The organism is Lysinibacillus sp. C5.1, from assembly GCF_016350185.1.
In the GTDB taxonomy this organism is placed as follows: domain Bacteria; phylum Bacillota; class Bacilli; order Bacillales_A; family Planococcaceae; genus Lysinibacillus; species Lysinibacillus sphaericus.
This window is the reverse complement of record NZ_CP066226.1, coordinates 4,043,590-4,101,260: the sequence shown is the minus strand read 5'-3', so window position 1 is coordinate 4,101,260 and position 57,671 is coordinate 4,043,590. Positions and strand designations below refer to the sequence as shown.

At 37.0% G+C, this 57,671-nt stretch carries 52 protein-coding genes and 2 riboswitches (2 of these 54 only partly in view); of the genes, 45 read left to right on the top strand and 7 right to left on the bottom strand.

Going from position 1 to position 57,671, the window contains the following annotated elements; genetic code table 11:
- The 16 genes from I5435_RS20190 to I5435_RS20115 form a co-directional block, all read left to right on the top strand.
- On the top strand, nt 1-871 hold the 3' portion of the coding sequence (locus I5435_RS20190) for a DUF3048 domain-containing protein (RefSeq protein WP_024364468.1). It extends 182 nt beyond the left edge of the window; the window shows 871 of its 1,053 coding nt (coding positions 183-1,053); its start codon lies beyond the left edge, outside the window; its stop codon occupies nt 869-871.
- Nucleotides 872-887: 16 nt separating this feature from the next.
- Entirely contained in the window at nt 888-1,208 is a 321-nt protein-coding gene (locus tag I5435_RS20185; RefSeq protein ID WP_004225717.1) for a YerC/YecD family TrpR-related protein, read from the top strand.
- A gap of 109 nt (nt 1,209-1,317) precedes the next feature.
- Nucleotides 1,318-2,007 carry a heptaprenylglyceryl phosphate synthase gene (locus I5435_RS20180; RefSeq protein WP_108031140.1) on the top strand — a complete coding sequence of 230 codons (690 nt, stop codon included), beginning with the start codon at nt 1,318-1,320 and terminating at the stop codon, nt 2,005-2,007.
- 31 nt (nt 2,008-2,038) lie between these two features.
- Nucleotides 2,039-4,291 (top strand): DNA helicase PcrA, encoded by a 2,253-nt coding sequence (gene pcrA / locus I5435_RS20175; RefSeq protein ID WP_108031139.1) that lies wholly within the window; start codon nt 2,039-2,041, stop codon nt 4,289-4,291.
- Between the two features lie 14 nt (nt 4,292-4,305).
- Nucleotides 4,306-6,303, top strand: a complete 1,998-nt coding sequence (gene ligA, locus I5435_RS20170; protein WP_025220653.1) for an NAD-dependent DNA ligase LigA — start codon at nt 4,306-4,308, stop codon at nt 6,301-6,303.
- Between the two features lie 131 nt (nt 6,304-6,434).
- A complete protein-coding gene (locus I5435_RS20165) occupies nt 6,435-7,571 on the top strand; it encodes a CamS family sex pheromone protein (RefSeq protein ID WP_337982869.1) in 1,137 nt (378 codons plus the stop codon).
- Nucleotides 7,572-7,857: 286 nt separating this feature from the next.
- The gene (gene gatC / locus I5435_RS20160; RefSeq protein ID WP_024364473.1) at nt 7,858-8,145 is read left to right on the top strand and encodes an Asp-tRNA(Asn)/Glu-tRNA(Gln) amidotransferase subunit GatC; all 288 of its coding nucleotides are present in this window, start codon (nt 7,858-7,860) and stop codon (nt 8,143-8,145) included.
- A gap of 24 nt (nt 8,146-8,169) precedes the next feature.
- On the top strand, nt 8,170-9,633 hold the full coding sequence (gatA, locus tag I5435_RS20155; protein ID WP_337982868.1) for an Asp-tRNA(Asn)/Glu-tRNA(Gln) amidotransferase subunit GatA: 1,464 nt from the start codon (nt 8,170-8,172) through the stop codon (nt 9,631-9,633).
- Between the two features lies 1 nt (nt 9,634).
- A complete protein-coding gene (gatB, locus tag I5435_RS20150) occupies nt 9,635-11,062 on the top strand; it encodes an Asp-tRNA(Asn)/Glu-tRNA(Gln) amidotransferase subunit GatB (RefSeq protein ID WP_024364475.1) in 1,428 nt (475 codons plus the stop codon).
- Nucleotides 11,063-11,229: 167 nt separating this feature from the next.
- Nucleotides 11,230-11,793, top strand: coding sequence for a thioredoxin family protein (locus I5435_RS20145; protein WP_107896933.1), 564 nt, complete (start codon nt 11,230-11,232; stop codon nt 11,791-11,793).
- Nucleotides 11,794-11,905: 112 nt separating this feature from the next.
- Nucleotides 11,906-12,820 carry a diacylglycerol kinase gene (locus I5435_RS20140; protein ID WP_024364477.1) on the top strand — a complete coding sequence of 305 codons (915 nt, stop codon included), beginning with the start codon at nt 11,906-11,908 and terminating at the stop codon, nt 12,818-12,820.
- Between the two features lie 338 nt (nt 12,821-13,158).
- On the top strand, nt 13,159-14,505 hold the full coding sequence (locus I5435_RS20135; protein ID WP_024364478.1) for a cytochrome ubiquinol oxidase subunit I: 1,347 nt from the start codon (nt 13,159-13,161) through the stop codon (nt 14,503-14,505).
- Nucleotides 14,502-15,527, top strand: coding sequence for a cytochrome d ubiquinol oxidase subunit II (locus I5435_RS20130; RefSeq protein WP_024364479.1), 1,026 nt, complete (start codon nt 14,502-14,504; stop codon nt 15,525-15,527). Before I5435_RS20135 ends, I5435_RS20130 begins: the two co-directional genes overlap by 4 nt.
- Before the next feature lie 12 nt (nt 15,528-15,539).
- Nucleotides 15,540-15,662 carry a cytochrome bd oxidase small subunit CydS family protein gene (gene cydS, locus I5435_RS20125; protein WP_255313777.1) on the top strand — a complete coding sequence of 41 codons (123 nt, stop codon included), beginning with the start codon at nt 15,540-15,542 and terminating at the stop codon, nt 15,660-15,662.
- 107 nt (nt 15,663-15,769) lie between these two features.
- On the top strand, nt 15,770-17,134 hold the full coding sequence (gene rlmD / locus I5435_RS20120) for a 23S rRNA (uracil(1939)-C(5))-methyltransferase RlmD (RefSeq protein WP_337983882.1): 1,365 nt from the start codon (nt 15,770-15,772) through the stop codon (nt 17,132-17,134).
- A 601-nt stretch (nt 17,135-17,735) separates the two neighbouring features.
- The gene (locus I5435_RS20115) at nt 17,736-18,590 is read left to right on the top strand and encodes a malate synthase (protein WP_108031136.1); all 855 of its coding nucleotides are present in this window, start codon (nt 17,736-17,738) and stop codon (nt 18,588-18,590) included.
- Between the two features lie 205 nt (nt 18,591-18,795).
- On the opposite strand, the gene I5435_RS20110 is transcribed toward I5435_RS20115, so the two are convergent.
- A complete protein-coding gene (locus I5435_RS20110) occupies nt 18,796-19,521 on the bottom strand; it encodes a FadR/GntR family transcriptional regulator (RefSeq protein ID WP_024364482.1) in 726 nt (241 codons plus the stop codon).
- A gap of 230 nt (nt 19,522-19,751) precedes the next feature.
- On the opposite strand from I5435_RS20110, the gene I5435_RS20105 reads away from it, so the two are divergent.
- From I5435_RS20105 to I5435_RS20070, 8 genes are all read left to right on the top strand, one after another.
- Nucleotides 19,752-21,140: an FAD-binding oxidoreductase gene (locus I5435_RS20105; protein WP_337983881.1), complete on the top strand. Its 1,389-nt coding sequence runs from the start codon at nt 19,752-19,754 to the stop codon at nt 21,138-21,140.
- An 11-nt stretch (nt 21,141-21,151) separates the two neighbouring features.
- Complete coding sequence (locus I5435_RS20100; protein ID WP_108031134.1) at nt 21,152-22,135, top strand: bile acid:sodium symporter family protein; 984 nt, start codon at nt 21,152-21,154, stop codon at nt 22,133-22,135.
- A gap of 373 nt (nt 22,136-22,508) precedes the next feature.
- The gene (locus tag I5435_RS20095; protein WP_229387808.1) at nt 22,509-24,461 is read left to right on the top strand and encodes a lipoteichoic acid synthase; all 1,953 of its coding nucleotides are present in this window, start codon (nt 22,509-22,511) and stop codon (nt 24,459-24,461) included.
- Between the two features lie 321 nt (nt 24,462-24,782).
- Nucleotides 24,783-25,736 (top strand): tRNA dihydrouridine synthase, encoded by a 954-nt coding sequence (locus tag I5435_RS20090; RefSeq protein ID WP_029747424.1) that lies wholly within the window; start codon nt 24,783-24,785, stop codon nt 25,734-25,736.
- Between the two features lie 182 nt (nt 25,737-25,918).
- Nucleotides 25,919-26,006, top strand: a riboswitch (cyclic di-GMP riboswitch).
- 147 nt (nt 26,007-26,153) lie between these two features.
- Nucleotides 26,154-26,528, top strand: coding sequence for a hypothetical protein (locus I5435_RS20085; protein ID WP_024364486.1), 375 nt, complete (start codon nt 26,154-26,156; stop codon nt 26,526-26,528).
- A gap of 38 nt (nt 26,529-26,566) precedes the next feature.
- Nucleotides 26,567-27,280, top strand: a complete 714-nt coding sequence (locus I5435_RS20080) for a hypothetical protein (protein ID WP_024364487.1) — start codon at nt 26,567-26,569, stop codon at nt 27,278-27,280.
- Between the two features lie 37 nt (nt 27,281-27,317).
- Nucleotides 27,318-28,352 (top strand): methyl-accepting chemotaxis protein, encoded by a 1,035-nt coding sequence (locus I5435_RS20075; RefSeq protein WP_024364488.1) that lies wholly within the window; start codon nt 27,318-27,320, stop codon nt 28,350-28,352.
- A gap of 95 nt (nt 28,353-28,447) precedes the next feature.
- Entirely contained in the window at nt 28,448-29,695 is a 1,248-nt protein-coding gene (locus I5435_RS20070; protein ID WP_108031132.1) for an MFS transporter, read from the top strand.
- 398 nt (nt 29,696-30,093) lie between these two features.
- On the opposite strand, the gene I5435_RS20065 is transcribed toward I5435_RS20070, so the two are convergent.
- A complete protein-coding gene (locus tag I5435_RS20065; RefSeq protein ID WP_029747426.1) occupies nt 30,094-30,288 on the bottom strand; it encodes an alpha/beta-type small acid-soluble spore protein in 195 nt (64 codons plus the stop codon).
- A gap of 194 nt (nt 30,289-30,482) precedes the next feature.
- Here I5435_RS20065 and I5435_RS20060 point away from each other — a divergent pair, with 194 nt between their 5' ends.
- From I5435_RS20060 to I5435_RS20035, 6 genes are all read left to right on the top strand, one after another.
- Nucleotides 30,483-30,980 carry a YehS family protein gene (locus tag I5435_RS20060; RefSeq protein ID WP_337982867.1) on the top strand — a complete coding sequence of 166 codons (498 nt, stop codon included), beginning with the start codon at nt 30,483-30,485 and terminating at the stop codon, nt 30,978-30,980.
- Between the two features lie 233 nt (nt 30,981-31,213).
- Nucleotides 31,214-31,408, top strand: a complete 195-nt coding sequence (locus I5435_RS20055; RefSeq protein WP_024364491.1) for a hypothetical protein — start codon at nt 31,214-31,216, stop codon at nt 31,406-31,408.
- A gap of 225 nt (nt 31,409-31,633) precedes the next feature.
- A riboswitch (cyclic di-GMP riboswitch) is annotated at nt 31,634-31,719 on the top strand.
- Nucleotides 31,720-31,826: 107 nt separating this feature from the next.
- Nucleotides 31,827-33,575 carry a methyl-accepting chemotaxis protein gene (locus tag I5435_RS20050; protein ID WP_229387804.1) on the top strand — a complete coding sequence of 583 codons (1,749 nt, stop codon included), beginning with the start codon at nt 31,827-31,829 and terminating at the stop codon, nt 33,573-33,575.
- Complete coding sequence (locus tag I5435_RS20045) at nt 33,565-34,317, top strand: SDR family NAD(P)-dependent oxidoreductase (protein ID WP_025220639.1); 753 nt, start codon at nt 33,565-33,567, stop codon at nt 34,315-34,317. The genes I5435_RS20050 and I5435_RS20045 overlap by 11 nt, the downstream gene beginning before the upstream one ends.
- A 24-nt stretch (nt 34,318-34,341) precedes the next feature.
- Nucleotides 34,342-35,835 (top strand): sodium:solute symporter family protein, encoded by a 1,494-nt coding sequence (locus tag I5435_RS20040; protein WP_024364494.1) that lies wholly within the window; start codon nt 34,342-34,344, stop codon nt 35,833-35,835.
- 173 nt (nt 35,836-36,008) lie between these two features.
- Nucleotides 36,009-36,701, top strand: coding sequence for a hypothetical protein (locus I5435_RS20035; protein ID WP_337982866.1), 693 nt, complete (start codon nt 36,009-36,011; stop codon nt 36,699-36,701).
- Nucleotides 36,702-36,772: 71 nt separating this feature from the next.
- Here the strand turns inward: I5435_RS20035 and I5435_RS20030 are convergent, their stop codons facing one another.
- Nucleotides 36,773-38,467 carry a methyl-accepting chemotaxis protein gene (locus tag I5435_RS20030; protein WP_337982865.1) on the bottom strand — a complete coding sequence of 565 codons (1,695 nt, stop codon included), beginning with the start codon at nt 38,465-38,467 and terminating at the stop codon, nt 36,773-36,775.
- 549 nt (nt 38,468-39,016) lie between these two features.
- Nucleotides 39,017-40,012 (bottom strand): M23 family metallopeptidase, encoded by a 996-nt coding sequence (locus tag I5435_RS20025; protein WP_108031128.1) that lies wholly within the window; start codon nt 40,010-40,012, stop codon nt 39,017-39,019.
- A gap of 206 nt (nt 40,013-40,218) precedes the next feature.
- Between I5435_RS20025 and I5435_RS20020 the strand changes: the two genes are divergently transcribed.
- The 3 genes from I5435_RS20020 to I5435_RS20010 all read left to right on the top strand — a co-directional run bounded on the left by I5435_RS20020 (nt 40,219) and on the right by I5435_RS20010 (nt 44,890).
- On the top strand, nt 40,219-42,114 hold the full coding sequence (locus I5435_RS20020) for a PrkA family serine protein kinase (protein ID WP_024364498.1): 1,896 nt from the start codon (nt 40,219-40,221) through the stop codon (nt 42,112-42,114).
- A gap of 158 nt (nt 42,115-42,272) precedes the next feature.
- Nucleotides 42,273-43,442 (top strand): sporulation protein YhbH, encoded by a 1,170-nt coding sequence (yhbH, locus tag I5435_RS20015; protein ID WP_337982864.1) that lies wholly within the window; start codon nt 42,273-42,275, stop codon nt 43,440-43,442.
- 47 nt (nt 43,443-43,489) lie between these two features.
- The gene (locus I5435_RS20010; protein ID WP_258842738.1) at nt 43,490-44,890 is read left to right on the top strand and encodes a SpoVR family protein; all 1,401 of its coding nucleotides are present in this window, start codon (nt 43,490-43,492) and stop codon (nt 44,888-44,890) included.
- A gap of 76 nt (nt 44,891-44,966) precedes the next feature.
- On the opposite strand, the gene I5435_RS20005 is transcribed toward I5435_RS20010, so the two are convergent.
- Nucleotides 44,967-45,413, bottom strand: coding sequence for a hypothetical protein (locus tag I5435_RS20005; protein ID WP_024364501.1), 447 nt, complete (start codon nt 45,411-45,413; stop codon nt 44,967-44,969).
- A 252-nt stretch (nt 45,414-45,665) separates the two neighbouring features.
- Between I5435_RS20005 and I5435_RS20000 the strand changes: the two genes are divergently transcribed.
- Entirely contained in the window at nt 45,666-46,550 is an 885-nt protein-coding gene (locus tag I5435_RS20000) for a radical SAM/SPASM domain-containing protein (RefSeq protein WP_024364502.1), read from the top strand.
- A gap of 372 nt (nt 46,551-46,922) precedes the next feature.
- Here the strand turns inward: I5435_RS20000 and I5435_RS19995 are convergent, their stop codons facing one another.
- Nucleotides 46,923-47,312, bottom strand: coding sequence for a helix-turn-helix domain-containing protein (locus I5435_RS19995; protein ID WP_024364503.1), 390 nt, complete (start codon nt 47,310-47,312; stop codon nt 46,923-46,925).
- A gap of 212 nt (nt 47,313-47,524) precedes the next feature.
- Between I5435_RS19995 and I5435_RS19990 the strand changes: the two genes are divergently transcribed.
- Nucleotides 47,525-48,160 (top strand): restriction endonuclease subunit S domain-containing protein, encoded by a 636-nt coding sequence (locus tag I5435_RS19990; protein WP_337982863.1) that lies wholly within the window; start codon nt 47,525-47,527, stop codon nt 48,158-48,160.
- An 80-nt stretch (nt 48,161-48,240) separates the two neighbouring features.
- Here I5435_RS19990 and I5435_RS19985 read toward each other — a convergent pair whose 3' ends face one another.
- A complete protein-coding gene (locus I5435_RS19985) occupies nt 48,241-49,929 on the bottom strand; it encodes a ribonuclease J (protein ID WP_443136931.1) in 1,689 nt (562 codons plus the stop codon).
- A 150-nt stretch (nt 49,930-50,079) separates the two neighbouring features.
- Here I5435_RS19985 and I5435_RS19980 point away from each other — a divergent pair, with 150 nt between their 5' ends.
- From I5435_RS19980 to I5435_RS19935, 10 genes are all read left to right on the top strand, one after another.
- Nucleotides 50,080-50,304, top strand: a complete 225-nt coding sequence (locus tag I5435_RS19980; protein ID WP_229387790.1) for a hypothetical protein — start codon at nt 50,080-50,082, stop codon at nt 50,302-50,304.
- A 53-nt stretch (nt 50,305-50,357) separates the two neighbouring features.
- Complete coding sequence (locus I5435_RS19975) at nt 50,358-50,567, top strand: hypothetical protein (protein WP_024364507.1); 210 nt, start codon at nt 50,358-50,360, stop codon at nt 50,565-50,567.
- A gap of 15 nt (nt 50,568-50,582) precedes the next feature.
- On the top strand, nt 50,583-50,783 hold the full coding sequence (locus tag I5435_RS19970) for a hypothetical protein (RefSeq protein ID WP_024364508.1): 201 nt from the start codon (nt 50,583-50,585) through the stop codon (nt 50,781-50,783).
- Between the two features lie 31 nt (nt 50,784-50,814).
- The gene (locus I5435_RS19965) at nt 50,815-51,051 is read left to right on the top strand and encodes a cysteine-rich CWC family protein (protein WP_337982861.1); all 237 of its coding nucleotides are present in this window, start codon (nt 50,815-50,817) and stop codon (nt 51,049-51,051) included.
- Between the two features lie 93 nt (nt 51,052-51,144).
- The gene (locus I5435_RS19960; protein WP_024364510.1) at nt 51,145-51,717 is read left to right on the top strand and encodes a DUF305 domain-containing protein; all 573 of its coding nucleotides are present in this window, start codon (nt 51,145-51,147) and stop codon (nt 51,715-51,717) included.
- 457 nt (nt 51,718-52,174) lie between these two features.
- Nucleotides 52,175-53,671 carry a class I adenylate-forming enzyme family protein gene (locus I5435_RS19955; protein WP_337982860.1) on the top strand — a complete coding sequence of 499 codons (1,497 nt, stop codon included), beginning with the start codon at nt 52,175-52,177 and terminating at the stop codon, nt 53,669-53,671.
- Between the two features lie 155 nt (nt 53,672-53,826).
- Nucleotides 53,827-54,813 (top strand): C39 family peptidase, encoded by a 987-nt coding sequence (locus I5435_RS19950; RefSeq protein WP_036205547.1) that lies wholly within the window; start codon nt 53,827-53,829, stop codon nt 54,811-54,813.
- Nucleotides 54,814-54,900: 87 nt separating this feature from the next.
- Entirely contained in the window at nt 54,901-56,130 is a 1,230-nt protein-coding gene (locus tag I5435_RS19945; RefSeq protein WP_337982859.1) for a carboxylate--amine ligase, read from the top strand.
- A complete protein-coding gene (locus tag I5435_RS19940; RefSeq protein WP_025220626.1) occupies nt 56,127-56,828 on the top strand; it encodes a cysteate racemase in 702 nt (233 codons plus the stop codon). Before I5435_RS19945 ends, I5435_RS19940 begins: the two co-directional genes overlap by 4 nt.
- Nucleotides 56,829-56,976: 148 nt before the next feature.
- On the top strand, nt 56,977-57,671 hold the 5' portion of the coding sequence (locus tag I5435_RS19935) for a DEAD/DEAH box helicase (protein ID WP_024364515.1). Its footprint extends 454 nt past the window's final position; only the first 695 of its 1,149 coding nucleotides appear in the window; the start codon lies at nt 56,977-56,979; the stop codon falls past the right edge of the window.

The window sequence follows — 57,671 nt, the reverse complement described above, 5'->3', positions numbered from 1 at the left end:
AGAAGTAACACAGCGTCCAATTATAGTGACCATTAATAATCATCCTGCCGCACGCCCTCAATCAGGTTTGGCATCCGCAGATATTATTTATGAAATGCTAGCTGAAGGAGACGTTACGCGTTTACTAGCAGTCTATCAAAGTGATTTACCAGAAAACATTGGCCCAGTACGAAGTGCACGTTCATATTTTGTAGATATGGCAAAAGGTCTTGGGGCATTTTATGTCGCACATGGCTACAGCCCAGAGGCAAAAGCGATGCTTAGCAATAATGTTGTGGATAATATAAATGGTATGAATTACGATGGTACACTGTTTAAACGCTCGAATGATCGCGTAGCTCCACATAACTCTTATATTACCTCTGAAAATATATTAAAAGGTGCTGAAAAAGTAGGCGCTTCAATGAATTACAGTGAAAAAGTGCATCAGGCTTTTTATGAACCCGATGAACGTGGTAAAATAGGCGTTGAAACAAGTCAAGTTGACATTAACTATGGGAATAGTAATTATTTCCACAATACGTATGTGTACGATCATCAAACGAATCGTTATGGACGACAATCGGCAGGCGTGGAAACGAAAGATATGTTGACAGGCGAAGCATTAACATTTGCAAATGTGTTATTTTTTGAAATGAATCACCAAACAATTGATAATGTGGGTCGTCAAGATATTGATTTAACCTCTGGTGGAAATGCGTATGTATTGCAAAATGGTTATTTAAGAGAAGTAAAATGGGCTAATATCGATGGATTACCAATGGCTGTCGAAGAATCTGGTGACCTTGTAAAGCTAGTTCCAGGAAAGTCATGGGTTCATTTCGTACCAGCTTCACCAGGGTTACAAGCAATGGTGAAAACGCAGCCTTAAGAGGGAGGAAAACTGTATGCAAATCGAAAAAATTCGAGGGCATCAAACAGATCAGTTATTTAAAGCAGTACTAGAACTGAAGGACATTGAAGAATGCTATAAATTTTTTGATGATTTATGTACGATTAGTGAAATTCAATCACTAGCACAACGCTTTGAGGTAGCACATTTATTACGTTTAAAGAAAACCTATGAATCCATTAAAAAGGAGACAGGGGCAAGTACCGCAACAATTTCTCGTGTACGTCGCTGCTTTGATTATGGTAACGATACATATGATGAAATGTTAGGTCGTTTGTATCCAGATGAAAAGCCGTTTCAAGCACCAAAAGAATAGTAGGTAAGAGGCTGGGTAGAGTTTCTGCTCAGTCTTTTATATTTTTTTGTAGCAAGCCATAAGCTATACTTGTAAACGAATAGATAGAAAATGATAGGTGGTAAAATAGATGGATTATTTAGAGTGGAGACATGTGTTCAAGTTAGACCCAGCAAAGGACATATCGGATGAAGCACTAGAAAAAATTTGTGAATCTGGAACGGATGTTATTTTGGTTGGCGGCACAGATGGCGTAACATTAGATGGCGTATTAGATTTGCTTGTTCGTGTGCGTCGCTTTGAAGTACCAATAGCGCTGGAAATTTCAACAATTGATGCAGTAACGCCTGGCTATGACTATTATTTTATTCCAACGGTGTTAAATAGTGATGACCCGAAATGGATTAAAAATTTACACCATGAGGCTATTAAAGAATATGGCGATATTATGGTTTGGGATGAGTTAGTAGCTGAAGGGTATTGTATTTTAAATCCAAATTGTAAAGTTGCAGAAGTAACACAAGCGAATACCGATTTATCGACGGATGATGTAGTGGCCTATGCACGAATGGCAGAAAACTTCTTTAAATTGCCTGTATTTTATTTAGAATATAGCGGAGTATATGGCGATATTGCAATAGTACGTGCGGTGAAAAATGAATTGCAAAATACAAAGCTCTTTTACGGTGGTGGCATAACTTCTTCTAAGCAAGCTGCTGAAATGGCACAAGTTGCTGATACTGTAGTTGTGGGAAATATTATATATGAGGATTTAAAAGCTGCACTTTCGACTGTTAAGGCTGTAAAAAATGCGATATAATTAAGAACAAATGTTTGTAAGGCGGTGCGAAATGGAGCATTTAACAAAAAACTTATTAGTAGGTATGAACCCCGAACAGGAAAAAGCAGTAAAAACAACTGAAGGGCCATTGCTAATTATGGCAGGCGCTGGTTCGGGCAAAACGAGAGTACTAACACATCGTATTGCGTACTTAATCATAGAAAAAGAAGTATACCCATCAAAGATTTTAGCGATTACGTTCACGAATAAGGCTGCTCGTGAAATGAGAGAGCGGATAGATGGCATTCTCGGAAATGGAACGGGCGACAGCATGTGGGTATCAACATTTCACTCGATGTGCGTACGCATTTTGCGCCGTAATATCGAGCAACTAGGTATTTCACGCAACTTCTCAATTTTAGATTCGACAGATCAGCTATCAGTTATTAAAAATGTCTTAAAAGATGAAAATATTGACCCTAAGCGTTTTGAACCACGTGCTATTTTAAATGCGATTAGTTCAGCAAAAAATGAATGCATAACTGCAGATGAATATGCAGCGCAAATCAATGAACATAATCCGTATGAAAAAACGGTTGCCCTTGTTTATAAAGGCTATGAAAAAAGATTACGACGCAATCAGTCACTCGATTTTGATGATTTAATCATGACAACGATTACCTTATTTAAACGAGTACCTGAAGTATTAGAATACTATCAAAATAAATTTCAATATATACATGTTGACGAATATCAAGATACTAATAAATCGCAATATTTATTAGTGCAATTACTTGCGAAAAAATTTAAAAATATTTGTGTCGTAGGGGATTCCGACCAATCCATTTATCGTTGGCGAGGCGCTGATATTGGCAATATTTTATCGTTCGAAAAAGATTATCCAAATGCTAAGGTCATTATGTTAGAGCAAAATTATCGCTCTACAAAGCGCATCCTCCAAGCGGCAAATGACGTCATTCAAAATAATACAAGCCGTTATCCGAAAGAGCTGCGCACAGAAAATGCACATGGTGAAAAAATTGCTTTATATAAAGCATATAATGAGCAGGAAGAAGCGCAGTTTGTCGTGCAAACAATCCAACAGCTTATGGAGAAGGAAAATCGTTCATTTGATGATTTCGCCATCTTATACCGTACAAATGCACAGTCTCGTGTGATGGAAGAAGTGCTTGTGAAGTCCAATATGGCGTATCAAATTGTGGGTGGTACAAAATTCTATGACCGTAAAGAAATAAAGGATTTATTGGCGTATTTACGTCTAATCGCCAACAATGACGATGATTTATCGCTTGCGCGTATTATCAACGAACCGAAGCGCAGTATTGGTGCTACCTCATTTGAAAAAATGGCACGCTATGCAATTGATCAGGATCGCTCCATTTTTGATGCGATGAATGATCTAATCTTTATGGGACTAACAGGAAAAGCTGCTGCTTCAGCGGAACATTTTTATGCAATGATTAAAGGTTTTACAGAAATGCAAAATTACTTATCTGTGACGGAAATCGTGGAACAAGTAATTGAGAAATCAGGCTATCGTGCGATGTTACAAAACGAAAAGTCCATTGAAGCGGAAAGTCGTTTAGAAAATATTGAGGAATTTTTATCTGTAACAAAAGCGTTTGAAGAACGCAGTGAAGATAAGAGCTTAATCGCCTTCTTGACGGACTTAGCTCTTATTGCCGATATCGATGCGCTTGACAAGGAAGATGCATCAAAAGGAAATATTATTTTAATGACGATGCATGCTGCAAAAGGATTAGAATTCCCTGTCGTTTTCATTATTGGCATGGAAGAAAATATTTTCCCTCACTCTCGTTCTTTAGACGACAACGATGAAATGGAAGAGGAACGACGACTGGCATATGTTGGCATTACACGGGCAGAGGAACGGTTGTATTTAACATGTGCACAATCGCGTACAATTTTTGGTCGTTCAAGCTTTAACAATGCTTCCCGTTTCTTACGTGAAATTTCAGAGGACATTTTAGAGTCAATTTCCAAAGGTGGTTCAAAACCTGAAGTACCATTTGCATCAAGTAATCGCTCGTCTAGTGGGTATTCAAAACGCACACTTGGCGCGCACCAGCATACACAACCAGCAACTGCACGCCTGCAAGCAACTGGAGGCGACCAATTCGGTTGGAAGGCTGGGGATAAAGCGTTTCATAAAAAATGGGGAACAGGTATGGTTGTTAGCGTAAAAGGTGAAGGTGATAGTACAGAACTTGATATCGCATTTCCACAACCAATCGGTATTAAGCGACTATTGGCGCAATTTGCACCTATTGAAAAAGCGTAAGCGGAGGAACTTAAATGAATGAAATTGAACAGCGCATAGCGGAGTTAAATAAATTATTGCATGAATATGGGCATGCGTATTACGTGCTAGATAACCCTCTAGTTGCAGATAGTGTATATGACCAACTATTACATGAACTCATTGCATTAGAAGAGGCAAATCCTTCACTTATTTATCCTGATTCACCAACACAACGTGTAGGCGGTGCAATCGTAGAAGGATTTAAGAAAGTGACGCATGATTATCCGATGCTAAGTCTGTCAAACGCATTTAATGAAGCGGACTTACAAGAGTTTGACCGTAAAATTCGTCAAGCAATCGGCGATCACTTTTCTTATGTTTGCGAATTAAAAATAGATGGTCTTGCTATTTCATTAAAATATGAGAATGGTGTTTTTGTACAAGGAGCTACACGCGGTGATGGCGTTGTAGGGGAAGATATAACAGCGAATTTAAAAACGATTCGTGCTGTGCCACTGCGCTTAAAAGAACCAATTACGATTGAAGTACGTGGCGAAGCCTATATGCCTAAAAAATCATTTGAAAAATTGAATGCCCAGCGAGCAGAAAATGGCGAAGAATTATTTGCAAATCCTCGCAATGCCGCTGCAGGTTCATTGCGTCAATTAGATCCTAAAATTGCCGCAAGTCGTCAATTATCAACCTTTATCTATGCAATTGGTGGAGATGGTGAGGCGTACGGAATTGATGGACATGGCGAAATGCTAGATTATTTAGAAGGAATCGGCTTCCCTTCAAATAAGGAGCGTCAACGTTGCGCGTCCATTGAGGAAGTATTGTCCTTTATTGAATATTGGACAGAAAACAGACCGAATTTAGCCTATGAAATTGATGGTATTGTTATCAAAGTCGACCGTTTTGCACAGCAGGATGAACTCGGCTATACGGCAAAAAGTCCAAGATGGGCAATTGCCTACAAATTCCCCGCTGAAGAAGTTGTCACAACATTACTTGATATTGATTTAACAGTAGGGCGCACTGGCGTTGTCACACCAACTGCGATTTTAGCACCGGTACTGGTAGCTGGAACTACAGTGCAACGCGCCTCTCTACACAATGAAGATTTAATTCGCGAGAAGGATATTCGCATTGGAGATACCGTCATTATCCGAAAAGCTGGGGATATTATTCCTCAAGTAGTCGGGGTATTATTAGAGCAACGTCCAGAAGATTCAACTCCTTACGAAATGCCGCCAAATTGCCCGGTATGTGATAGTGAGCTGATTCGAATTGAGGGGGAGGTTGCCTTACGCTGTGTGAATCCAGCTTGTTTTGCCCAAATTGCAGAGAGCATCAAGTACTTTGTCTCCCGTAACGCCATGAATATTGATGGGCTTGGAGAGAAGGTTGTCGAGCAACTGTTGCGCGCTGATTTAATTCATGATGTATCCGATTTATATCAGTTAACAGTGGAGCAATTAGTAGAGTTGGAACGAATGGGTGAGAAATCAGCTACCAACCTAGTGAAAGCTATTCAAGCATCTAAGGACAATTCGATGGAACGTCTATTGATTGGGTTAGGAATACGACATGTTGGAGAGAAGGCAGCGAAAATCGTGTCAGAGGAATTTGAGACGATGGAGGCGGTGATGGCTGCATCTGAAGAACAACTTGTTGCGATTCATGAAATTGGCGATAAAATGGCCTCGTCGCTCGTTGAGTATTTTGCTAATGAAGATGCCCGTGCTGTTATTAAACGACTTGCTGAAGCGGGTGTCAATATGACATATAAAGGCAAAAAGGTAGAAGTAATCGTAGGAGACAATCCATTTGCAGGGAAAACAATCGTATTAACTGGTAAACTTGAGCAATTGACACGGAACGATGCAAAGGCGAAAATAGAAGAGTTAGGTGGAATTGTCACAGGCAGTGTTAGTAAGAAAACAGACCTTGTTATTGCTGGTTCGGATGCAGGTTCCAAACTAACGAAAGCACAACAACTAGGCATTGAAATTTGGAACGAAGATGACCTAATTGAGCAACTGACTTAACATCATTTAAAGTAAAGTTTCATAACGCAAGAAAACAGTAAAGCATGAAGAATATTTGCGTCCAAAAATTAGTGGTGTCAAATATAATTTGTCCAAGACGAATCTGATATTAGTAAAGGGGTACTAACATAATGAAGTCATTTCGACTCATTCCAGCAATTGTAGCTGCTGCAATGCTAGTCGGCTGTGTGCCTTCGAATAAGAAGGAGACAGAGCTTACACAGGAAACGCAACAGGAAAAAGCGGAAACAACGATTATTCCTAGTCTACAGATTGATGAATCTTTTTATAAAACACTCATTCCATATAAAGAAAGTGCAAGCCGTGGATTAGTAGTTTCAAATATTTACACGAAGTATGATATGAAGGAAGTTGAAACAGGGTTAATGCGTCTTTCTCAAAATGAGTTTGACACAGAAAATTATTACTTCCAAGAAGGGCAATATTTAGCTGAAAGCACAGTAAGCTCCTGGTTAGCGCGTAGTTCACAAACGGAGGATGGTTTAAATCCTCCGACAACAGACGCTATGACGCCAGAAGAACGTGCAACAAAAGCACCTGTTTATTTAGCCCATATTGTCGAGCAAAACTACTTAAAGAAAACGGATGATAACAAAGTAAAACTAGGTGGTATTTCAATCGGGCTTGCTTTGAATTCTATTTATTATTATCAGAAAGAACAATATGGGGAGTATTACGAGGAGCCTATTCCGGAGTCTGCTCTTATTGAACAAGGCAAAAAGATGGCGGCTGAAATCGTTTCCCGTATGCGTACACGTGATGAACTAAAAGATGTACCAATTGTCGTTGGGCTATTTAAACAGCGAGCGCGCAATGAAATAATTCCAGGTACGTATTTTACTTATGGTGTTTCCAAAGAAGGGCAAAATGATATTGGCGATTGGCAGGCGCTAGATGAAGAATATGTGATGTTCCCTACAGATGACACACATGATGCTTATCGAGATGTAAGTAATAATTTTAAAAACTTCAAACAAGATGTTGATAAATATTTTTCTAACTATACGAGTGTCATCGGCACTGGCTTCTATCAAAATAAAAAAATACAAAAGCTCTCAATTGAAATTCCAATCCAATTTTTCGGCACGGCTGAAATTATTGGTTTCACACAATATTTGACGGGCGTCCTTATCAATCAATTTGATAATATTAATGTCGAAGTGAGCATTACATCGGTTAATGGTCCAGAAGCTTTAATTATGAAAGAAGCGAATGATAAAGACCCATATGTACACGTGTATGAGTAAACAATAGTCAGCCTTGTGCTGGCTATTTTTTAATGAAATGAGAACAAGACATAGTATGTAATAAGCCTCAAAGTACGGAAATGCGCTATGGATGATGTTGTCCATTTCAACAATAGAAGACATCATAAGACAACACTTTGTCATAGTAGTGAAAGTTTCTATATTTTTGGTGAAAGTTGTGATTTTTAGTAGGAAAAATGTTATGATAATGGGCATGGTTAACTTTATTCAACCCTATTGTTATCAATAAAAACAATGAATTGGATAGTATTCGGAGGTGTGAACAATGGCAAAATTAACAAAAGAAGAGGTTAAGCACGTTGCGAATTTAGCACGTCTTGCAATTACAGAAGAAGAAGCGGAAAAATTTGCTGAGCAACTTGGGAAAATTACTGACTTTGCAGAGCAGTTAAACGAGTTAGATACTACAAATGTTGAACCAACAACACACGTTTTACCATTAGTAAACGTAATGCGTGAAGACGTGGCAACTAAAGGTTTAGACCGCGATGTAATGATGTTAAATGTAAAAGAACAAGAAGATGGTCAAGTAAAAGTACCAGCTATCATGTAATACTAAAACATAGGAGGATTCCTCATGACGTTATTTGAACGTTCAGCAAAGGAGCTACAAGCTGATATTAAAGCTGGTAAGCTAACAATCGCTGACTTAACAAAAGAAGCATATGAACGAGTGGCAAAGCTTGACGGCGATGTACAAGCTTTCCTTGCTTCAAACGAAGAAAAAGCAACTGCACAAGCAGCTGAAATGGACAAAGTACCATTTGAAAAACGTGGACCACTTTTTGGTCTTCCTATTGGCGTGAAAGACAATATCGTAACAGAAGGCTTAGAAACAACATGTGCTTCTAAAATTCTTGAAGGATTTATGCCAATATACGATGCAACTGTTGTAAATAAGCTACGCGAAGCTGGCATGATTACAATCGGAAAATTAAACATGGATGAGTTTGCAATGGGTTCTTCAAATGAAAACTCATACTATAAAACAACAAAAAATCCATGGAACTTGAACCACGTACCAGGTGGCTCATCAGGTGCATCTGCAGCAGCAGTAGCAGCAGGAGAAGTGCCATTTTCACTTGGTTCAGATACAGGTGGCTCAATCCGCCAACCTGCAGCATATTGCGGTGTCGTAGGGATGAAACCTACATATGGTCGTGTATCTCGTTTTGGACTTGTAGCATTTGCTTCTTCGTTAGACCAAATCGGACCAATTACACGTAATGTTGAAGACAATGCGCTTCTATTAGAAGCTATTTCAGGCTTAGACCCTAACGATTCAACTTCAGCAAATGTAGAAGTACCAAACTTCGCAGCAGCACTAACTGGCGATGTGAAAGGCTTACGTATTGCTGTACCAAAAGAATTTTTAGGTGAAGGTGTTGGCGAAGCAGCACGTCAATCTGTACTGGATGCATTAGAAGTACTAAAAGGCTTAGGTGCAACAGTAGAAGAAGTACCACTTCCTCATTCTAAATATGCACTTGCAGCTTACTATATCCTATCTTCTTCTGAAGCTTCATCAAACCTTTCTCGTTTCGATGGGATCCGTTACGGCTTCCGTGCTGACAACGTGACGAATTTAATGGACCTTTACAAAGAAACACGTGCGCAAGGCTTTGGTGATGAAGTAAAACGTCGTATCATGCTAGGAACATATTCTCTTAGCGCAGGTACTTATGACGCTTACTACAAAAAAGCGCAACAAGCACGTACACTTATCAAAGCAGACTACGACAAAGTATTCGAAGACTTTGATGTAATCATTGGACCTACTGCACCAACACCAGCATTTAAAATTGGTGAAAATGTAGATGATCCGATGACGATGTATGCTAACGATATTTTAACAATTCCTATGAACTTAGCAGGTGTGCCAGCCATTTCAATTCCATGTGGTTTTGAAAATGGTTTACCATTAGGCTTGCAAATTATCGGTAAATACTTCGATGAAGCAACAATTTACCGAGTAGCGCATGCGTTCGAGCAAGCTACTGCGTTCCATAAAGAAGTTCCTCAAATTTGGGAGGGAAAATAACATGAACTTTGAAACAGTCATTGGTTTAGAAGTACACGTTGAGTTAAAAACAAACTCAAAAATCTTCTCGCCAGCGCCAGCTCACTTCGGTGCTGAACCAAATACAAACACAACAGTAATCGACCTAGGCTACCCTGGTGTCCTACCTGTCTTAAATAAAAACGTTGTAGATTTCGCAATGCGTGCAGCACTTGCATTAAACATGGAAATCGAACAAGAAACAAAATTTGACCGTAAAAACTACTTCTATCCAGATAATCCGAAAGCTTATCAAATTTCACAATTCGATAAGCCAATCGGTAAAAACGGTTGGATTGATATTGAAGTAGATGGTTATACAAAACGTATCGGTATTACACGTCTTCATATGGAAGAAGATGCTGGTAAACTAACGCATGCTGGTGACCACTCACTTGTGGACTTTAACCGTCAAGGGACGCCACTTGTAGAAATCGTGTCTGAGCCAGATATTCGCACAGCAAATGAAGCGTATGCCTACCTTGAAAAATTAAAATCCATTATCCAATATACAGATGTTTCAGACTGTAAAATGGAAGAAGGTTCACTGCGCTGTGATGCCAACATTTCGATTCGCCCATATGGTCAAGAGGAATTCGGTACAAAAACAGAGCTTAAAAACCTGAACTCATTCAACTACGTACGTCGTGGGATTGAGCACGAAGAGTTACGCCAAGCGGACGTATTACTTTCAGGTGGCGTGATTGATCAAGAAACGCGTCGCTTTGATGAAAAAACAGGTAAAACAATTTTAATGCGCGTGAAAGAAGGAACAGATGATTATCGTTACTTCCCAGAGCCTGACTTGGTGCGTCTGTCAATCGACGATGAATGGTTAGAGCGCGTTAAATCAGAAATTCCTGAACTGCCAGATGCTCGTAAAAAACGCTATGTTGAAGAATTAGGCTTAACACCTTATGACGCGGGCGTGCTTGTTATTTCTAAAGAAATTTCGGATTTCTTTGAAGCGATGGTAGCTGATGGTGCAGATGCAAAACTTTCAGCTAACTGGTTAATGGGCGATGTTTCAGCTTATTTAAATGCTGAACAAAAAGATTTAAAAGATACAGCATTAACACCAGAAAACCTTGCTGGTATGGTGAAGTTAATTACGGACGGTACAATTTCTTCTAAAATCGGTAAAAAAGTATTTGCTGAATTAGTAGAAAATGGCGGTTCAGCTGAAGACATTGTAAAAGCAAAAGGTTTAGTTCAAATTTCAGATGAGAGTGCCTTATTAGCAATTGTTACAGAAGTATTAGATAACAATGCACAATCAATCGAGGACTTTAAAAATGGTAAGGATCGTGCAATTGGCTTCTTAGTCGGTCAAATTATGAAAGCGACAAAAGGCCAAGCGAACCCACCAATGGTTAATAAATTATTACAACAAGAAATTGCTAAACGCTAATTTTTTGCTATTACAACGAGTCAAGAAAGTGTCTTCACTTTCTTGGCTTTTTAAATGTAAAGACTGTACATACTAACAAAAAGTAGCACTTAATAGTTGTCTAAAAAGAGTATTCATAGCAAAATATAGAATAGAAACAATCACATCACTTAAAAAGGGGATAGTATATGAAAACTGAGCAACAATATTTTGAAGAAGCCATTTCAATTCAACAATATATGGATCAGATGACGACGCTAAAAGAAGATAGCTTTCTAATTTATGATGGTTTTGAAGTGCCAACAAACGATGGTTTTGTAACGTTACTGAAGGACAAGCAACCTAAAATTTTAACCATTACAGAAGATTGGTGCGGCGATGCAATGCTAAATAATCCAATTATTCGCCGTGTTGCTGAAGCAGCTGGATTAGATATGCGTACAGTTTTCCGTGATGCAGATACAGATTTAATCGACCGTTATTTAACAAATGGTGGACGCGCGATTCCGATGTATATTTTATTAAATGAGTCGGGACAAGTGATAGGTAAATGGGGACCACGTGCGCCAGAGTTACAGGATATTGTTGTGAACAAAAGAGCGACGTTGCCAGATAAAGAAGACCCGAATTTTGAGGAAGCACAAAAATCGCTTTACGCTGAAATTCGTGAAGACAATATTACTAACAAAACAAATTGGACTTATGTATATGAAGATTTCAAAAAACATGTAACAGCAGCATTACAAAAATAAAACACTTTGTTTAGCGCCAGAGGTGTTTGCACTGGCGTAGTAATAGTAGTGCAACATTTCAACGAAAAATTCGTTGAAAGTATTAGAATCTTATGAAGCAGGAAGGTATGTTATGAAACGAGCAAGAATCATTTATAATCCTACATCTGGGCGAGAAGTGTTTAAAAAGCATCTACCAGAAGTATTGGAGAAACTAGAGGTAGCAGGCTATGAGACATCTTGTCACGCAACAACTTGTGAAGGTGATGCAATAGAGGCAGCAAAAAATGCAGTAGAACGTGGATTTGATATTATCATAGCAGTTGGTGGCGATGGGACGTTAAATGAGGTTGTTTCTGGTGTAGGCCAATTCGAAAAACGTCCGAAAATTGGTCTAATTCCTATGGGGACAACGAACGATTTTGCACGTGCTGTCCATATACCACGAAATATTGATGAAGCCGTTGATATTATTATTAAAGGCGATACCTTACCAGTTGATGTTGGATTGTTAAATGGAGAACGCTATTTCATCAATATTGCTGCTGGAGGACGTATTACTGAGCTAACGTACGAAGTACCTAGCAAAATGAAAACAATGCTTGGACAGCTTGCCTACTATTTAAAAGCAGTTGAAATGATTCCATCTATTAAGGCATCACATATGCGTATTGAATATGATGGTGAAGTATTCGATGGCGATGCCATGATGTTTTTATGTGGCTTAACGAATTCAGTAGGAGGCTTTGAAAAGCTTGCACCAGATGCGAGCATAAACGATGGCTACTTCACATTAATAGTATTAAAAAAAGTAAGCTTGCCAGAATTTATTCAACTTGCAGCAATGGCTTTACGAGGCGAGCATTTAAAGGATGATCGCGTTATTTATAAAAAAGCAAGTGTCGTAAAAGTAACGACGGATAGTGAAGTTCATTTAAATTTAGATGGTGAATATGGTGGAGATGCGCCTGCGACTTTTGAAAACTTAAAACGCCATATTGAAATTTTTGTACCAATTGAAGATATTCGTGAGGAAGACCGTATTTAGATTAACAAAAAGCGTAAATTTTATTTTATAAATTTACGCTTTTTGTATTTTATTTCCATATAATGAAGGGTTGTGAACGAATTAAGAAAAATGTTTGGCAAATGTGCGTATATTACTTGAACAAAATTTGAAACCTTTATAATAGGCCGAAATATCGGACCATTATAAAGGTTTTTTTCGTTGGAATAGTGGAAAATATGGGTATGGGAAAGGGAAAGGAAGTGGTGCAGTTGTATAAGTCACAGGAAAAAAAGCTTATTTGGTTAAGTTTTGGTGTTGCAATTATCATGCTACTTTCCATACTTGGAAGAATATTTGGAAGTTAGGAGGGCAATGAGATGATTAATGAATCAGCAGTCTTTTGGAGTCGTGCGTTAACGGAGCTTACGTTATCATTCCACATCATTTATGCAACGATTGGTGTCGGTGTGCCGTTAATGATCATGATTGCACAATGGACTGGATATAAAAAGAATGATGAACATTATATTTTGATGGCGCGACGTTGGGCACGAGGTTTCGTCATTACCGTTGCTGTAGGAGTCGTAACAGGAACAGCTATTGGATTGCAATTATCGTTACTATGGCCGAATTTTATGCAACTTGCAGGGCAAACGATAGCATTACCGCTCTTTATGGAAACCTTTGCATTTTTCTTTGAAGCCATTTTCTTAGGAATTTATTTATATACATGGGATCGCTTTGATAGCCAGAAAAAGCATATGTTACTCCTAATACCTGTTGCAGTTGGTGCATCCATGTCAGCTGTCTTTATTACAATGGTAAATGCCTTTATGAACGCACCTCAAGGCTTTGATATTGTGGACGGACAGCTTGTGAATATTCAACCATTTCTAGCAATGTTTAACCCGGCTATGCCAACAAAAGTTGCGCATGTTCTCGTAACAGCCTATATGACATCAGCATTCGTCTTGGCAGCCATTGCAGGCTACCGTATGCTCAAAGGCTCAGATCATGTTTACCATAAAAAGTCTCTATTTTTACTGATGAAAATCGGTTTAGTTTCATCAATTGCAGCAGCAATTATAGGCGATTTCTCAGGTAAATATTTAGCGGAATACCAACCAGAAAAATTAGCAGCGGCTGAATGGCATTTTGAAACAACAGATAAAGCTTCATTGGTTTTATTCGGTGTATTGGATGGCGAGGAAGTTAAGTATGCCATCAAGGTTCCTTATGCTTTAAGTATACTAGCACGCAATAATCCAAATGCAGAAGTTATTGGTTTAGATCAATATGCGGAGGAAGACAGACCACCACTTTATATACACTATCTTTTTAATATTATGGTCTTTATCGGCATGTTTATGGTATTAGTGTCTTTCCTTTACGTAGTAGGGAAACCACGAGGTTGGCGCTTTATTCATGCACGATGGTTTAGATGGATTATTGTAGCAGGTGCTCCACTGTCAATTATTGCGATTGAAGCCGGTTGGTGGCTTGCGGAAGTTGGACGTCAACCGTGGATATTATACGGTATTATGCGCACACCAGAAGGCGCTACAACGAGCGATCATGTAGATTTAATGATGCTGTTATTCACAGGTGTGTATACTGTACTTGGAATAGGAAGTACAGTCGTATTAGTTCGTATGTTTAAAAAGAATCCGATTGAACGTGAAATTGAAGATCGGCATACAGAAAAGGGCGGTGACATCATATGACATTAGAAGTGCTAGGAATTTCAGTTTTATGGATATTCCTTTTCGGTTATGTGATGGTGGCATCTATTGATTTTGGGGCAGGATTTTTCAATGCTTACAGTTTACTTATTGGAAAAAATCATGTCATAACTAATATTATTAAGCGTTATTTATCGCCTGTATGGGAAGTAACAAATGTCTTTTTAGTATTTTTCTTTGTAGGGATTGTAGGATTCTTTCCACAAACCGCCTTCTATTATGGAACGATTTTGCTTGTTCCAGTCAGCATTTCTTTAGTGTTGTTGGCAATTCGAGGGTCGTATTATGCATTTGAGGCGTACGGGGCACGCGGACATATTGGTTACACGCTGACATATGGCGTATCAGGTTTATTGATTCCAGCTTCGCTCTCTGTTGTCTTTGCTATTGCAGGTGGCGGTTATGTAGACATTGTGGAAGGGCAACCTGTATTGAATTATTGGACATTATATACAAGTACATTTGCTTGGAGTATTGTCGTATTAAGTATAGCGGCTGTTCTTTATATATCTGCAGTATTTTTAACGTGGTATGCACATAAAGCAACCGATGTAGAGGCTACAAATTTAATGCGAAAATACGCCCTTATTTGGGCAGCACCTTTAATGATTAGTGCACTTGGTATTATGTATGAGATGAAATCCATTAACCCTGAAAGCTATCAGCATATGGTTAATTTATGGTGGATGTTTGCTATTTCTGCCGTATTATTTATCATTACAGTGATATTACTATGGATGCGAAAAAATTACGGTCTTGCAGTAGGATTATTAATCGCTCAGTTCGCGGTAGCATTTTTCGCCTATGGCATCGCACAATATCCATATTTACTGTATCCGTATTTAACAATTTACGATAGCTTCACAAGCACGCAAATGGCCATTGCATTAGTCATCGTCTTTATTTTAGGATTATGCTTACTTCTGCCTTCGCTTTATTTATTGTTGAAATTATTCCTATTCAACAAAAATTACGTGACAGGAAAAGAAGACCATCATGCATAGGGGGATATAGGTATGGAAAAAATCGAAATATTTTATGCGCCGTTTATAGTCGTCATTATTAGTATCATCATTATGTTTTGGTGGGCACCAAAGGATGATTATGTAAGAAAAAATAAGAAAGAGAGTCGCGAATAGCGGCTCTTTTTTAGCAAAATTAGCACAACCTGATAAATTCAAGCCTTGTTCTTTTTTCCTCCGCTATCACATGCTACAATAAGGAGATTGAAATGGAGGATGTACGAATGTCAGCACCCGTAAAAAAGAATGACCAACTTACAGTTTATATAGAAGATTTAACACATGATGGCAATGGTGTCGCAAAAGTGGACGGCTATCCATTATTTATCCAAGGGGCTTTACCGAATGAAACAGCAGAAGTCCATGTTTTAAAAACATTAAAAAATTATGGCTTTGCAAAAGTCTTGGATATTTTAAAGCCTTCACCTGATCGAGTAGAAGCACCTTGTGATTATTTCAAGCAATGTGGGGGCTGTCAGTTACAGCACTTATCGTATGAAGGTCAGTTAAAGTGGAAGGAAAATATGGTGCGTAATGTTATGCAACGTCTAGGCAAAATCGACGCACCCGTTTTACCAGTGAAAGGGATGGAGGAACCATGGCAATATCGTAATAAGGCCCAAATTCCATTTTCCACAAATGACGCCGGTCAAGTGATTGCTGGTTTTTACAAAACAAAATCCCATACGATTGTCGATATGGATCGCTGTCTCATTCAAACGGGCGAGGCAGACGCAATTCTTTCTGGTCTTAAAAAAGAATTAACAGCTATCGGCATGCAACCATACAATGAGGCATCACATGAAGGCATGCTACGTCACGTCGTAATCCGTACAGCACGTGCAACAGGTGAGGTCATGGTTGTACTTGTGACGAAAAAGAAAAAATTCCCGCAAAAAGATGCCGCTGTAGCGAGCATACTAAAGCTAGTACCAAATGTTACATCCATTATGCAAAACATCAATAGCGATAAAACAAACGTTATTTTTGGTGATGAAACGATTAACCTTTGGGGCAAAGACATCATTATTGACGCTATCGGCGATGTACGCTTTGAAATTTCAGCACGTTCTTTCTATCAGGTAAATCCGCAGCAAACCGAAGTGCTTTACAAGCAAGCGCTTGACTATGCTGATTTACAAGGACATGAACGTGTCATTGATGCCTATTGCGGCATCGGTACCATCTCTTTATTCCTAGCACAAAAAGCAAAAGCGGTGATGGGTGTTGAAATCGTACCCCAAGCCATTGAAGATGCAAAACGCAATGCAGAGCTGAACGGCTTTACCAATACGTACTTCGAGGCAGGCCCAGCAGAGGAAGTCATTCCACGCTGGTATAAGGAAGGTAAGGAAGCGGATGTCCTAGTTGTCGACCCACCACGTAAAGGATGCGACGAAGCCCTTTTACAAACGATTTTAGAGCAGCGTCCTAAACGCGTAGTATACGTATCATGTAACCCAGCCACACTCGCACGCGACCTACGCATCTTGGAAGATGGCGGATACAAAACACAAGAAATACAACCAGTTGATATGTTCCCGCACTCTACACATTGTGAGGCTGTTGCGTGGTTGGCGTTAGTTTAATATACAAGGGACACATATATTATTGATTGATTCGAAAAATTTAACAGCATTCCTATAAAACTTGAAAAAGTAGATATTTTCAATACAGACCTTGATTTTGCAAATAACTTTTGCGAAATTGGGGTCTTTTTATATGGAACTTAATTGGAAAATAAGAATGTTCAGCCTATAGGATTAGTACATAGATTTCCATCCGTTCTTTCTAGGATATGAAGATTTCCTATCTTAACACCGGAAATCAGTTGCATTTTATAGGGGCTTTTCAGAAGCTTTGTGATTTGTTATAAGGCTCTAATTTCATGAGGATTTAGAGAATAATTTTTAATTTTACCTCATAATAAAATATGTTGTCAACAATAAGTTTGTGATTTTTATAAAAAATGTTATAATAGTCTTATAATTGTTTTTTTAAATCGTATTTCGAATTCCGCTGACCTTTTTTGCAGATAGAATTTGGATACGTTTTTTTAATATCCCTTATTAAGACGAAGAAAAAAATTAAAACAGTTATGTGGGCTTTTTGAGGTAGGTAGTTGAATTAAATGATTAATTGACTATCTAATAGTAACCGAGGTTTTATTCCATAAGGAGGACTAGAATAATGAATCTAATTAATAAAAAAGTTACACATAAGCGTTTTGGCATGGGTAGTATCGTTAAACATAATGAGTCCATTATTGAAATACATTTTGCAACAGAAAATAAAATGTTTGTTTTTCCTGATGTATTTGGAAAGTACTTAAAATTACATGATAAAAGTGATGCTCAGTTAATTGAAAAAATAATACAAAAAAAGGAAATTGAACGTAAGGAAGAAGAAATGAGGAAGGAAGAAGAAAAAAAACTGCAACGAAGAAACCAAAAACTTCGCTTAGAACACGAAAAACTGATGAAACATCATAAACTGCATCCAGAATCTCAAATGGTTTTTAAATGTGACACAGAAGAACAGACTAGTTCTTTGTTAGAGTGGAAGGTTTTTTCAGGCGCTATAAAAAGTGGTAATAACAAAGGAAAGCCAAACAAACCTAACCGCATGCACCAAAATAGCGCTGTCCTATTAACAGCATTAGATTCCGGCATGTCTGAAAAAGACAGACGTATTTTAGGTGTCTATATGGTGAATGAAGATTTTATCGGTAAGCTGTGTGAAGATGGGAATATTCCGGCCCATTCAAAATACAGACTCCAACTTACAGAACAGGAATCGAATCAGCTACTTTTTTGGAAATATTATATAGATAAAAAATACCCTAACAAAATGACATGGAATACAGGTAAATACCGTTATTTTGATAATTTATGGATGGCTCAAATTTTACTTGATATCGTTTCATTGAAAAGTGAACCAACAGAACGAGAACTTGCACAACAATTTTTAAAACATTTTTGTAAAATGAATCAGATAACAGTTCATGATTTACCAAAGCCGAATGGGGCATTATTGCGTATTTAGACGTTATCCCAAAGATAATAAGAATGACAGGGAACTGACATGTTTTTATACAATCTTTTATCAAAAACGAATTCTTATTAATGGGATTCGTTTTTTTTTGTATGAAATATAAATAAGACCTACTGATTTATGTATTTTTAGTTTTTGTCAAAAAAGCCACGGATGTAATATCAATCCGTGGCTTTTTTATTGAGTAGATGTAGTTTTATTTATGTTGTTCGCCAATATGATTGAAAAGGGAGGCGGTTAATTCTCTTCGGATTTGCTTAATATGCTTTTCCATTAGTTGTTTGGCTTGATTGGCATCGCCGGCTGCGATGGCCAAGTAAATTTCTTTATGTTCATCTATAGTTTCTTGCGTACGGTCTAAGTCTTTCAAGCGCTGTGTTCGGGTCACACGGATTGTATCTTGCATATGTTCGCTAAGGGTTTGAAATAATTGCGAGAAGATTGAATTATGAGCAGCGAGAACGATATTAATATGGAAGCTTAAATCAGCTTGAATGCCTAGTTCCACGTCATTTTTTACTTGATTCATCATTTCCAATGCTTGCCCAATTCGTTCTAAATCTTCAGAAGTGGCTCGTTGTGAAGCTAAAAAGGCACATTCTACTTCAAGTGTTTGGCGAAGCTCTAGCATTTCATAAATAAGTTTTTTTTCTGTTTTTAAAATGGTAGAGGAAAGCTCTTGTCCTAATGAATGGCATTCAGGTGATTTCAGAAAACTGCCACTGCCTTGTTTAATGTCTATAATTCCTTTTATTTCAAGCTTTCGCAGTGCCTCTCTAACCGATGTTCGACTTACATTAAAGCGACTCGCTAATTCTCTTTCCGTCGGTAGTTTTTCTCCAGGCTGTAATTCTCCATTTAAAAAATATTCCTGTATTTGATCTACAATAACTTGATAAGCTTTTTTCTTTGGTTGCAGCATTTCCTATGTCCTTCCCCTCAATTACATAGTAAAAGTATAAACGCTTTAATCATACAGAATTCCCACTTCGTTAGCAATGAAAGAAAATTATTAATTATTGATATTTTCTGAATATTAAGTATAATAAAAATGGTTGGACCAATTATAATATTTATGAAGATTGGTATAACCTATTCATTTATCATTCATGACTTTGGGAAAATGGGAGAAAAAAAGGGGAGAATAAAATGATGGCAAGTGTAACAAATGAACAATTGGTGAGCGCGCTACAAGGTGTTCTGTCAGAAAGCCAAGTAACGATCAATCAAACAATTTTAGAACAACATAGTAGTGATGAATCTTATCATCAAGCTAGTTTGCCGGATATCGTTGTGTTTCCAACAACAACTGAACAAGTGAGTCACATACTAACTATTGCAAATCAATATAAAGTTCCAATTGTCCCATTTGGCAGAGGAACAAGCTTGGAAGGACATGTAATTCCTTATGAACAAGGGATTACCATTGATTTTTCAGACATGAACAACATAGTAGAAGTGAGGGAGAAGGACTTTCTCGTAAAAGTTCAACCAGGGGTAACGCGTTCGCAGTTAAATAAAGAGTTAAAAAAATACGGTTTGTTTTTTTCAGTGGACCCTGGGGCAGATGCAACACTAGGTGGAATGGCCGCGACAAATGCGAGTGGCACAACGTCTGTTAAATATGGAGTAATGCGCGATCAAGTTCGAGATTTAGAAGTTGTGCTGTCAGATGGTACGGTTATTCATACCGGTAATTTAGCGGAAAAATCTTCATCTGGCTTTCATTTGAACGGTCTTTTTGTAGGGTCTGAAGGAACGCTCGGTTGCTTTACGGAATTGACGCTAAAAGTTTATGGACTTCCTGAATATGTAATGGCTGCTCGAGCATCTTTCAAAACAGTCAATGATGCAGTCGAAGCAGTCGTTAGTATTTTACAGGCCGGAATTCCAATCGCAAGAGTCGAACTGGTTGATGAACCTTCTATGAAACAAGTGAACTTGCATAGTAAAACAGCTTATGAGGAGCAACCAACGTTATTTTTAGAGTTTCATGGAAATGAAGCTGGTTTAAAGCAAGACGTTGATTTTATGAAAGAAATTGTAGCAGAGCATAATTGTCAAAATATAGTTTTTGAGACTGACAATGCAGCGCGAAATCAGCTATGGGAAGCTCGCCATAATTTAGCTTACGCCTATGTCCATGGACATCCAGGAAAAAAACTGATGGTGACAGATGTTTGTTTACCGATTTCTGAGTTAGCAGGGGCTATTGAACATGCGAGAAAAACACTGAATATGTTTGCCCTTACAGGGGGGATTGTTGGACATGTCGGTGATGGCAATTTCCATGTTCTTTTAATGATTGATATGCAGGATGCTAATGACATAGCAAAGGCGGATGAATTTAATGAATTAATTGTTATGTATGCGCTTGAACGAGGGGGAACTTGTACAGGAGAGCATGGTGTCGGTATAGGGAAACAGAAATACCAAGAGAAAGAACATGGGAAAGCACTGCTTGTGATGGAAAAGATTAAACAAGCGATTGATCCGGATGCACTGTTGAATCCAAATAAAATATTAAAAATAAAGAAATAGGGAGTGGGAATATGAAAATATTAGAAGCGATTAGTACGATAGCTGGAAAATACTTTGCGCTATGGGTCATCTGCATAGCTGTTATTGCTTTTATCATTCCCGACCCATTTTTACTATTTGGGGGCTATATTACAATATTGCTCGGCATCGTTATGTTTGGTATGGGACTAACGTTGAAAGCGGTTGATTTCAAATTAATTTTAACGAATCCAGTGCCCGTTATTATTGGTGTTTGTGCTCAATATCTTATTATGCCGCTGACTGCTTTTTCCATTGCCTATATCATGAACTTACCCGCAGAATTAGCGGCAGGGCTTGTTCTTCTCGGTTCAGTTCCAGGGGGTACTGCTTCGAACGTCATGGTGTATTTAGCGAAGGGCAATGTGCCATTATCCATTACGATGACTTCCTTTTCAACGTTATTAGCGCCAATTGCCACACCATTCATACTTCTATTACTTGCAGGTAAATGGATGCCGGTCGATCCAATGGCAATGTTTACTTCTATTATTCAAGTGATTATTTTGCCGATTATTTTGGGGATTGTTATTCGGAAATTTGCCCCACAGATTGTAGAAAAGAGCATTAACGTCATTCCTCTTATCTCAGTAGTGGCTATTATCATTATTGTCTCTGCAGTTGTTGCTGGCAATGTTGATAGCATAGCATCGGCAGGATTTATTATTTTTACGGCAGTAATGCTTCATAATGCATTTGGACTGCTGCTTGGCTATTTAACCGCGCTACTATTAGGACTTGATGAAAGTAATCGGAGAGCGATTTCCATTGAAGTGGGGATGCAAAACTCTGGTCTTGGGGTAGCATTAGCCACTGCCCATTTTGGTCCGTTAGCTGCCTTACCGAGTGTTCTTGGTGCTGTGTGGCATAATATTTCTGGTCCGATTCTTGCCACTTATTGGTCGAAAAAAACGGAAAACATTGAACATCAGCTTAGTGAAAAAATACAAGAAAGCAACGTCGAAACACAAGTATAAGAGATGGTAGACGTTATCAATATAATAAGACAAGAACGAATTCCAATTTTGCTGGAATTCGTTCTTCTTTTTTGCTCGTTATAGGTTTGTTACGATCGATTTCTTTTAGGATAAATCTTTTCACAAATAAATGTATGGTCAAAGGTTAGTAAAACTAATGTTTGCAGGGTTTTTTTATGGCAAGCATAGCAGCAGTAGTGAGAAACGAAACTTATTCTCTTGCAATATCGTCTACAACTTGACAGAAGTGCGAAAACGGGAGTATTATACATTAGCTACCGAAAAAAAGCTATAGTGAAGTAATAATTTTCCGAAATTTATACGAACAATCTAACACTAGATTTCAATTAATAAGTAATAGGTAGGTGCAGAAATGAAAAGTCTAATAAGTAAAAAAAGTGACTTATTAAACAGCTTTTTAGGGATATATATAGTAGCTGTAGTCATGTTATGGATGAAAACATACATCACGCAAACAGCACAATTTGATTTAGGTGTAGAAGGAGCACTTCAACATTTCCTTTTACTCTTAAATCCACTAGGTTCAGCAATGCTATTTTTAGGGATTGCTTTTTTAATTAGAGGAAAGAAAAGATATACATTACTGCTTGTTATTTACACGCTGATGTCAATTCTTTTATATGCTAATGTAGTGTATTACAGATTTTTTAGTGATTTTATTACATTACCGACCATTTTCCAAACGCAAAACTTTGGCGATTTAGGTGGTAGTATTCTTTCATTATTAAAACCTTATGATATTTTGTTCTTTGTGGATGTCGTTGTCATGTTTTATTTACGATTCTCAAGCAAAGTTCCAAAAGAAACAAAATCATTTGGATATAAAAAAGCAATGACGATTATTGCTTTTGCATTAATCGTATCAGTTGTCAATTTAGGATTAGCTGAGGCTAGTCGCCCTCAACTATTAACGCGAGGGTTTGATAGAAACTATATTGTGAAATATTTAGGTATGTATAACTATACGATTTATGACTCAGTAGAAACGATGAAAGCTTCCTCACAAAGAGCGTTGGCTGATAGTAGTGATATTACCGAAGTAATTAACTATACAAAATCGAACTACGCTAATCCGAATGCAAAATATTTTGGTGCAGCAAAAGGAATGAACGTAATTTATTTACACTTAGAATCATTCCAAAACTTCCTAATCGACTATAAATTAAACGGTCAAGAAGTTACACCATTTTTAAATTCATTAGCAAAAGATAATCATACATTGTATTTCGATAATTTCTTCCATCAAACTGGTCAAGGTAAAACGTCTGATGCAGAATTTATGTTAGAAAACTCTTTATTCGGATTACCACAAGGTTCTGCCTATATTACAAAAGCACAAAATACGTATCAAGCAGCACCAAGTATTTTAAAAGATTATGGTTATACATCGGCTGTCTTCCACGGTAACAACGGAAGCTTCTGGAACCGAAATGTTATATATAAATCATTTGGATTTGATAAGTTTTATGATGCAAGTTATTATGACACAGCCTCTTCAGATAACATGGCTGAATATGGTTTGTTAGATAAACCGTTCTTTGAACAATCGCAAAGCTTTTTAAATTCTTTACCACAACCGTTTTATACTAAATTAATTACGGTAGGGAACCATTATCCATATAAAATGAATCAAGACTTAGTAACAATCGATAAAGCGAATACAGGCGATGCAAGTGTAGATAATTATTTCCAAACAGCACGCTATGCCGACGAAGCAATTGAACAAATGTTTAATCAACTAAAAGAATCAGGTTTATATGATAATTCAATGATTGTTCTTTATGGTGACCATTATGGTATTTCAGACAATCATAATGCAGCAATGGAACAAGTTTTGGGGAAAGAAATTACACCATATGAAAGTGCTAATTTACAACGTGTCCCATTATTTATTCATGTTCCAGGTATGCAAGGTGGTATCAACCATACGTATGGTGGTCAAACAGACTTGCTTCCAACACTTTTACATTTACTAGGAATTGATACGCAAAACTTTATTCAATTCGGTTCAGATTTATTATCAGATGAGCATAATGAAATTGTGCCATTTAGAAATGGCGATTTTGTGAGTCCAGAGATTTATTCAATTAATGAAAAATTTTATGATAATAAAACTGGATTACTACTAGATGATAGTCAACTAGAGGCAGCACAAGCTATTAAAAAAGAAGTAGATTTTAAATTAGGCTTATCTGACAAAGTAGTGAATGGTGATTTACTGCGATTTTATAAACCAACAGGTTATACGCCAGTAGATCCTTCAAAGTACAATTACAACAAAGATGACAGTATAGAAGCTAAATAATAATTAGTAGGCAGTTCAAGATGATGAGTTTGATATCACGAAGTTTATGATATTGTACCGTTAGCTAGGACTGCCTTTTCGCTTTTTAACACGAGCTGCTAGTGCATAGTATTTCCTGATTTTAGAAGTTAGAAATCTAATTAAAGTAGGAACTGTATGAAGATAAATAACAAAAGCTAGGTTATACTATAATAATGACTTTATTGCTGAAACTAGCATTACGGTGTTAAGGACGATTCGTTTTTAGAAGTAGAAGCAATGAAGTTTTAGGGGATAAGTGAATAACCGAATATCCTATAATGAGAGGGTTTGAAGTAAAATATGACGAATAATTTTTGGCGGGATTTACCGCGACCATTTTTTGTACTTGCTCCAATGGAAGATGTGACGGATGTTGTGTTTCGTCATGTCGTAAGTAAAGCAGGTAGACCAGATGTATTTTTTACCGAGTTTACAAATTCAGATAGCTATTGTCATCCAGAGGGTCAGAAAAGTGTGCGAGGACGTTTGCTTTTTACTGAAGATGAACAGCCTATGGTTGCTCACATATGGGGAGATAATCCTGAATATTTTAGACAAATGAGTATTGGTATGGCGGAGCTTGGTTTTAAAGGTGTTGATATTAATATGGGCTGTCCTGTACCGAATGTGGCTTCACGAGGCAAGGGAAGCGGTCTTATTTTACGTCCTGATGTTGCTGCGGAACTTATTCAAGCAGCGAAAGCGGGTGGACTGCCTGTCAGTGTGAAAACAAGACTTGGCTTCACAGAAGTGGATGAGTGGCAGGAATGGCTTACACATATTTTAAAACAAGATATCGCTAACTTATCAATCCATTTGCGTACGAGAAAAGAAATGAGCCAAGTAGAAGCACACTGGGAGCTAATTCCGGAAATTAAAAAATTACGAGATCAAATTGCACCAAATACGCTATTAACAATCAATGGAGACATCCCTGACCGTGCAACAGGTATGAAGCTAGTTGAACAATATGGTGTGGATGGCGTGATGATTGGACGAGGTATTTTTAAAAACCCATTTGCTTTTGAAAAAGAGCCAAAGGAACATAGTAGTAAAGAATATCTTGATCTTTTAAGATTACAGCTTGATCTTCAAGATCAATATGCTGAGGAGCTACCACGCTCAGTTACTGCGCTGCATCGCTTTTTCAAAATCTATGTTAAAGGATTCCGCGGGGCAAGTGAATTAAGAAATCAGTTAATGAATACAAAGACAACGGATGAAGTACGCGAATTGCTCAATCAATTTGAATAGGTGCCAGTCACTCAAACAATTCTAAATTGTTTGAGTGACTGGCACGTACTACATTCTTACTACGTAGTATCTTAATATTACTTATATTTACCTAATATTCTTTAGATAATATTACTAGTGTCGACAAAAATTGACATGTAATTTATAATGTAAAATTGTAATAATGTTAGTATTATTTTAAGAAAATGAAAAGGCAAACTTACTGAAAGGTAAGGACGCAAAGCTACGAGTCTAAAATCCTATTGGGATTATGATAGTCGGGTTGCCAAAAAATAAACGATTATTTGGCTATCCTTAATTTTTATAATAAGGGTAGTTTTTATTTTCCTAAAAGGGGACAAATTAAAGAACTATAGCGTTAATAAAGTCTTGTTAGTATAGAATAGTAAAAAAACTATATGAAAAAGGAGATTAAAAATGTTAGTCGTTGATAAACCGAAATATAATATGGCGATTTATGAAGCAAAAAAAGAAGTACACGTTCAAGTTCATGGGTTTATTAAAACAGAGCTTGTAGAGGAATATATAAAAGATTTGGAAGAGACAGTGGCGAAAGTACCAAAAAAATCCTATACCTTTGTAGTTGATGCAACGTATCAATCACCTGTTCCATCTAAAGTTTCAGCGGAGCTAGGGCAAACATTAATGTTTTACGCATCACTTGGCTTCAAAGATATCTATATTGTCAATCCAGCCTCTAAAATTGCCTATGTGCAAGTGAGAAATGCTTTAGAGGGAGTGAATTTCCCAGGAACAGTAGTTGACAATGTATCACAATTAGCAACACGATAGTTTTTAAATCACTAGAAGCATATTTGGAGGAATTTATGATGCCAACATTACAAGATGTATATACATATGAAATCATTACAAAAGACCAACCAGACTTAATTGAAAAAGCGGCAACATGTTTAGCAAAAACATTTGTTGGAGTAGATGTAGCCGGTAAATGGGTGCAAGAACCGATAATCGGGTACTCCTTAAAATTACCTTATGATGATTTCTACCAATTCACGAAAGAATACATTGAAGACAATGTGCATCAAGGATACTGTGTTGTTGCGCTCGATGCAGAGCGTAATGTAGTAGGCGCTTTAGTTGGAGATACAAACGCACTGGAAATACATGAAGGTCCTATTTTTAGTGGCACGTTTTCTGATATGAATATAGTGATGGATGTATTAGAGGATATCGATGTTCGTTTCTTAAATGACTATAAACAACGTTATGGAAAAGAAATGGAAGATAATGAAGTGCTGCATTTATTTTTATTAGGTGTCATCGCTGAGCACAATCGCCATGAAATTGTACAAACGTTAGGTGATATTTTAGTTCAAAAAGCATCTGAAGAAGGGTTAAGACTGGTGTTAGCTGAAGCAACAAATCCGAAGTCAATGAGCTTGTTACAGAAGTATCATGGATTTGAAAAGTATGTAAATGTTGAAGGGGATTTCATTGTTCATAAATACGAAAGCAATGAGCATTTAAACGATATCCCAGCGACTGTAGCTGATGGAATTTATATTATTGTAAAAGAGTTATAAAACATCATAGGTAGAGAGAATAGGAGATTTTTATATCATGGATGCTATTATGCTAGTGATTATAGTATTTTTATTATGCACGTCCTTGTATTTTGCTTACCGATATTTTTCGCTTAAACGTCAGGCTGATAGTCAGAGTGAAGTGACAAACGGGGCAGAGGAATTATCTGCAAGTCAATTAAAAGAGCAATTTCATCTATACGAAAAAAATATAAATGAAAAAGGTCAAAATCTTGTTGAACATGGAGAGTATGCAGCGGAGAAGGCTGATATCGTTAGAGCAGCCATTGATGAGGTAGGAAAAGGGTTAAAAAAACAATTAGTAGCTACTGAGGAAAGTTCAACTTCGATTGAAGACATCACAGTGGCTATCGAAGAACTATCTATAAGATCAAACCAAATTTCAGAACAATCGAATACGACGTTAGAATTGACGCAAGAAGGTAACGAAAAGCTCAAAGATTCGATGGTGAAAATGGAGCAATTTGATCAAACGATTAATACAACTTTTGATGCAATCAATATTCTTGGAGAAAAATCACATGAGATTGGCAAGATTGTCAAAGTAATTACAGGGATTTCAGAGCAAATCAATTTATTAGCATTGAACGCAGCTATTGAAGCAGCTCGTGCAGGTGAACATGGAAAAGGGTTTGCTGTCGTTGCGGATGAAGTTCGTAAATTAGCAGAACAATCACAACAGTCCGCTGCTGAAGTATCGAATATCGTAAAAAATATTCAAGAAGAGACGGATCGAGTGGTTACATCCATGAAGCAAGGAACGGAAGAGTTTGCACAAACGAATACTACCATTTTAGAAATTGGTACGATGTTCGAAAGAATTGTAGAAACGACAAAAATTATTGCTGAAAATAATGCCAATTCATCTGCAAGTACAGAAGAATTATCTTCAAGCTCTCAGCAAATCATGGTGGCAATGAGAGACATTTCGTTCATTTCACGTGAATCTGTGGAAATGTTTGAGGAGCTAGTTGAAATTAGCGATGACGAATTAAGTACAATGGATAAATTAGTGCAAGAAGCAGGCAACCTTGTCAGCTTAAAAATATAGAGAAATCGGTGCCAGACACTAAAACAATTCAAAATTGTTTTAGTGTCTGGCACTCTTTCATATATTCTAGTAAAAGCTAATAGGGGTAGATATCCATGGACAAACAAAATAGCAAATACAGATGGGTAGTATTTGTTGTTGTATTGTTAACTTATTTGTTAATGGCGAGCCAACGCACAGCGCCAGGATTAATTACAGACCAATTAATGAGTGATTTTCAGGTCACGGCAGCAACGATTGGCTTATTAACAAGTATCCAATTTTTTGTATATACAAGCTTACAAGTACCAATGGGGATTTTGGCTGATCGTTACGGCCCTAATGCTTTTTTAATTTTAGGGGCGACACTTACGGGGATCGGTACAATCATTTATAGTCTTAGTACACATGCACTTATGCTATTTTTTTCGAGAATACTGACTGGAGTAGGGGATGCAACAATTTGGGTTAATATGGTGCTTATTTTGGCACAATGGTTTCATCGCAAGGAGTTTGTACGTTTAATTGGTCTGGCAGGTATGACTGGAAGTCTAGGGTTTTTATTGGCGACAGTCCCCTTCTCCACGTGGATTGATTTACTAGGTTGGAGGATGGCCTTTTGTAGCGCAGGACTACTATTGACCCTGTGTGGCCTAGTCCTTTATTTTGTACTTGTAAAAAAGCCTAAAACACGCTTTATCAACGAGCAAATTTTTGTAACCGATGAAGAACAACGTGATAAAACATCCGTATTACTGAAAAGAATATTTACCAATCCCCAAGCATGGGCTCTATTTTTTTGTCATTTTGGCGTAGTAGGAGGTTATGTAGGATTTATCAGTTCCTGGGCTGTACCATACGGAATGAGTTTATATGAAATGACACGTTCGGATGCAAGCCAATTGATTATGGTTGGTCTTATTGGGGCACTAATCGGAGCTCCTCTAACTAGTTGGCTGGCTAGCAGGCTAGATACGATTAAAAGGCCTTATATTGTCGTGCATAGTATTGTTTTACTTAGTTGGTTTACGTTTCTTATATGCAATGGACATCCAGCTTTTTTCTTGCTGTTGGTACTATTTTTTATCATCGGCTTTGGGTATGGAGCAAGTGCATTAACATTTGCGGCTGTACGGCAATCATTCCCTTTACACGAAGCTGGTGTAGTTTCGGGATTTGCCAATACAGGAGGCTTTTTAAGTGCCGTTTTGTTGCCCATTATTTTTGGTTATTTATTAGATCATTTTCAAGCTGTTTCAGGTTATGTAGATGATGGCTACTACTATGGTTTTATAGTGCCAGTTCTTTTCTCCATCATTGGTTTGTTTGGTGTGCTGTATTTTAAGGAAAAGCGTAGTATCTAAAGGTGTGGAATTGAAAATGAGAGCCACAATCTAAAAATAAAAGTTTATAAATTGTATTTATCGGAAAAAATGAAATTACTGTGAATGAATAGAAAGCTCTAGTTGTTAAATTTATTATACTAATAGAGCAGTTTAGTTGAAGAAATAGAAGTAGAAGGGTATTTTAAATAGGTAAACTAAAGTGGAAATATAGCGGTACTATATTGGTAAATTTTTTGTTCCACTTTATGTATGGAAGGAGTATTAGTGTTTTGGGAATAACAAGTATGGTCGGATACGTAATTATAGGTGCATTACTTATTCTTTTATTAGTATTCATCTTCGTCATGATAAAAGGGGCAAGAAAGTAAGTGCCAGGTACTAAAACAATTCTGAATTGTTTTAGTGCCTGGCACCTTTTATTTTTGTCTTTTTTCAGCCATTTCTACAAGTCGTTTCGTGATTTCTCCACCTACGGAACCGTTCGCGCGAGAAGAAGCATCTGGCCCAAGTTGTACGCCGAATTCTTGTGCGATTTCATATTTCATTTGATTAACAGCTTCTTGTACACCAGGAACTTGAAGTTTATTGGAACTTCGATTTTTATTAGCCATTTTTCTCACCTCCTTGTGCTATTAGAATGGTCGGCAGTTTGATTTTCATACATTTAAAAACAAGGAAATGTGCAATCTACATACTATAGGCGAGGAATAATTGCAAAGCTAGCTAAAAATACAATTTACTCTGTTATAATAAAGCCTGGCTCTTATAAATTCAGATTTTGCAAGGAAATCAAGGAGGTTTTGCTATGACGAATAATGATATTTTGATTCGTTTACGATATGCACTAGATATTAAAAATACGGATATGGTAGAAATTTTTAAGCTTGGTGGTATGAAATACACTAAAGAGGATGTATTAAACATGCTTATCAAAATTAAAGAAGATGAAGAAGATATCCCAGAGAATTACATTAAATGTAATAACAAAATGGTAGAGGCATTTTTAAATGGTTTAATTACTTTTAAACGTGGCCCTCAACAATCAAAACAAGGTCCACAGGAAGGGCCACCACCGGTTACAGGGAAAGAAAGCCCAAATAATATGCTTTTGAAAAAAGTGAAAATTGCAATGGCTTTAACAACGGAAGATATGCTTGATATTTTATATGAAGGTGGCGTAACAGTATCGAAAGGTGAGTTAGGCGCGATTTTAAGAAATCCTAGTCATCGTAATTACAAAGAATGTGGCGATCGCTTTGTGAGAAACTTTTTAAAAGGTTTAACATATAAATATAGAGATTAAGTATTAAATTGTTAAAGTGAATTGTGGTCGGATGCTTACCTACAGTAAGCGTCCCGCCTTTGTTTGTATTGGATGAAGTACATAATAACAATAAAAGCAATAAAAAATAAATTGTAAAATCACCATTATTTTCTTTGAACAGTTGATAAATGTGACGGAATTGTGTACAATGAAATTGACACAAAGTTGTCACAAATGGAAAAGAAATGTTCATGAATAGAGGGGTGCTTTTTATGATATTTTTTGATTTTATTTTAATTGCTATTTCTTGCATTAGTATTCCATTAATAGTTGCTGTTATGTTAGACATTTTTTATGCAGAACGTAAAAAAGTTCGTTTTTCATTACGCCGTACTTCTGTATGGTATATGTGCGTTTTTGCATTATCCTTTATTCCAGCTGTCTTACTCGTAACACAACTTGCATAATTGAATAAACATTTAGGGGTAAGTGTTTATCAGAAATTTAAGCAGCAATAACGTATGTTTACGTTGTCGCTGCTTATTTTTTGTCAGGACTTTTTACAATAAAGAAGAATATTTTTACATAGTAATTATTTCATTGTTTGTACATAAGTAGTAAAATAAGAGCATGGACTAAATAGTAATTTTGGAAGCTGTATTGATTATTTTTTACTATTATGTTAATTTGAGGAGAAATAAGGGCAAATCTACTGAAAGGTAGAGACGCAAAGCTACAGGTCTAAGGCAGATAACGCTATGATGGCTGGGTTGCAAAAGATTAGTAGTTATTGGGATTTATTATTTTTTTATCTTTAATAACCTATTTCTTTTGAAATAGGTTATTTTTTTTTGACCTATAAAATATAAAGAGGAGGAATTATCTATGCAATTTTTAAAAAATGTTTCATTGAAAAACAAATTATTACTTACAGTTTCAATTATTGTTTTAATGTTGATTTCTATCGTCACAACGCAAAGTATTAGTGAGCTTAACAAAAGAATGAATGTAGATTTGGAACAAGAGTTAAAAAGTGTTGGTATATTGACAGCTATGAATCTCGATAGTGATCAGATAAAACATTTATTAACTGAAAAAGGGGAAAGTAATCCCGATTTTAAAAATCTCCAAAAACAGCTAGATATGATTCAGGAAGAACAGGGGATAATGAGCTGGAGTTATATTTGGGATATGAAAGATAAAGGTGTTAATCCGATAGGGTATACATCCAACTTGAATGAGGTTTATGAAGCTGGTGAGATTTTCGAAGATTTAGCAGATGAACATGTAGCAACAGCTAAGCGTGCAATTGACAGTAATCAGTCTGAAGTGACGAACGTATTCGAAGATCAATTTGGTGCTTGGAGAACAGTATTTACTCCTATTAAAGATGATAATGGCAAAATGATTGCCTTATTAGGTATTGATTATTCCGCAGATTACATAAATACAATCATTAAAACAAGTATGACAAAACAAATTGCAATCGCAGTTGTTGGTTTGATTATTTTACTAATTTTACTTTACATAATTATCGATCGACTATTAAAACCTCTTAAGAAAGTAGTCGATGTTGCAAATCAAGTGGCAAATGGTGAATTGCAACAAGTTGAATTAGAAATTACAAAAGATGAAATAGGGAACTTATCGCAATCTATTCAAACGATGGTTACCAATTTGCAACATATTATTTTAAATATTAGAAATACATCTAATCATGTTTCTTCTGCTGCAAGTCAGTTAACTGTCAATGCAGGAGAGTCGTTTAACAGTTCTACCGATATTGCAAAGGATATGAAACGTATAAATGAGAATGCGGAAGCATCTATGGTGATGACAGAAGAAACTGCTGCAGCTATGGAAGAAACAGCAACAGGTATTCAACAAATAGCTGACTCAGCAAATACTGCTGCCGAATCATCTATAGCAGCATCTCTTGCTTCTGAACGTGGAGATAAAGTCGTGCAACAAGTTATATCCCAAATGGAGCTAATTAATGGTTCAGTAGAACAAATTGGCAAAACCATTAATGGCTTACATGTTAATACGAATAAAATTAGCGATATTGTGAGTCTTATTACAGCAATTGCGGATCAAACTAACTTACTTGCTTTAAATGCAGCTATTGAAGCAGCAAGAGCAGGAGAACATGGTAAAGGTTTTGCAGTGGTAGCAGATGAAGTGAGAAGGTTGGCAGAGCAATCCTCGCAATCAGCAACAGAAATATACAATCTAATTAGTACGATTCAATCCGATTCAAATGCTTCCATTGTCGTGATGGAAAAAGGAAAAGCAGATGTAAAAGCAGGTATGGAATATACAGATGAAGTAGGGGAAATCTTTAAAGAAATTCTTACATCATCGGAAGAAGTCGCTAGTCAAATTCGTGAAATTTCAGCAGCCTCTCAGCAAATTTCTGCTTCGTCAGAGGAAGTTGCAGCGTCTGTCAATAACATTAAACAATCAGCGGAGCTTTCATCAGAGTTTTCATCTAATGTGTCAAAAGCGACACAGGAACAATTAACGACGATGCAAGAAGTGAAAGAGGCTTCTTCTTCTTTAGGAATAACAGCACAAGAATTACAAGCGCTTGTAGCAAAATTCAAATTGGAGAATGATGAAAATGGAAAATAATTTAGCACAAAAAAATGTTCTGATTACTGGTTCTAGTAAGGGCATCGGAAAAGCAATTGCACTTGCATTCGCAAAACAAGGTGCCAATGTATTGATTAACTTTATTGGTGACGATCATGAAGCAGAAGAAGTGCGAGCACAGGCTGAAAAGCTAGGTGTACGAGCTTATAAATACCGTGCTGATGTATCAGACTCTCATCAAGTACAGGACATGTTCCGATACATGGATAGTCATCTAGGACAGATTGATATTCTTGTAAATAATGCAGGATTTGCACAAGCTTCTAGCGTGCTAGATTTAACAGACGAACAATGGGACAGAATGATTAAAGTACATCTTTATGGATGTTTTTATAATTGCCGAGAAGCAGCGAAACGAATGAAGGAACGAAACAAAGGCAAGATTATTAATATTTCTTCAGATATTGGTAGTCTAGGTTGTGAAGAGTTTACGCATTACTCAGCTGCAAAAGGCGGCATTAATGCATTTACGAAAGCTTTGGCAAGAGAATTAGCGCCCAACATCTTAGTAAACGCTGTAGCTCCTAGTGGGACACTCACAGATATCCTACAAGAATTTGGAGAGAACTATATTGAAGAGGAATCTGCAAAGTATCCATTAAAACGCTTGGCACAACCTGAGGAAATCGCAAAAAGTGTACTTTTTTTAGCCTCTGACAACGCTGATTTCTATACAGGTCAGATTTTAACGCCTAATGGTGGAGTAGTGATGAACGGATAATGTAAGAACTAAGGAGCAATAAAAATGTTGAATATTTTAATCTTTAGCGTGTACTTAATTTTTATTTATTATATTGGTTATAAGGGGTATAAACGCGTTAATACGGCAGAAGATTTAATCGTAGCCGGATGGAGCATGCCTCTCTCAGTTGTGACGGGAAGTTTAATTGCGGCTTTATTAGCCGCTCCGTTCTTTTTTGCAGCTGTCGGTTCTGGTTATACGAGTGGCGGCTTTGAGGGATCAGCGACGATGGGTGGTTTAGGGACCTGTATGATTCTTGGTGCGCTTATATGGACCAAACCGCTTAGAAGATTAAAAGGATGGACATTAGCAGACTACTATGGCTTAAGATATGGTAGTAAAAAGTTAGGAGCTTACACAGGGATTGTAATGGCTATCGCCTTTGGAATCTTTAATGCAGCAGCTTTAACGGTTGGTGGAACGTATATTATCCAGCAATTGCTACAAATAGATTTTGTTCCAGCAGCATTATTATTTGTATCGTTAACAGCACTGTATTCTGTAATTGGCGGTTTATGGGCTGTAGCCTACACAGAAATCGTACAAGGTGCGCTAGCAGTAGCTGGTATTTTAGGTATTACCATTTTTGTGTTTATTTATTATCCTGATGTGACGTTTAATCCGGAGTGGTGGAATATAAGTGAATTGTTTAATAAGGCAGGAGCTGAATTTTGGACGTTATATCTAGTATTAGCGCTTGGTGATATCCCTGCTGTTGACTTAGGTCAAAGGGTAGCCGCCGCGAAAAGTCCAAAAGTAGCACAACGCAGTATGATTATAGCTGGTATCGTTATTATAGCGATTAGTTGGATTCCTGGCATGTTAGGTGAAGCCTTTAAAACAATTTATCCTAATAGCACAAATCCAGAAACGTTAATGCTAGCATTTGCACAAGGATACTTTCCTCCTCTTTTAGCTGCAATCTTTTTAACAGCAATGGCAGCGATGGGAATGTCGACTGTTGCCGCATGTTATGTTGCAACTTCTGGTATTATCACAAAGAATATTTATTTAGACTTTATTAATCGTAATCCTAATCCTAAAAATTTATTGAGATTTTCAAGACTTGTGATTTTAAGCAGTGCAGTATTAGGCTTAATCTTGGCTGTTAGCTTTCAAAAAGTAATTGATTTAGCTTACTTAGCTTGGGACGTAATATTCGTGACGATTTTTTGGCCAATTGTCTTAGGTCCATTTTGGAAGCGGGTCAGTACGCCAGCTGTCTGGGCAAGTATATCGGTCGGGCTGATCTATTATATAATCACAACACTAACTTTTGTACCTAGTTTATCCATACAGTCTGAAGGCTTTATAGGTTTAATAAACGAATTATGGCAGGCACCTGTTTTCTCTGGAGTAGTTATTTCAGGTATAACGATTGTGATTGTCAGTTTGCTTGTGCCACCTTCACAACATGTGCTAGATATGCATAAAATTGAAAAAGATAAAACATTAGATAATGTAGGCAGTAAGGACGAGCTAGTGAAACAACAATAAGCTCTGTGTTAGCTTAAAAAGACTTGTTCAACAACACGAAACACTTGAGGATACCAGTGTTTCGTGTTTTTTATTATCCAAAAATGAAGCATGAAAAGAGAGATAGCTGAATAAGATTTCTACTATAGAGATGTATTTTCCCTATCTATTATTTTGTTGAAAGTGGGATAATAATGAAAACAATCTTTCTAGTATTGTTAGGTACGATATATTTGTTTTTAGCAATGGCAATGGATGCTGAATTCATAAAAAAATTGTACTTTTTAATTGGCATAACCTTAGTCATCATTGGCGTAATACGTTTTATTAAATGGAAATATCATACTTTTAGAATAATGGCGGAGCGTAAAAGTGCAAGTGAAGAAGAGTTAAAGAATATCCCTCATACCCATGGCATCATTGCAAGTGATGCTTTACATGCATTATTACTGAATGAGCAATCCAAAACACTTATACTGGCAGTTAAAGAAGATTGGGAAGCAGAAGTAGTAAAGAAAGAAGTCCGTTTTAATGAAATTTATGAGGTAGCGATTGTAGAGGACGGTCATATTGTGGCAAGAACTAGTAATGGTTTGTTTAATGACTCTTTACTAGCGGGGGACCATCATGTTTTAGTAGAAGAAGCGGAGATTGAGGAAGAAGCATGTGAGGAACAGGAAGTGTCCCAATTAGCTTTAAAAATGGTGGTAGACAATCTAAGCGATCCAATTATAGAGTATATCTTTTTAGAACAAGAGGATGGCATTTCAATAGAAGATGATACGTATATCGAAGCAATGGCGTTGTGTGAACAATGGTATCAAAAGGTCAGTATTATTATCAAGCACTATGAATTAGAGCGAGTACCTATCCGACATTGGCAATAATCCTATACTAGATGTCATCTAGCCTAATAAAAAAGCTATCACGAAGACATTCGGATAGCTTTTTCCTTGTATTAAAGTGTGAATTTTTGTAGTTGTGTGTTTAGCTCTTCAGCCATTTCAGCTAATTGATTGGCACTCTTTGAAATTTCATCCATTGTTGCAGCTGTTTCTTCAACAGTGGCCGTTGTTTGCTCAACACCAGCAGCGGATTCTTGTGAAATAGAAGCCATTTCATCAATCGAGCCATTAATCGCTTCGGAATGTTGGGAAATTTTTGTTAAGTTATTTGAAATCACATTAATATTGTTATTCATATCCTCGATCGCTTGAGAAATTTGATCGAATGTATGATTCGTTTGATTTAATTGTGCTGTTCCTTTTTTTACTTCTTCATAACCAGATTGAAGGGAATTTGTGACATTGCCTGTTTCGCTTTGAATGCGATGAACGATTGTTGAAATATCTGTCACAGAGAATTGTACTTGTTCTGCCAGCTTACGCACTTCATCGGCAACTACTGCAAAGCCTTTGCCATGTTCTCCTGCACGTGCCGCTTCGATGGCAGCATTTAAAGCAAGCAAATTCGTTTGGTTAGAAATTTCATCGATTACAGAAACCAATTTTGAAATTTCAGCAGACTGTTCGTTTAAACCTTCTACCTTTTTTACGGAATCTAACACAATGTCATTAATAGTTGCCATTTGTTGTGTAGATTGAACCATTAATGTTTTCCCTGTGTTTGTTAAATCATGTACTTGCCCCGAATGCTCTTTCAACTCAATGCCTTCTTGCGTTGTTTCATAGATATGGCGTTGGAACGTTGTCATAGTTTCAGCTAAATCGCTAGCTGTAGAGGCTTGTGTTTCTGTTCCAGTCGCAAGCTCTTGCATGGTATAGGAAATTTGTTCCGTACCTGTCTGAACTTCATTAGAAGATTGCGCTAATTCCTCACCGCTTGCAGCTACTGTTTCAGATACATTATGAATAGAGCTGATTGTATCTTTTAATTTTTCATTCAGGTCATTGGCAGAAAGCATTAAGTGACCAATTTCATCTTGACGGGTAACGGAAAACTTTTCATTGCGTAAATTCCCATCAGCTAATTCCCTCATATGATGGGAAACTACAGAGATCGGTTTAGAAATTCTACTTGCTGTAAAAATAGCGATAAGAATTCCTATAACTGATAAGATAATACTTACAATGACCCCAACGGTATTATTGCTTGAACTAGTGGATACGACATCGTTGCCGACCTTCGTAATGGCTTCGGCGCGTTTATCAGCTACTTCTTCATAGCCAGTGCGCACTTCAGTTACAAGATGATTGATAGCTGTTAAATTTTCTAACGCTAATTGTTTATCACCTTGCTTATATACTTCAAATACTTCACTATTTACTCGGTTGCTCCATTCACGAGCCATTTCTACGAGTTTTTCCCGTTCGGGCGTATTTTCATACTTTTCGACGATAAGGTTATTATCTTCAGCAATTTTACGGTATTCATTAAACGTCTCTATGTATTTTTCATCACCGGATACAACATAACTTAAGGCGGCAGATAATCGGACGCTCGTAGACATTGCTAGATTTTTACTTGCAGTTAACACAATTAAATCTTCTTCAACGAGGACTTTAGCCTGTTTCTCCATGTTTGTATTAGAAAAATAAGTATACGTAGTAAAACAAGCAAATAATACTAATAACATAATAAATGTACTTAATAAACGTGCTTTAATTGTTTTAAATTGAAATAAACGATTCATTTTTTCCATCCTTTAGCTTTTTCTTTAAAACTTATCCTACTCTATTTATTCTATTACTATTTGAAAAGAAAAGTAGAATTTTTTTGTTGAAAATACTAAAAAAGGTTTTTTGGCATAATTTAATTCATATTTTTCAAATATTTTTGTCTGTTTGCTAAAGGTGTGTATCTAATTACCTATTGTCATGGTGTTTTTAGAAAAAATAAATTTGACAATACTATACAATTTTTCACAAGTTCTATAGAGGATATCAAAAAACTGCAAGAGGCTGGGATAAAAGAGAAAAAGTGTTAGATGAACCTAATCAATCTAACACTTTTTTGCTATGCCGTTGTTGCCCGCTACGGCGGTGCTTTCCGCTCAGCACCGTAAGCCGCAACCCGCGTCTTACATTGTGTGCTGTTCTGAGCAGGATTCACCGCCTCCGCTACCAACAACTAGTGAATTTAATTTATTGTAAAAGCAAGAATAGCTATTGTCCCAGCCTCTTGCCTTGTCTTTAGAGGTATCCATCTGATTTCGCTGTGAATGGAGCGGTTGCCTAGTTCTTTACTGCTTATCTTTTTTTGCTTGACGTTCCCATTGCAATAAAGATGGATATGGATCAAATGCCCATTCTGTTCGACCATTAAATTTGTAAATGCCGTAATGAAGATGTGGAGGGAATTTTCCAGATGTGCCTTCTTTTCCATAACCCGAGCTGCCTACATAACCGAGTACTTGCCCTGGTTCTACAACATCTCCAACCTTTATGTCCTTATGATAGCTCCCAAGATGGGCATAATAGTGATAAGAATTATGGTTATCGCGAATACCAATTCGCCAACCTCCGAATTGATTCCAGCCTTTGACTTCGACTACACCATAGGAAGTGGACAGTACAGGTGTCCCGTAGCCAGCAAAAATGTCAGTTCCCTCGTGGATTCGTCTGCCTCCCCAACCTCTATTATCACCCCAAGTACCTCTATAGCTGTAATCAGAGCGTGTTGGAATCGGGAATGTATGGGCATCCAGCTCAGTCGTTTTAAAATGTTTATACAAAGTGGAAATCGTGACGATTTGATTAACGGCTTCTTCACTTCTGTAGTATTCCCATAAAGCAAGTTTAAAGTCTTCATCTGTAGAACCAAATTGACTTATATAACTGGCCATGGAGAAGATCACATCTACATCATCTGAAGGGCTTGCAATACCATCACCGTTGCCATCCAGTCCCATTCCACCAAAATAACTGATTGTTTCAGGTATCGTATCTTCCTTGACAGGATTTAATGCACCTGACCAATATTCATCAGAAAATTGAATGGCGATGAAGCCATCTCGTTTCGGGATATCTTTACGAACGGATTGAAGATTACGCTCATATTGATCGATAGCCGCTAAAAAGTGCCATGGAATTAGTAATTCATCGAATTGTACGTAATAGGACATACGTTGCTGTAAAATTTCTTCATTACTCGGTCCTTCATTTGCCAGTGTAACCGTTGGGGGAAAATAACTCCACAGCAGCATACATGTCAGAAGGAAAATTAAATAACGATTCAAAATTGGACCTCCTTTCTACAGATTAGAATAACCGAAATTTTATATTTCATAAGTCCACTTTAAATGCAGTAAATCCCTTTTATGTAGCGAGAAAAAAACTTGAACAATAAGAAGAAACTAATTCAATGAAAAAGTAATGGGTATCATAATGTATCTAACTTCATACTATGTTATAAATCAAGCCCTGAAAGAATGGAGGGAAGGCTATCAACATTTTAGATAAAGTGAAGAGCTATCGCGAAGAAGAAAATCGACTGAAGTGGGAAGGTACATTTGCAGATTATTTACGCATCATAAAGGAAAGACCTGAAGTTGCTCAAACAGCCCATTCTCGCGTCTACAATATGATTAAAAGCGCAGGTGTAGAGGAACGCGATGGGCAAAAGATGTATCAATTTTTCGGAAAAGAAATTTTTGGGCTTGAATCAGCAATTGAAAGACTGGTGGAGGAATATTTCCATCCGGCAGCAAGAAGATTAGATGTTAGAAAACGGATTTTATTATTGATGGGGCCTGTAAGTGGAGGAAAGTCAACAATCGTAACATTGTTAAAGCGAGGACTTGAACAATTCTCGCGCACGGAAGAGGGAGCAGTTTATGCAATTAAGGGATGTCCAATGCATGAGGACCCTCTGCATTTAATTCCACATCATTTACGTAATGACTTTTTTGAAGAGTATGGAATACGAATTGAGGGCAGCTTATCGCCTTTAAATACGATGCGTCTTGAAAAAGAATACGAAGGACGTATTGAAAATGTCATTATTGAGCGTATCACTTTTTCTGAAGACAAACGTGTGGGCATAGGAACCTTCACACCTTCTGACCCAAAATCTCAAGATATTGCAGATTTAACGGGGAGCATTGATTTCTCGACTATTGGCGTATTTGGCTCAGAGTCGGACCCTCGTGCTTATCGCTTTGATGGAGAGTTAAATAAGGCGAACCGAGGAATGATGGAATTCCAAGAAATGTTGAAATTAGACGAAAAGTTTTTATGGAATCTGTTGTCACTGACGCAGGAAGGGAATTTTAAGGCAGGAAGATTCGCTTTAATAAGTGCCGATGAATTAATTGTTGCCCATACAAATGAAACGGAATATCGTTCCTTTATTTCGAACAAAAAGAACGAAGCGTTACATTCCCGTATTATTGTTATGCCAATTCCATATAACCTAAAAGTGAGCGAGGAAGAACACATTTATGAAAAAATGATTAATGAAAGTGATATGGCTCATGTTCATATTGCACCACATGCATTGAAGGCCGCAGCAATCTTTTCGGTCCTAACAAGGCTAGAAGTTCCGAAAAAACAAGGTGTGGATCTTATTAAAAAAATGCGCTTGTACGACGGAGAAAATGTGGAGGGATTTAATTCCGTTGACTTAGAGGAACTGAAAAAAGAGTTTCCTAACGAAGGCATGAACGGTATTGATCCACGGTATATTATTAACCGTATTTCATCAGCAATCATTCGCAAAGAAATACCATCTATTAATGCATTGGATGTGTTGCGAGCACTGAAAGATGGTCTTGATCAGCATGCTTCTATATCTCAAGAAGATCGAGAAAAATATATGAACTATATTGCTGTTGCAAGAAGAGAGTACGATGAAATTGCGAAAAATGAAGTGCAAAAAGCGTTTGTCTACTCGTACGAAGAATCTGCCAAAACATTAATGAATAATTATCTCGATAATGTAGAGGCATTTTGTAATAAAAATAAAATATTTGATCGCTTAACTGGCGAAGAAATGAATCCAGATGAAAAACTAATGCGTTCCATAGAAGAGCAAATTGGCATTTCTGAAAATGCGAAAAAAGCGTTCCGTGAGGAAATATTAATTCGCATTTCAGCTTACGCAAGAAATGGCAAGCGTTTTGACTATAATTCTCATGAAAGATTACGAGAAGCAATCCAAAAGAAACTGTTTGCTGATTTGAAAGACATCGTAAAAATTACAACGTCTTCCAAAATGCCTGATGAGTCACAACTGAAGAAAATCAATGAAGTTGTAGCAAGGCTTGTTGATGAGCATGGCTATAACACAACATCGGCGAATGAATTATTACAATATGTAGGTAGTTTGTTAAACCGTTAACCAATGCCAGTGACAATTATGCAGGGGCGTAATGAATCGTCGGAATAGGAGTGTCCCATTTTTTAGGGCACTCCTTTTATTTCTCTAAAAAAGTTCAAGAAAGCTAACTGCTAGCATAGGATAGAAAAAGCGAATTTGATAGATGGGTGAGGATAAAAATGACTGAAAACGAAAATAAGCGATTTGTCATCTCTCAGGAAAATTGGTCCCTCCATCGTAAAGGGCACCAAGACCAACAACGTCATATGGAAAAAGTTAAAGATGCGATAAAAAACAATTTACCCGATTTAGTAAGTGAGGAAAGTATTGTTATGTCAAATGGCCGAGAGGTTATCAAAATACCTATACGCTCCCTCGATGAATATAAAATTCGATATAACTATGATAATTCAAAGCATGTCGGTCAAGGACAAGGTGATAGTAGTGTGGGGGATGTTGTCGCACGCGACGGTAGAAAGAGCAATCAAGGCAATGGCAATGGAAAAGAAGCTGGTGACAAGCCTGGTCAAGATTATTATGAAGCAGAAGTCAGCATGGAGGAAGTTCAAAATGTGTTGTTTAAAGAGCTAGAACTCCCTAATTTACAGCAAAAAGAAAAAGCAGATATTAAAACCGAAAAAATCGAATTCAATGATATAAGGAAAAAAGGGCTTATGGGCAATGTTGATAAGAAGCGTACCATTTTAAATGCGATCAAACGCAATGCCATGGAAGGGAATGCTCAAATTACGCCCATTCATAACGATGATTTACGCTTTAAAACATGGGATGAAGTGGAGAGGCCTGAATCGAAGGCAGTTGTGCTTGCAATGATGGATACAAGTGGTTCCATGGGCACTTTTGAAAAATATTGTGCAAGAAGCTTTTTCTTTTGGATGACGAGATTTTTACGTTCGAAATATGAGACAGTGGAAATTGAATTTATTGCACATCATACAGAGGCAAAAGTGGTGACAGAAGAAGAGTTTTTCACAAAGGGAGAAAGTGGCGGAACGATTTGTTCATCTGCGTATATAAAAGCGTTAGAGTTAATACGCGATAAATATAACCCAAGCCGTTACAATATTTACCCAGTTCATTTTTCGGATGGCGAGAACATTTCGATGGACAATGAGAAATGTTTAAAACTAGTGAGTGAATTGATGGAAGTATCGAGTATGTTTGGCTATGGAGAAGTAAATCAGCATAATCGTTTCTCGACGCTAATGTATACGTATAAAAAAATTGATGATCCAAAATTTAGGTATCATATTTTAAAGAAAAAAGGCGATGTCTACGATGCCTTAAAAAGCTTTTTCCAAAAAACTGAATTGCAAAATGAAAATTAAATTGGAAGGTGTTAAGCCATTCATTTCCGAAAGGAGGAGGCTGAAAAATGGAGAAGGAGCTTCACCGTGCGATTGATGAAATAACAGAGATTGCAACAGGATTTGGTTTAGATTTTTTCCCGATGCGTTATGAAATATGTCCTGCAGATATTATTTATACATTTGGCGCATATGGTATGCCTACTCGTTTTTCCCACTGGAGCTTTGGAAAGCAATTTCATAAGATGAAGCTGCAATATGATTTGGGATTAAGTCAAATTTATGAGCTCGTTATTAACTCCAATCCGTGCTATGCGTTTTTACTTGATACGAATTCACTTACACAAAATAAGCTAATTATTGCGCATGTATTAGCACACTGTGACTTCTTTAAAAACAATGTGCGATTTTCAAATACAAGACGCGATATGGTTGAGAGTATGACAGCGACAGCAGAACGTATTGCCAGTTATGAAAGAGAATATGGCAAAGAAGAGGTGGAACAGTTTTTAGATGCAATTTTAGCCATTCAAGAACATATCGACCCTTCCTTATTAAGGCCAAAGCTGTCATCCGAAGATGAGGAACAAGATGAAGAAGACGTGGTTACTTCCAAATCACCGTACGATGATCTTTGGAATTTAGATACGAAAGAAAAAGAGCAGAGACCTGTACGTAGAAAAATTAAACAGTTTCCATTAAAACCGGAAAAAGATTTATTACTGTTTATTGAGGAGCATAGTCGGGAGCTTGAGGACTGGCAGCGAGATATTTTAACGATGATGCGTGAGGAAATGCTATATTTTTGGCCGCAATTAGAAACCAAAATAATGAACGAAGGATGGGCTTCTTATTGGCATCAACGCATTATGCGTGAACTGAATTTAACAACAGTGGAGACAATTGAATATGCCAAATTAAACGCAGGTGTTGTGCAACCATCAAAAACATCGATTAATCCTTATTATTTAGGTTTGAAAATATTTGAGGATATTGAAAAACGCTATAATAACCCAAGTGAAGAGATGCGCAGATTAGGCGTTCTACCGAACACGGGGCGTGAAAAGATGTTTGAGGTGCGAGAAATTGAATCGGATATTTCCTTTATTCGCAACTATTTAACAAAGGATTTAGCCAAGCAAGAGGATTTGTATTTGTTTCAAAAAAAGGGCAATGAATATCGTATAACAGATAAAGATCATGAAATGGTGCGGGACCAGCTTGTATCGATGCGCGTCAATGGAGGATTCCCATATATCGTTGTGAAAAATGGCGATTACCTACGAAATGGTGAATTATATTTGGTTCATGGTTATGAAGGAATGGAACTAGATCCACATTATTTAGAAAATGTCTTGCCGTATATTTATCAATTGTGGGGGCGTCCTGTGCATTTAGAGACGTATGTTGATGGAAAGCCAATGCTTTATTCGTACGATGGTACAAAAAATTATAAGCGTTCTGTTTAAAGCAAAGCTTCTATCAGGTAGGATGAAACAACCTACAGATAGAAGTTTTACTTTTTTAGGCAATGAATTTGAATTTTTATTCATTGTGGTCGCTGTTAGATGGTTCTTCTTCAGGTACTGTATCTAGTAGTCCTTCTTCAACATCTTGAGACTGACTAGCGTGCGAATGGATATCACTATCGATAACTAAACTATCCCGTACCTTGATACCTTGTTGTCCACCAGCCTCATCGTTATCATCTCCAGCAATTCCACTTCTGCCATTACCATCCGCAAATTGAGAATTAAGATTTCTTGTTTGACTGTGATTTAGCGCGTTTTGCCCACCTTGGTTGGCATTTGTTCCAACATCTTTATTAATTTGACCGCCACCTTCAGCCCTTTGTTCAAAGTGGTTTTCGGTATTGCCAATATTAAATGTAATATTTATTGTGATGTTATTTTTCGCTTGTTTATTAGAACTTTCTCTTTCAGGTTCCTCCGAGTGATTCGAATGTTTTGGAGAATTATAAAAACCTGTCATAGTTTCCACTCCTTTCTTTTAAGTATTATTATTAAAGTATTAAATTATTAAAAGTTTACTTGTACGTGTAGCCTTATATTGACAGAGAATATAAAGAAAATTATTTATTGCTATGTGTGAAAGTAGTAAAAAGTCATGATAGAAACATTACATTTAGGGTATCCAACATGAATTTCTGCGCGCTATCACGAAAATTTGTTAAAATGAATAAGATTATATGAATATCTATGGAACTGGAACGGTGAATAAACGTTGAAAACATTTAAAAAGGTTTATATAGAAATAACAAGTGTTTGTAATTTAGCTTGTAGTTTCTGCCCGCCAACTGAGCGTGCTAAGGGACTTATTAAAGTTGAACAATTTAATAAAATATTGGATGAAATACGCCCACATACGAAATACATTTACTTGCATGTAAAGGGTGAACCACTTTTACATCCACGTATTCATCAGCTTTTGGATGCGGCTCATGACAAGGGCTTTAAGGTCAATATTACAACGAATGGTACGCTGATTAAAAAAAATCGCGAAAAGCTATTAGGTAAGCCTGCATTACGCCAAATCAATTTTTCATTACACAGCTTTGATGGGCATGAGGGTTCTGAAAATCGTGAAAAATATTTAGGGGATATTTTAGAATTTGTGCGTGAAGCAAGCAAATTTAATACGATTATTTCGTATCGTTTGTGGAATTTACAACAGGATCATGTTACAGATTTGGCCGCAAGAAGAAACCGTGAGACGCTTGAAATTATAGAAAATGAATATAATCTCGATTTTCGAATCGAAGAAAAAGTACAGCCTGGTAAGGGTGTAAAAATTGCGAATAATATTTATTTAAATCAAGACCATGAATTTAGATGGCCAAGTCTACTTGCTCCAGAGGATGAAGGGAAAGGCTTTTGCCATGCGTTACGCAGCCAAGCAGCTATTCTTGTAGATGGCACTGTTGTACCTTGCTGTCTTGATGGAGAAGGTGTTATTAACTTAGGCAATGTTCATGAGCAATCCTTTAGTGAAATTGTAGAAGGTGAGCGTGCCAATAATATAGTAGAAGGCTTTTCAAGACGAGAAGCGGTCGAAGAGCTATGTAGAAAATGTGGCTATCGACAGAAGTTTGGGATGGAAGGAGAATAGGGGAGGGATTAGAGTACTGTGACCGTTGCTGTCCGCTACTGACGGTAGTTTTCCGCGGGCACGACGTAAGCCGCAACCCTCGCTAACGCGCGGAATGCCAGCGTCTTACGTTCTGTGCGTTCCCGCAGGAGTCTACGTGGATTTTTACTTAGTAAAATTGTGTGAGTGACTGGCACCCAGATGCAAACTTTGCGATTGTAGTGAAGGGTTGCTCGACTCCTGCGGGATAAGCGTGAGACTTAAGACCCCGCACGTAGCGAAGCGGAGGAGGAGGCTTAAGCCACGCCCGCAAAAAAGCGAGCAACCCGTAGCGGAAATCAATCAACACTTTAAATCTTGGCAACCCGCGTTTACAGTCAAACAGCTCTAATGTTATTCAACATTAGAGCTGTTTTTCTTTGTTTGCGCATCGATGGTATTTAGAAAATCTCTTGTGATACGTACTACATATTTTACTTCGTCTAAATTGCGCTCTCTTAATAATGAGCGATGAATGTCGAGCATAAGATTTTTCTCTTCAATATCAGTAACACCCGATAATCGTTGGAAATTAAAGAGTTCTTCAGGTGCAATATCTAACGCCTTCATAAGCATTTCCAATGTACTTAACGTAATATTAGATTGCCCATGCTCAATATTTGAAATGCGACCTTTACTAAAACCTAACTTCCCCGTTCTCTCTGCAACTTCTTCTTGACTAAGCCCTTTGGAAACTCTAATGATACGGAGTTGTTCACCTACTAGCTTTAAAAAGTCTGACATATCATTCACCTCTATGTAAAAAGCTAGTGAAAAACAATGAAAATGCATATACCATTAAAGTTATACAATGTAGATAATATTACATTAAAATGGTACAATAATCACTATATGAATGCTAAGTGAGAAAATATCTACCATTTGACTCACTAAAATCAGGCGTTAACAATTATTTATGTGAGGATGGCATATTGTGAAGAATGGAGGATCTAAACGTGTTGAAGCGTTATAGACTAGATGAAATAGCTCTTATTGTTGCTAGTTTAACAACACCTCATATTCCAAATTTCTCAAAAGTAGATCAACCACTTATTACCGCAGAAAATTTAAAATGGTTGTCTCTTGGCGAAGATATTCATCGATTCTCTCAATTGGATAGTGCGATAAATCAATGGAAATGGGCGAAGGTTCCCGCAAAAACAATTGTATTTGAAAAAAATAGCCTAGATGGTGCTAACAAGCATATATTTCAATGTGAAAGTGTAGCGTATATAGCACATGACGTTGTCGCAATTATTCCAAATGAGTCCATTATTTTAAGCGATTATTTATACTATTTTTTTAGTTGGTATCAACCAAATACAGACTGGAGACAGTTACATCAGATTCTAATAGATATACCTTCACTTGACATGCAAACGAACATTGTCAAACTATTAAAAACAAGTCAACAACTATTGAAAAATAAAAAATCCTTACTAACTGCTGTAGAGGAGTTACCACTGCATATTCGTAATATTGCGCAGCAAACAGAACAACATACTAGACAGTTAAATGACGGCTTTGACCAACTACAAATGTATTATAATTTCACACTCCATAAAATTTTTACTGGAGAGCTATTTCGGTGAAACAATAAATCCTGATTGGCAAATAAAATTTAAAGTCGGTGTACACTAAAGAAGTGAAGCTTACACCGACTTTTAAATAGTTAAATTTCAATAATAATAGGCAAAATCATTGGTTTACGTTTCGTCTGTGAAAAAAGATATTGGCCGACAGCCTTTTTAATTTCTCGTTTTAAAACAAACAGTTGCTGCTTGCTTTCCTCTTGTAATTCACTAATGGTTGCTTTTACTAAGACATTTACTTTGAGGAGAAGATCCTCTGATTCTTTCGCATAAACAAACCCCCGTGAAATGGTATCAGGTTCTAAAATAATCGACCCATCTGCTTTACTAAGCGTTAATACGATAACGAGCATCCCATCCTCTGATAGTTGTTTACGGTCACGTAATACAATTCCTTCAACTTCTCCAATACCAATGCCATCTACATACGTATCGCCAGATGGAATTTTTCGCGTTTGCCTCGCTTTAGCATTTTCAATATCGACAACGTCTCCGTTTTTGATAATAAAGGTATGCCCTCTTTTGACACCAACAGATTCTGCTAGCAAACGGTGTTGGTGTAACATGCGAAATTCACCATGAATCGGAATAAAAAACTTCGGTTTCATTAATGTCAGCATTAGTTTTAAATCTTCTTGATAACCATGTCCAGAAACATGCATGCCAGTGTTACTGGATGAACCATAAATCACTTTAGCCCCAAGCTGAAATAAATTATCGACAATTCGAGAAACACCTTTTTCATTTCCTGGTATGGGAGAGGCGGCTAAAATAACGGTATCCTCTGGTAAAATCTTTACTTCTCGATGGTTGCCACTAGCTAAACGGGCAAGGGCTGCTAATGGTTCCCCTTGACTACCTGTACATAAAACAACGACGTCTTCTGGTGGGAGGTACTTTACTTCACGGGCATCTATTAACAAATCTTCTGGTATTGTTAAATATCCACGCTCTAAAGCGACATCTACAACATTTACCATGCTGCGACCTAATAGTGCTAGTTTACGATTCGTTACGATTGTGGCATCTACAATTTGTTGAATACGATTCACATTGGAGGCAAAGGTAGAAATAATTACTTTGCGTTCAGCATGTAGAAAGGCTTCTTCAATATGATGACCTACCAGTTTTTCTGATGGTGTTAAGCCCGGTCGTTCAGCATTGGTACTTTCAGAAATTAATACTAATACACCTTGTGTACCAACCTCAGCCATCTTATGAATATCAGCAAATTGATTATTTACAGGTGTTAAATCAAACTTGAAATCACCTGTGTGTACAACATTTCCTTCGGGTGTTTGAAAAACGATTCCTAGACAGTCAGGTATACTATGATTTGTTCTGAAAAAACTAACGTCAATCTTACCGAAATGTAAAGCTGAATCAGAACCAATCTCAATTAATTCCGTCTCTCTTAAAAGTTTATGTTCTTTTAGTTTTAGTCCGATTAAGCCTAATGTAAAGCGAGTACCATAAATAGGAACATTTATTTTTTTTAAGAGGTATGGAATGCCACCTATATGATCTTCGTGTCCATGAGTAACAATCAATCCTTTTATTTTTTCTTTATGCTCCTGTAAATAAGTGATATCTGGAATGATTAAATCAATACCAAGTAGGCTTTCATCCGGAAACTTCGCACCACAATCGACAATTAACAAATCGTCAGCGTATTGTATAACATACATGTTTTTACCGATTTCGTTGATGCCACCAAGAGCAAAAATAGATAATGCATTTTTTGTTACAGTCAATGTGATTACCTCCATATAAACGTATTACGATAATTTTTAGTATTGCTTAAGTCTCCAATCTTATACTTTTGTAGGTATTCAAACTCGTCAGTAAAAGCTGACAGACAGAGGATGACGCATTCGAGATTGGATATGATAAGTGCAATAATGAAGGAGTTGTTTATAATGAAAGAATTTAAAATAACCTATTTTTTTGATGAGTTGCATTATGTAAGACGATTTATCCATATAGAGTCACAGGAAAAAGCGCAACAATTGGTTGAAAGTGAGCGCGATCAATATATTACCTTTACGGATAGCAGAGGGATTTATCATGAATTGCATACAAGGGATGTTCGGGTCATTCAAATTTCCGAATATCATCGTGTAGATAAAACAGTCAAAATGTAGAACACATAATCTTTGCATGTTTACACACATTAATGGAAAAGGAGTGAGCAAACATGGACAAAGAAAATGTGCCACATGAGAAGAGAATATTTATGAATTTATCAAGTAAGGACAAGCCAGATATGGTTGATTCGGATACAATTAGCATTTTTGACTTGCATGAAGATATGCAAACGGTTGATATTATCCCAATTGAAGAACTCAATAAAAGAGTGAAGAGAGAGGGAGACGAACTGATTGAAATGCAGCCTGATGAATTATAGGAGGGATGGGTTTACTTGCATAATATAAATGAAGAACAGCTTACGGTGTCCGGTACAAATATTAGTGATGTAAAACGTAAAAATGCTCAAGCGGGTTTATCTTATAACGAAGTAAAAGAGAGATTAGCTAAAAACGGTGGGTTTGGTACTGCCATATATAGTGATACAAACAGTGAAGAAGTAAAGGCAGAAATAAATCAATCTATGCGCAAGTAATAATAATAAAGGGAGTGCGAACAAAAAATGTATGTCGCACTCCTTTTCTTGTACAGTAGAATGGAATGGAAAGGAGTGTGTTGAAGTGCAATATGAAGAACAGCATTGCCCAATATGTGGGAAAGAAAATCATTGTGGAGTAGTAGAAGGTCAAAAGACATGCTGGTGTATGACGGAAAAATTCCCAGAAGGTATCATAAAGGCAATCTCTGAGGAACCTAAAAAGTGCATTTGTCAAAATTGTTTACATACATATAAAGAGATATAGATAATCCTTGGCATTATTACCGATTTTGGTGGTACAAATGTCTATCACACAACAACCTATTTGGCATACATTACTCTGAAAGGAGTGTGTCTAATGACCAAACCAATTCCACTTAGTAATGTAACACAGGCATATTTAGAGGAAAACAAAAGAATAATCAACAAGATGATGCAAGGGATGACGTATGTCACGATAACATGTAGCATATCCGAAAACTTCATCAAACAAATTATTCCATATCAAGTAGCCGCTATTAAAATGTCCGAAAATGTTTTGCAATATACAACGAATATCCCCGTTCAAAATTTCGCATTAGAAGTGATCAAAACGCATACTGAAATAGTAGATAGTTTAGAAGCAATACAAAACAGATGCTGTATCGTCCAAAATTCAGAATATGAATTATATGAATATATGTGTACATTTAAAGATATTGCTGAAACAATGTTCCAAGCATTATGCTCACCACCAACTTCTAATAGCATCAATGTAAATTATCTACAAGATATGATTGTTCACCATCAAGCAGGTGTACGACTCGCCCAAAATGTTTTAAGATTCTGCATATGCCAAGAGTTAATACCAATACTTCAATGCATGATTCAAACACTATGTTGTCAAATTGATGAAATGCAAAAATTACTTGATGGGCTACAAGATTGCTAAATATTAAAACGCTAAAATTGTACGCAATTTTAGCGTTTTAAAATATTATAAATTTCTAAAATAAACTAGAAAAGAAATTTTTCGCAGTATTGGCAATTGGCTTCGATATAATCAATAGCTTTAGTTATAGTCGCTATTCCACTAGTGAAAACTTCCATTACTAGTCAACTGCAAATAGATTCCTTTTTGATTTAATTTCAGTAGACGTTTTTCGCAAAGCAATGAAAGCACTTGTTGTTTCTATCTAGTTCTAAACAAACGAAAAAATCATACGTCGAAGAATATTCTGTGACATCACTTACATATTTTGAATGTGTAGAAAATTGCTTCAACGTTACCAGCTTGTTAAAATAGTTTATGTAATCTAAATTTTCTGAATTTTGTTAGTATAATTTTCTTTTATTACTTGTAAGGGAATGGACAAGATTAGTAACGAAAAATAATGAGGGGGTTTATGATGACGATGTTTATGACGGATATTTTACAACATTATGCTACACAGCAACCAGATGCTATTGCGACAATTTATGCCCAACAAAAAGTAACGTATAGTGAGTTTTATAAGCATACAGAAAGATTTGCTGCGTATTTGCAACAACAGGGCTTTGAAAAAGACGATGTCATTGCATTATATACACTTAATTCTGATTTATTTTTAATTGCTTACATGGGTATTCAGTTAGCCGGTTTTGTTGTAATGCCTATTAATACGAAGTTAGCAGCACGGGAAGTAGACTTTATTGTCAAACACTCTGAAGCAAAAGGGCTTATTTATGATGAGCGCATAGCCGAAGTATTAGCAGATGTTAGCTATTCATTTCAACATATAATCGGTTTAAAGGAAATGAAAGAGGTTATCGAAAACTGTCAGGGACAAAGAACGATTACCCCATTACATGCGAATGATACGGCAGTTGTTATGTATACGTCCGGTACGACAGGCAAGCCGAAAGGTGTCATGCTAACGCATCAAAATATAGCATCGACGGCGGCTATTTGGTCAGCATCAATGACTATGACAGCTCAAGATAGGATGTTTATTTGTACGCCATTGTTTCATTGTGCGGGACTGCATGTATTTGCGATGCCGATGTTTTATAAAGGTGGAACCGTAATGATAGAGGAAAGCTTTTCACCTATAAATACATTAGAGCAACTTGCTAAAACGCAGGCGACAATATTCTTTGGTGTCCCTTCCATGTATACAATCCTATTAAATACACCTGCATTTAAGAATCATAGCTTTAACGATTTACGTCTATTATGTTATGGGGCGGCTCCGATGCCATATGAACTTGTCAAGCAAGTGAAAGAGGCATTACCGAATGTAAACGTGCAAAATTTATATGGACAAACTGAAAATTCACCGGCTGCTACATCACTGTTAGACGCTGATGCATTAACGAAAATCGGTTCAGTCGGCAAACCGTTAGCACAGACAGAAGTTCGTGTAGTAGATAGTTTGGGAGAAACTGTACCAGCAGGCGAGGTTGGAGAAATTTGCGTGAGAGGGCCACAGGTGATGAAAGGGTATTTACGCAATGAGGAAGAAACGGCTCGAACAATTCGAGATGGCTGGCTCTATTCAGGTGATTTAGGAAGGTTCGATGAAGAAGGTTACTTATATATAGTGGATCGCAAAAAAGATATGATTATTCGTGGTGGGGAAAATATTTATCCAATTGAAATTGAAGAAGTTTTATATCAACTGCCAGAAATTTTAGAAGCAGCAGTTGTCGGATTACCACATGAAGTATACGGGGAAGTACCAAAAGCCTTTGTTGTATTAAAGGAAGGAAAGATGTTAGAGGAGGCTACGATTTTAGCCTATTGTCAAACACAGCTCGCCAAATATAAAGTACCTTTTGACATTGAATTTTTAACGCAGCTACCGCGCAATGCATCTGGAAAGGTGTTAAAACACACACTACGACCTAAAATAGCAACTACTTAAAGTAGCAGTAAGTGCACTAGTTTTGTCTAATCATTGAAAAGTAGCAGGATAAAATATGAACACCTACTAAATTAGCGTATAATGAGACTACGACAAATAGTAAAAATAGTATAGAAGATTGACTAATTCTTCGAAAGATAGGAGCGGAATTTGTCTTGTGGAGGGATTATAAACGTCTTTTAATCGTAGGGATTATGATTATCATGCTACTTTCTGGTTGTAATCAATTTACAAAGCAGAGTCGACCTAAAAATGAATTAACAGTTTTGACGGTAGAATTTAATAGTGGTGCACCGATTCCTAATTTATATATAAAACTGACAGATGTGGAGTCTGGTAAGAAAATCGAAGAAGCGATGGGCTCTGATGAGGGAGAAGCTACTTTTACAAACCTTGTAGAAGGTAGGGAATATACGATTACTGCAACAACGCTCAATAACGTAGGTGACAATGATGGCTATACGACAATCGAAAAATTCACGTATGACGTGACCAAGCCCTATTACCGATTGCCAGCACATTCATCTAGAGCAGAACAGGAGCTAGCAGTTCCAGTCATTATGCAAAAGCCAGAACTTCCCCAAGGTTGTGAAATTACCTCACTAACAGCTGTTTTAAATTATTATGGTATGGATGTGACAAAGCTTGAAATGGCTGATACCTATTTGCCTAAACAGAATATTTATACAGCAGGTGGCCAGCGATATGGGCCGAATCCAGCTGTTGCCTACGCAGGAAATCCGCGTGATAAGGCCAATGGTATGTATGTCTTTGCTGCACCAATTGTGAAAGCGGCAGAAGCGGCGATTGCAGATAAGCAATCCAACTTGCGGGTAACGAATATGAGTGGTGCATCACAAAGTGATATTTTAGAGCTTGTTGAGGAGGGGGTACCGGTTGTTGTATGGGTAACGCTTGATTTATCGACACCTAAAACAACTGGCAATAAAGGATGGGTTTATGAAGGAGAAACGTTGAAACGTGATGCGTACATAAATTTACATGCTGTCGTATTAACCGGTTATTCAAATAAACAAGTTGTCGTAATGGATCCATTGCAGGGCAATGTTTCATACAATGTAGATGAATTTTTTAAGAGCTATCAGGAGCTAAATATGCAAGCGGTAGCGGTTCATAAATAATGTTTTGAGGAGTGCTATAGAGCGCAGCTTGGATTGCACAAAAGTATGTTACACTAATAAATAAAAAGCTAAAGTGAGTTGAGTAGCATGGCCATTGAGCACACTTTTTTACCAGTTTTATTAGGCGATGAAATGAATGCTTACGGCATGGCACGAGCATTTTACGAGTCCTATGGCGTTAAACCACTTGCATTAAATCATACGAATATGGAAAAAATTCACCAAAGTGATTTATTAACTTTTCGTGAAGTACCAAGATTACATATTGAAGAGCGCTTTGTTGTTGCTTTACAAGCCATTGCAGAAGAATTTTCCGAAAAGAAGTTATTGCTTTTAGCCTGTGATGAGTTTTACGTAAAGAAAATCGTGCAGCATAAAGAGGAGCTATGTGATGATTATGTAATTCCCTATGTCGATGCACCGCTTGCCAATCAATTATTAACACGAGAAAGCATGTATCAGTTGTGCGAACAGTATGGTTTCCATTATCCTGATATGCATGTATGTACGGTAAATGATTACGAGGAATTGAAGACACTTGACTATCCAGTTGTCATTAAGCCAATGAATATGACGAAATACGCAAGTTGTATTTTCCCTGGTAAGAAAAAGGTATATATTGCACAAAATGAAGAAGAAAAAGATGCTATTTTCCAAGCAATCTATAAGGAGTCAGCATATCGCGATGACTTAATGGTTCAGCAATATATTCCAGGCGAAGATGCTAATATGCGTGTTGTGAATGCTTATGTTGGACAAGATCACAAAGTCAAGCTACTATCTGTAGGGAACCCCATTTTAGAAGAGCATTCACCGGATGGTATTGGGCGTTATGTCGCCATTATGACCACTTACGACAAAGAACTAATGGAGTGTGTGAAAACATTTCTAGAGGCGCTAAAATTTCAAGGCTTTGCTACATTCGATATGAAATTTGATGAACGAGATGGGTTGTACAAATTGTTAAGTATAGAATTACATAATGAACTATCGAATTATTATGTGACAGCAAGCGGCTATAATTTAATGCAGTATGTAGCGGATGATTTTATTCGAGGGAGTAAACAACAGCTTACATATGTGCAGAACAAGCACCTCTGGACGATTGTGCCAAATGGTGTATTATTTAAATACGTATTAAATGAAAAGCTTGTGATGGAAGCAAAGAGTTTAATTCGCCAAGGTTTAGCAACGGATTCTATTTTTAATTATAAAGATATGAATGCGAAACGTTGGTTAAATGTAACGCTTGAAAACTTAAGCTTTTATCGCAAATATAAGAAATATTTTAACAACAAAGGTCTGTCTAACTCATGAAAAAACAAACTCTAGGTATAATTGGTGGCGTTGGTCCACTTGCAACAATGTTTATTGGCGAAATGATTGTAAGACGTACAAAGGCAACAAAAGATCAGGAGCATGTCCATACTATTATTGACAATGATACAAATATTCCAGATCGAACGGCCTTTATTTTGGATAATACAAAGGAAAACCCTGTTCCAGTATTAGTTGAGGATGCAAAAAAACTAGCTTCTGTTGGAGCGAATTTAATTGCGATTCCGTGTAATACGGCGCATACCTTTTATGATGAATTAGCGCAAGGCTCTCCAGTTCCTGTGTTGCATATGATTCGTGAAACGGCGAAACGGGCGCATGATTTAGGGGCAAAGCGCGTTGGTATTTTAGCGACAACCGGTACGTTAACTTCAGGTATGTATCAAAGCGCTTTAGAGGAATATGGTATTACACCAGTTATACCAGATAATCCTATGAAAGAAAAAGTGATGTCAATCATTTACGATTATGTGAAAGCTGGCAAAGATGTAACAAAAGAAGATTGGCTGCCTATCGAAGAGGCAATGTTGGCTTTAAATTGTGATCGTATCGTGCTAGGATGTACAGAGTTATCTATCGTCAACCGAGATTTAAAATTATGTGATAAATATATAGATTCATTAATCGTTTTAGCGGAATGTGCTATTGTAGCATGTGGTTATGAATTAGTGGATTAACATGTGGCTCACCTGTTGAAAAAGGGTGAGCCTTTTCCATACAGGTGTTACATAAAAATAACGCGAACAATCTATTTAGCAGGAAAATGCTTGTACACAATTAGTGTGTTAAACTAGTGTCAAGCAGGATAATAAGGTGGGAATTAACATGTCAGTAATTAATTTATTAAAAGAAGAATTGCAAGCAAAATGGAACTTTGAAGAAGCGATGAAAATTCAAGAAGAAATGATTCCAGCAATGCTTGAAGGCAAAGATATTGTAGCAGAATCACCGACAGGATCAGGTAAGACATTGGCCTATGTGTTGCCATTACTAAATAAAGTAAATGGGGCGAAAAAGCAAACACAAGGACTGATTGTTGCGCCGTCTCAAGAATTAGCAATGCAAATTGTCGAGGTTATCCGTGAATGGATTGCAGGTACTGATATTACAGTACAACAACTAATTGGTGGAGCAAACTCTGCAAGACAAATCGAGAAGTTAAAGAAGAAACCGACAATCGTAGTTGGTACACCAGGTCGCCTAAACGAATTAGTGCGTTCAGGGAAATTAAAGTTAAAAGAAATTGAAACAGTTATTTTAGATGAATGTGATCAGCTATTGAGCCGCGAGTATCGCGTTGTCGTAAAATCATTTATCGAAGGTGCGGCTTACGGGCGCCAAGTAGTTGTGGTTTCTGCGACAATTACGGAGGAAATTGAATTAGTCGCTAGCCGCATGATGTTTGAACCTTTACGTTTCAAAATTAAACCTGAAGATATGGTGAAGGTTGGCAAAGTTGTCCATTCATTTGTGAAAGTAGAAGAACGTGATAAAACGGACTTATTACGTAGAATGGCGCA

Coding starts and splice junctions, on each gene's coding strand:
- I5435_RS20045 (WP_025220639.1), top strand. CDS start 33,565: ATGGAAAATAATTTAGCACAAAAAAATGTTCTGATTACTGGTTCTAGT.
- I5435_RS20050 (WP_229387804.1), top strand. CDS start 31,827: ATGCAATTTTTAAAAAATGTTTCATTGAAAAACAAATTATTACTTACA.
- I5435_RS19955 (WP_337982860.1), top strand. CDS start 52,175: ATGACGATGTTTATGACGGATATTTTACAACATTATGCTACACAGCAA.
- gatC (WP_024364473.1), top strand. CDS start 7,858: ATGGCAAAATTAACAAAAGAAGAGGTTAAGCACGTTGCGAATTTAGCA.
- ligA (WP_025220653.1), top strand. CDS start 4,306: ATGAATGAAATTGAACAGCGCATAGCGGAGTTAAATAAATTATTGCAT.
- I5435_RS20085 (WP_024364486.1), top strand. CDS start 26,154: ATGTTAGTCGTTGATAAACCGAAATATAATATGGCGATTTATGAAGCA.
- I5435_RS20090 (WP_029747424.1), top strand. CDS start 24,783: ATGACGAATAATTTTTGGCGGGATTTACCGCGACCATTTTTTGTACTT.
- I5435_RS19980 (WP_229387790.1), top strand. CDS start 50,080: ATGAAAGAATTTAAAATAACCTATTTTTTTGATGAGTTGCATTATGTA.
- I5435_RS20110 (WP_024364482.1), bottom strand. CDS start 19,521: ATGCTGCAACCAAAGAAAAAAGCTTATCAAGTTATTGTAGATCAAATA.
- I5435_RS20080 (WP_024364487.1), top strand. CDS start 26,567: ATGCCAACATTACAAGATGTATATACATATGAAATCATTACAAAAGAC.
- I5435_RS20055 (WP_024364491.1), top strand. CDS start 31,214: ATGATATTTTTTGATTTTATTTTAATTGCTATTTCTTGCATTAGTATT.
- I5435_RS20030 (WP_337982865.1), bottom strand. CDS start 38,467: ATGAATCGTTTATTTCAATTTAAAACAATTAAAGCACGTTTATTAAGT.
- I5435_RS20075 (WP_024364488.1), top strand. CDS start 27,318: ATGGATGCTATTATGCTAGTGATTATAGTATTTTTATTATGCACGTCC.
- I5435_RS20105 (WP_337983881.1), top strand. CDS start 19,752: ATGGCAAGTGTAACAAATGAACAATTGGTGAGCGCGCTACAAGGTGTT.
- I5435_RS20070 (WP_108031132.1), top strand. CDS start 28,448: ATGGACAAACAAAATAGCAAATACAGATGGGTAGTATTTGTTGTTGTA.
- I5435_RS19995 (WP_024364503.1), bottom strand. CDS start 47,312: ATGTCAGACTTTTTAAAGCTAGTAGGTGAACAACTCCGTATCATTAGA.
- I5435_RS20100 (WP_108031134.1), top strand. CDS start 21,152: ATGAAAATATTAGAAGCGATTAGTACGATAGCTGGAAAATACTTTGCG.
- I5435_RS20010 (WP_258842738.1), top strand. CDS start 43,490: ATGGAGAAGGAGCTTCACCGTGCGATTGATGAAATAACAGAGATTGCA.
- I5435_RS20065 (WP_029747426.1), bottom strand. CDS start 30,288: ATGGCTAATAAAAATCGAAGTTCCAATAAACTTCAAGTTCCTGGTGTA.
- yhbH (WP_337982864.1), top strand. CDS start 42,273: ATGACTGAAAACGAAAATAAGCGATTTGTCATCTCTCAGGAAAATTGG.
- I5435_RS20145 (WP_107896933.1), top strand. CDS start 11,230: ATGAAAACTGAGCAACAATATTTTGAAGAAGCCATTTCAATTCAACAA.
- I5435_RS20180 (WP_108031140.1), top strand. CDS start 1,318: ATGGATTATTTAGAGTGGAGACATGTGTTCAAGTTAGACCCAGCAAAG.
- I5435_RS20095 (WP_229387808.1), top strand. CDS start 22,509: ATGAAAAGTCTAATAAGTAAAAAAAGTGACTTATTAAACAGCTTTTTA.
- rlmD (WP_337983882.1), top strand. CDS start 15,770: ATGTCAGCACCCGTAAAAAAGAATGACCAACTTACAGTTTATATAGAA.
- I5435_RS20135 (WP_024364478.1), top strand. CDS start 13,159: ATGATTAATGAATCAGCAGTCTTTTGGAGTCGTGCGTTAACGGAGCTT.
- I5435_RS19975 (WP_024364507.1), top strand. CDS start 50,358: ATGGACAAAGAAAATGTGCCACATGAGAAGAGAATATTTATGAATTTA.
- I5435_RS20035 (WP_337982866.1), top strand. CDS start 36,009: ATGAAAACAATCTTTCTAGTATTGTTAGGTACGATATATTTGTTTTTA.
- I5435_RS20115 (WP_108031136.1), top strand. CDS start 17,736: ATGAATCTAATTAATAAAAAAGTTACACATAAGCGTTTTGGCATGGGT.
- I5435_RS19960 (WP_024364510.1), top strand. CDS start 51,145: ATGACCAAACCAATTCCACTTAGTAATGTAACACAGGCATATTTAGAG.
- I5435_RS19945 (WP_337982859.1), top strand. CDS start 54,901: ATGGCCATTGAGCACACTTTTTTACCAGTTTTATTAGGCGATGAAATG.
- I5435_RS20060 (WP_337982867.1), top strand. CDS start 30,483: ATGACGAATAATGATATTTTGATTCGTTTACGATATGCACTAGATATT.
- I5435_RS20130 (WP_024364479.1), top strand. CDS start 14,502: ATGACATTAGAAGTGCTAGGAATTTCAGTTTTATGGATATTCCTTTTC.
- I5435_RS20040 (WP_024364494.1), top strand. CDS start 34,342: ATGTTGAATATTTTAATCTTTAGCGTGTACTTAATTTTTATTTATTAT.
- gatB (WP_024364475.1), top strand. CDS start 9,635: ATGAACTTTGAAACAGTCATTGGTTTAGAAGTACACGTTGAGTTAAAA.
- I5435_RS19965 (WP_337982861.1), top strand. CDS start 50,815: ATGTCGCACTCCTTTTCTTGTACAGTAGAATGGAATGGAAAGGAGTGT.
- gatA (WP_337982868.1), top strand. CDS start 8,170: ATGACGTTATTTGAACGTTCAGCAAAGGAGCTACAAGCTGATATTAAA.
- cydS (WP_255313777.1), top strand. CDS start 15,540: ATGGAAAAAATCGAAATATTTTATGCGCCGTTTATAGTCGTCATTATT.
- I5435_RS20185 (WP_004225717.1), top strand. CDS start 888: ATGCAAATCGAAAAAATTCGAGGGCATCAAACAGATCAGTTATTTAAA.
- pcrA (WP_108031139.1), top strand. CDS start 2,039: ATGGAGCATTTAACAAAAAACTTATTAGTAGGTATGAACCCCGAACAG.
- I5435_RS19985 (WP_443136931.1), bottom strand. CDS start 49,929: ATGGAGGTAATCACATTGACTGTAACAAAAAATGCATTATCTATTTTT.
- I5435_RS19940 (WP_025220626.1), top strand. CDS start 56,127: ATGAAAAAACAAACTCTAGGTATAATTGGTGGCGTTGGTCCACTTGCA.
- I5435_RS20005 (WP_024364501.1), bottom strand. CDS start 45,413: ATGACAGGTTTTTATAATTCTCCAAAACATTCGAATCACTCGGAGGAA.
- I5435_RS20165 (WP_337982869.1), top strand. CDS start 6,435: ATGAAGTCATTTCGACTCATTCCAGCAATTGTAGCTGCTGCAATGCTA.
- I5435_RS20140 (WP_024364477.1), top strand. CDS start 11,906: ATGAAACGAGCAAGAATCATTTATAATCCTACATCTGGGCGAGAAGTG.